This window comes from Bradyrhizobium sp. (assembly GCF_035484855.1).
In the GTDB taxonomy this organism is placed as follows: domain Bacteria; phylum Pseudomonadota; class Alphaproteobacteria; order Rhizobiales; family Xanthobacteraceae; genus Bradyrhizobium.
Genome location: NZ_DATHOP010000203.1, coordinates 1 through 48,997, shown reverse-complemented (window position 1 = coordinate 48,997; position 48,997 = coordinate 1). Strand labels below are relative to the sequence as shown.

54 protein-coding genes, 1 other RNA gene and 1 pseudogene are annotated in these 48,997 nt (G+C 64.2%); 26 read left to right on the top strand and 30 right to left on the bottom strand.

Annotation, left to right across the window (positions count from 1 at the left end):
* From VK804_RS23100 to VK804_RS23080, 5 genes are all read right to left on the bottom strand, one after another.
* Nucleotides 1-400: DUF2852 domain-containing protein (locus tag VK804_RS23100; RefSeq protein WP_325374536.1), on the bottom strand; the 400-nt coding region annotated here is incomplete at its 3' end.
* A 105-nt stretch (nt 401-505) separates the two neighbouring features.
* The gene (locus VK804_RS23095) at nt 506-1,249 is read right to left on the bottom strand and encodes a TetR/AcrR family transcriptional regulator (protein WP_325374534.1); all 744 of its coding nucleotides are present in this window, start codon (nt 1,247-1,249) and stop codon (nt 506-508) included.
* A gap of 105 nt (nt 1,250-1,354) precedes the next feature.
* The gene (locus VK804_RS23090; protein ID WP_325374532.1) at nt 1,355-1,714 is read right to left on the bottom strand and encodes a hypothetical protein; all 360 of its coding nucleotides are present in this window, start codon (nt 1,712-1,714) and stop codon (nt 1,355-1,357) included.
* A 27-nt stretch (nt 1,715-1,741) separates the two neighbouring features.
* Entirely contained in the window at nt 1,742-2,155 is a 414-nt protein-coding gene (locus VK804_RS23085) for a YciI family protein (protein ID WP_325374538.1), read from the bottom strand.
* A gap of 171 nt (nt 2,156-2,326) precedes the next feature.
* Nucleotides 2,327-2,974 carry a glutathione S-transferase family protein gene (locus VK804_RS23080; protein ID WP_325374530.1) on the bottom strand — a complete coding sequence of 216 codons (648 nt, stop codon included), beginning with the start codon at nt 2,972-2,974 and terminating at the stop codon, nt 2,327-2,329.
* A 138-nt stretch (nt 2,975-3,112) separates the two neighbouring features.
* On the opposite strand from VK804_RS23080, the gene VK804_RS23075 reads away from it, so the two are divergent.
* On the top strand, nt 3,113-3,295 hold the full coding sequence (locus VK804_RS23075) for a hypothetical protein (protein WP_325374528.1): 183 nt from the start codon (nt 3,113-3,115) through the stop codon (nt 3,293-3,295).
* Between the two features lie 41 nt (nt 3,296-3,336).
* Here the strand turns inward: VK804_RS23075 and VK804_RS23070 are convergent, their stop codons facing one another.
* Nucleotides 3,337-3,720, bottom strand: a complete 384-nt coding sequence (locus VK804_RS23070; protein WP_325374526.1) for a cupin domain-containing protein — start codon at nt 3,718-3,720, stop codon at nt 3,337-3,339.
* Between the two features lie 103 nt (nt 3,721-3,823).
* Between VK804_RS23070 and VK804_RS23065 the strand changes: the two genes are divergently transcribed.
* Nucleotides 3,824-4,612: an SDR family oxidoreductase gene (locus tag VK804_RS23065; RefSeq protein ID WP_325374524.1), complete on the top strand. Its 789-nt coding sequence runs from the start codon at nt 3,824-3,826 to the stop codon at nt 4,610-4,612.
* Nucleotides 4,613-4,805: 193 nt separating this feature from the next.
* On the top strand, nt 4,806-5,246 hold the full coding sequence (locus VK804_RS23060) for a hypothetical protein (protein WP_325374522.1): 441 nt from the start codon (nt 4,806-4,808) through the stop codon (nt 5,244-5,246).
* 103 nt (nt 5,247-5,349) lie between these two features.
* On the opposite strand, the gene VK804_RS23055 is transcribed toward VK804_RS23060, so the two are convergent.
* From VK804_RS23055 to VK804_RS23035, 5 genes are all read right to left on the bottom strand, one after another.
* Nucleotides 5,350-5,763: a VOC family protein gene (locus VK804_RS23055; protein WP_325374520.1), complete on the bottom strand. Its 414-nt coding sequence runs from the start codon at nt 5,761-5,763 to the stop codon at nt 5,350-5,352.
* Nucleotides 5,764-5,816: 53 nt separating this feature from the next.
* The gene (locus VK804_RS23050; protein WP_325374518.1) at nt 5,817-6,353 is read right to left on the bottom strand and encodes an SRPBCC family protein; all 537 of its coding nucleotides are present in this window, start codon (nt 6,351-6,353) and stop codon (nt 5,817-5,819) included.
* Nucleotides 6,354-6,391: 38 nt separating this feature from the next.
* Nucleotides 6,392-6,805 carry a DoxX family protein gene (locus VK804_RS23045; RefSeq protein ID WP_325374516.1) on the bottom strand — a complete coding sequence of 138 codons (414 nt, stop codon included), beginning with the start codon at nt 6,803-6,805 and terminating at the stop codon, nt 6,392-6,394.
* A 214-nt stretch (nt 6,806-7,019) separates the two neighbouring features.
* Nucleotides 7,020-8,288 (bottom strand): RNA polymerase sigma factor, encoded by a 1,269-nt coding sequence (locus VK804_RS23040; protein ID WP_325374514.1) that lies wholly within the window; start codon nt 8,286-8,288, stop codon nt 7,020-7,022.
* The gene (locus VK804_RS23035; protein WP_325374512.1) at nt 8,285-8,653 is read right to left on the bottom strand and encodes a YciI family protein; all 369 of its coding nucleotides are present in this window, start codon (nt 8,651-8,653) and stop codon (nt 8,285-8,287) included. Before VK804_RS23035 ends, VK804_RS23040 begins: the two co-directional genes overlap by 4 nt.
* A 130-nt stretch (nt 8,654-8,783) precedes the next feature.
* Here VK804_RS23035 and VK804_RS23030 point away from each other — a divergent pair, with 130 nt between their 5' ends.
* Complete coding sequence (locus VK804_RS23030; protein ID WP_325374510.1) at nt 8,784-9,749, top strand: glyoxylate/hydroxypyruvate reductase A; 966 nt, start codon at nt 8,784-8,786, stop codon at nt 9,747-9,749.
* Nucleotides 9,750-9,964: 215 nt separating this feature from the next.
* Complete coding sequence (locus VK804_RS23025; protein WP_325374508.1) at nt 9,965-10,600, top strand: hypothetical protein; 636 nt, start codon at nt 9,965-9,967, stop codon at nt 10,598-10,600.
* A 36-nt stretch (nt 10,601-10,636) separates the two neighbouring features.
* Here VK804_RS23025 and VK804_RS23020 read toward each other — a convergent pair whose 3' ends face one another.
* Nucleotides 10,637-11,314: a TetR/AcrR family transcriptional regulator gene (locus VK804_RS23020; protein ID WP_325374506.1), complete on the bottom strand. Its 678-nt coding sequence runs from the start codon at nt 11,312-11,314 to the stop codon at nt 10,637-10,639.
* 70 nt (nt 11,315-11,384) lie between these two features.
* Here VK804_RS23020 and VK804_RS23015 point away from each other — a divergent pair, with 70 nt between their 5' ends.
* Nucleotides 11,385-12,029 carry a glutathione binding-like protein gene (locus VK804_RS23015; RefSeq protein WP_325374504.1) on the top strand — a complete coding sequence of 215 codons (645 nt, stop codon included), beginning with the start codon at nt 11,385-11,387 and terminating at the stop codon, nt 12,027-12,029.
* A 135-nt stretch (nt 12,030-12,164) separates the two neighbouring features.
* Here the strand turns inward: VK804_RS23015 and VK804_RS23010 are convergent.
* The 8 genes and pseudogenes from VK804_RS23010 to VK804_RS22975 form a co-directional block, all read right to left on the bottom strand.
* Nucleotides 12,165-12,631, bottom strand: a pseudogene (locus VK804_RS23010) (DUF1348 family protein).
* A gap of 80 nt (nt 12,632-12,711) precedes the next feature.
* Nucleotides 12,712-13,161, bottom strand: a complete 450-nt coding sequence (gene ybgC / locus VK804_RS23005) for a tol-pal system-associated acyl-CoA thioesterase (protein WP_325374503.1) — start codon at nt 13,159-13,161, stop codon at nt 12,712-12,714.
* 84 nt (nt 13,162-13,245) lie between these two features.
* Nucleotides 13,246-14,163 (bottom strand): metallophosphoesterase, encoded by a 918-nt coding sequence (locus VK804_RS23000; protein WP_325374501.1) that lies wholly within the window; start codon nt 14,161-14,163, stop codon nt 13,246-13,248.
* Nucleotides 14,164-14,255: 92 nt separating this feature from the next.
* Nucleotides 14,256-14,687: an NUDIX domain-containing protein gene (locus tag VK804_RS22995; RefSeq protein WP_325374499.1), complete on the bottom strand. Its 432-nt coding sequence runs from the start codon at nt 14,685-14,687 to the stop codon at nt 14,256-14,258.
* Nucleotides 14,687-15,733 carry a Holliday junction branch migration DNA helicase RuvB gene (ruvB, locus tag VK804_RS22990; protein ID WP_325374497.1) on the bottom strand — a complete coding sequence of 349 codons (1,047 nt, stop codon included), beginning with the start codon at nt 15,731-15,733 and terminating at the stop codon, nt 14,687-14,689. Before ruvB ends, VK804_RS22995 begins: the two co-directional genes overlap by 1 nt.
* A gap of 193 nt (nt 15,734-15,926) precedes the next feature.
* The gene (gene ruvA, locus VK804_RS22985; RefSeq protein WP_325374495.1) at nt 15,927-16,544 is read right to left on the bottom strand and encodes a Holliday junction branch migration protein RuvA; all 618 of its coding nucleotides are present in this window, start codon (nt 16,542-16,544) and stop codon (nt 15,927-15,929) included.
* Between the two features lie 166 nt (nt 16,545-16,710).
* Nucleotides 16,711-17,238: a crossover junction endodeoxyribonuclease RuvC gene (gene ruvC / locus VK804_RS22980; protein ID WP_325374493.1), complete on the bottom strand. Its 528-nt coding sequence runs from the start codon at nt 17,236-17,238 to the stop codon at nt 16,711-16,713.
* Between the two features lie 250 nt (nt 17,239-17,488).
* Nucleotides 17,489-18,235, bottom strand: a complete 747-nt coding sequence (locus tag VK804_RS22975) for a YebC/PmpR family DNA-binding transcriptional regulator (protein ID WP_325374491.1) — start codon at nt 18,233-18,235, stop codon at nt 17,489-17,491.
* Between the two features lie 205 nt (nt 18,236-18,440).
* Between VK804_RS22975 and VK804_RS22970 the strand changes: the two genes are divergently transcribed.
* The 6 genes from VK804_RS22970 to VK804_RS22945 all read left to right on the top strand — a co-directional run bounded on the left by VK804_RS22970 (nt 18,441) and on the right by VK804_RS22945 (nt 26,723).
* Nucleotides 18,441-20,186 carry a methyl-accepting chemotaxis protein gene (locus VK804_RS22970; RefSeq protein WP_325374489.1) on the top strand — a complete coding sequence of 582 codons (1,746 nt, stop codon included), beginning with the start codon at nt 18,441-18,443 and terminating at the stop codon, nt 20,184-20,186.
* A 54-nt stretch (nt 20,187-20,240) separates the two neighbouring features.
* Nucleotides 20,241-21,668, top strand: coding sequence for a methyl-accepting chemotaxis protein (locus tag VK804_RS22965; RefSeq protein ID WP_325374487.1), 1,428 nt, complete (start codon nt 20,241-20,243; stop codon nt 21,666-21,668).
* Nucleotides 21,669-21,907: 239 nt separating this feature from the next.
* Nucleotides 21,908-22,480, top strand: a complete 573-nt coding sequence (locus VK804_RS22960; protein ID WP_325374485.1) for an inner membrane-spanning protein YciB — start codon at nt 21,908-21,910, stop codon at nt 22,478-22,480.
* A gap of 239 nt (nt 22,481-22,719) precedes the next feature.
* Nucleotides 22,720-23,184, top strand: coding sequence for a (2Fe-2S)-binding protein (locus VK804_RS22955; RefSeq protein WP_325374483.1), 465 nt, complete (start codon nt 22,720-22,722; stop codon nt 23,182-23,184).
* A gap of 9 nt (nt 23,185-23,193) precedes the next feature.
* Complete coding sequence (locus VK804_RS22950) at nt 23,194-25,377, top strand: xanthine dehydrogenase family protein molybdopterin-binding subunit (RefSeq protein ID WP_325374481.1); 2,184 nt, start codon at nt 23,194-23,196, stop codon at nt 25,375-25,377.
* Nucleotides 25,374-26,723: a cytochrome c gene (locus VK804_RS22945; RefSeq protein ID WP_325374479.1), complete on the top strand. Its 1,350-nt coding sequence runs from the start codon at nt 25,374-25,376 to the stop codon at nt 26,721-26,723. Before VK804_RS22950 ends, VK804_RS22945 begins: the two co-directional genes overlap by 4 nt.
* A 178-nt stretch (nt 26,724-26,901) precedes the next feature.
* Here VK804_RS22945 and VK804_RS22940 read toward each other — a convergent pair whose 3' ends face one another.
* From VK804_RS22940 to VK804_RS22930, 3 genes are all read right to left on the bottom strand, one after another.
* Entirely contained in the window at nt 26,902-28,203 is a 1,302-nt protein-coding gene (locus tag VK804_RS22940) for a sensor histidine kinase (RefSeq protein ID WP_325374477.1), read from the bottom strand.
* A 63-nt stretch (nt 28,204-28,266) separates the two neighbouring features.
* Nucleotides 28,267-28,485, bottom strand: a complete 219-nt coding sequence (locus VK804_RS22935; protein ID WP_325374475.1) for a hypothetical protein — start codon at nt 28,483-28,485, stop codon at nt 28,267-28,269.
* 236 nt (nt 28,486-28,721) lie between these two features.
* The gene (locus VK804_RS22930; protein ID WP_325374474.1) at nt 28,722-28,973 is read right to left on the bottom strand and encodes a hypothetical protein; all 252 of its coding nucleotides are present in this window, start codon (nt 28,971-28,973) and stop codon (nt 28,722-28,724) included.
* Between the two features lie 409 nt (nt 28,974-29,382).
* On the opposite strand from VK804_RS22930, the gene VK804_RS22925 reads away from it, so the two are divergent.
* From VK804_RS22925 to VK804_RS22905, 5 genes are all read left to right on the top strand, one after another.
* The gene (locus VK804_RS22925; RefSeq protein WP_325374472.1) at nt 29,383-30,255 is read left to right on the top strand and encodes an SDR family NAD(P)-dependent oxidoreductase; all 873 of its coding nucleotides are present in this window, start codon (nt 29,383-29,385) and stop codon (nt 30,253-30,255) included.
* A 98-nt stretch (nt 30,256-30,353) separates the two neighbouring features.
* Nucleotides 30,354-30,782 (top strand): MarR family winged helix-turn-helix transcriptional regulator, encoded by a 429-nt coding sequence (locus tag VK804_RS22920; protein WP_325374470.1) that lies wholly within the window; start codon nt 30,354-30,356, stop codon nt 30,780-30,782.
* A 163-nt stretch (nt 30,783-30,945) separates the two neighbouring features.
* Entirely contained in the window at nt 30,946-31,281 is a 336-nt protein-coding gene (locus VK804_RS22915; RefSeq protein ID WP_325374468.1) for a hypothetical protein, read from the top strand.
* Entirely contained in the window at nt 31,272-31,733 is a 462-nt protein-coding gene (locus VK804_RS22910) for a fumarylacetoacetate hydrolase family protein (protein ID WP_325374467.1), read from the top strand. Before VK804_RS22915 ends, VK804_RS22910 begins: the two co-directional genes overlap by 10 nt.
* 92 nt (nt 31,734-31,825) lie before the next feature.
* Nucleotides 31,826-32,584, top strand: a complete 759-nt coding sequence (locus VK804_RS22905; RefSeq protein ID WP_325374465.1) for a Fic family protein — start codon at nt 31,826-31,828, stop codon at nt 32,582-32,584.
* A 50-nt stretch (nt 32,585-32,634) separates the two neighbouring features.
* On the opposite strand, the gene VK804_RS22900 is transcribed toward VK804_RS22905, so the two are convergent.
* Together VK804_RS22900 and VK804_RS22895 are read right to left on the bottom strand one after the other, a co-directional pair.
* Nucleotides 32,635-33,147, bottom strand: a complete 513-nt coding sequence (locus VK804_RS22900) for a hypothetical protein (protein WP_325374464.1) — start codon at nt 33,145-33,147, stop codon at nt 32,635-32,637.
* 54 nt (nt 33,148-33,201) lie between these two features.
* A complete protein-coding gene (locus VK804_RS22895) occupies nt 33,202-34,629 on the bottom strand; it encodes a tyrosinase family protein (RefSeq protein WP_325374462.1) in 1,428 nt (475 codons plus the stop codon).
* A 263-nt stretch (nt 34,630-34,892) separates the two neighbouring features.
* Between VK804_RS22895 and VK804_RS22890 the strand changes: the two genes are divergently transcribed.
* A complete protein-coding gene (locus VK804_RS22890; protein ID WP_325374461.1) occupies nt 34,893-36,521 on the top strand; it encodes a tetratricopeptide repeat protein in 1,629 nt (542 codons plus the stop codon).
* Between the two features lie 2 nt (nt 36,522-36,523).
* Here the strand turns inward: VK804_RS22890 and VK804_RS22885 are convergent, their stop codons facing one another.
* The 5 genes from VK804_RS22885 to VK804_RS22865 form a co-directional block, all read right to left on the bottom strand.
* Entirely contained in the window at nt 36,524-37,348 is an 825-nt protein-coding gene (locus VK804_RS22885) for a TIGR00282 family metallophosphoesterase (protein ID WP_325374459.1), read from the bottom strand.
* A gap of 1 nt (nt 37,349) precedes the next feature.
* Nucleotides 37,350-37,952: a 5-formyltetrahydrofolate cyclo-ligase gene (locus tag VK804_RS22880; RefSeq protein ID WP_325374457.1), complete on the bottom strand. Its 603-nt coding sequence runs from the start codon at nt 37,950-37,952 to the stop codon at nt 37,350-37,352.
* A 204-nt stretch (nt 37,953-38,156) separates the two neighbouring features.
* A non-coding RNA gene (gene ssrS, locus VK804_RS22875) (6S RNA) lies at nt 38,157-38,317 on the bottom strand.
* A gap of 209 nt (nt 38,318-38,526) precedes the next feature.
* Nucleotides 38,527-38,910 (bottom strand): cell division protein ZapA, encoded by a 384-nt coding sequence (locus VK804_RS22870; protein ID WP_325374455.1) that lies wholly within the window; start codon nt 38,908-38,910, stop codon nt 38,527-38,529.
* Nucleotides 38,907-39,227 carry a DUF4164 domain-containing protein gene (locus VK804_RS22865; RefSeq protein WP_325374453.1) on the bottom strand — a complete coding sequence of 107 codons (321 nt, stop codon included), beginning with the start codon at nt 39,225-39,227 and terminating at the stop codon, nt 38,907-38,909. The genes VK804_RS22870 and VK804_RS22865 overlap by 4 nt, the downstream gene beginning before the upstream one ends.
* Nucleotides 39,228-39,561: 334 nt before the next feature.
* Here VK804_RS22865 and tkt point away from each other — a divergent pair, with 334 nt between their 5' ends.
* The 8 genes from tkt to VK804_RS22825 all read left to right on the top strand — a co-directional run bounded on the left by tkt (nt 39,562) and on the right by VK804_RS22825 (nt 48,922).
* Nucleotides 39,562-41,553, top strand: a complete 1,992-nt coding sequence (gene tkt / locus VK804_RS22860; protein WP_325374451.1) for a transketolase — start codon at nt 39,562-39,564, stop codon at nt 41,551-41,553.
* Between the two features lie 127 nt (nt 41,554-41,680).
* Nucleotides 41,681-42,688 carry a type I glyceraldehyde-3-phosphate dehydrogenase gene (gene gap, locus VK804_RS22855; RefSeq protein WP_325374449.1) on the top strand — a complete coding sequence of 336 codons (1,008 nt, stop codon included), beginning with the start codon at nt 41,681-41,683 and terminating at the stop codon, nt 42,686-42,688.
* A 112-nt stretch (nt 42,689-42,800) separates the two neighbouring features.
* Nucleotides 42,801-43,997, top strand: a complete 1,197-nt coding sequence (locus VK804_RS22850; RefSeq protein WP_325374447.1) for a phosphoglycerate kinase — start codon at nt 42,801-42,803, stop codon at nt 43,995-43,997.
* Nucleotides 43,998-44,044: 47 nt separating this feature from the next.
* Nucleotides 44,045-45,112: a class II fructose-bisphosphate aldolase gene (fba, locus tag VK804_RS22845; RefSeq protein WP_325374445.1), complete on the top strand. Its 1,068-nt coding sequence runs from the start codon at nt 44,045-44,047 to the stop codon at nt 45,110-45,112.
* Nucleotides 45,113-45,247: 135 nt separating this feature from the next.
* Nucleotides 45,248-46,273, top strand: a complete 1,026-nt coding sequence (locus VK804_RS22840; RefSeq protein WP_325374443.1) for a class I fructose-bisphosphate aldolase — start codon at nt 45,248-45,250, stop codon at nt 46,271-46,273.
* 1 nt (nt 46,274) lies between these two features.
* Nucleotides 46,275-46,955, top strand: a complete 681-nt coding sequence (locus VK804_RS22835; protein WP_325374441.1) for a thiamine phosphate synthase — start codon at nt 46,275-46,277, stop codon at nt 46,953-46,955.
* Nucleotides 46,956-46,963: 8 nt separating this feature from the next.
* On the top strand, nt 46,964-48,031 hold the full coding sequence (locus VK804_RS22830; protein ID WP_325374440.1) for an HcpA family protein: 1,068 nt from the start codon (nt 46,964-46,966) through the stop codon (nt 48,029-48,031).
* A 96-nt stretch (nt 48,032-48,127) separates the two neighbouring features.
* Nucleotides 48,128-48,922: an inositol monophosphatase family protein gene (locus VK804_RS22825; protein ID WP_325374439.1), complete on the top strand. Its 795-nt coding sequence runs from the start codon at nt 48,128-48,130 to the stop codon at nt 48,920-48,922.
* Nucleotides 48,923-48,997 lie beyond the last annotated feature (75 nt).

Genomic DNA, 48,997 nt, shown 5'->3' with positions numbered 1-48,997 from the left:
TGTCCTTGGCGTGGCGCAGCCGATCGAGGAAATCCCGAAACTCGGTCTGCTCTTCTTCGAGGCGCCTCAGCGTCTCGACACGGTATTCGTCAAAGGCGCGGTTGCCGCTCGAGGGCGGACCGAAGCCGAAGCTGCCGAAGCCGCGACGCTCCATGCGGCCGCGCATCCGCTCCATCTTGTCCTGCATGCGCTGCATCTTGTTTTCGAAACGGTCCGAATGGCTCCAGCAACCCATTTTCGTGCTCCTGAGTGTGAAAAAGAGGAAGGCAAGTCCGACCGGCCACCAGAACAGGAAGCCGAGAATGGTCCCGATCACCATTCCGGGATGGATATGCATTTGCGGGCGGTAGGGCTCGCTATCGGGGCTGCGCCATCGATTAACATCTGCGGTGTAGGCCATTTCCCTCTCCATGACGGCGTCACGCCGTTGTGAATGTAAATAACATTTACATACGTAAACCATCCCGGATTTTTGTCAAGCCGGGCGCAGGCCGCCCATTAAAATTTATTTAGGGGTGCCCCAAGGACCTGAAGGAGCACCTGAAGGAGGGCCCGCCGGCGGCACGGACGGTTTTTGATCCGCCTGCCCTTGCTGGGCCGATGCCCGGCGGTCGATCGGAAAACCGAGGCCGCGCAGATAGATCAGCACTTCGGCTTCCAGCAGATCCTCCGCCGTCATCGGCAGCTTGCGGCGCGCCGCATCGCCGCGCGCAAACAGCGAAGCCACCCCATGCGACATCGACCAGATGTGCAGTGCCATCATCAACGCCGGCGGACGCGGCGTGCCGGGCGGCGCCAGCGCGGCGAGCCGCTCCGCGGCCGCGCGAATCACCGCAAAGGCGCGCTCGCTCGCGGCCATCAACGCGGGACTGACGTCGACCGGGAGCCCGGATTCGAACATCGCCGAATAATACGCCGGCTCGGCGCGGGCAAAGGCGAGATAGGCCTTGCCGACCCGCTCGAACGCCGTGACCGTGTCGGGACGGCCATCGTCCCACGCCGCCGTCAGCCTCGCCTCGAACTGCTCGAAGCCGCGCTGCGCAATCGAGGAAAGCAACTCGTCGCGATCGCGGAAATGCCGGTAGGGCGCTGCCGGACTGACGCCCGCCATCCGCGCCGCGTCGGCGAAGGTGAAACCGGCCGCGCCCTTTTGCGCGATCAGATCGAGCGCCGCCTTTAGCAGCGCCTCTTTCAGATTGCCGTGGTGGTAGCCGCGCTCGGCGCGGCGCTCTTCCTTGCGCCAGCTCATGTGAAAGGCTTTTACATGAGCCGCGCGCAAAGGTCACTAGCGAGGAGGTTCCCGGCAGGGCCGCCGCGCCACATTCATGTGAATGAACGCGGCCGCAACCGGCCGTTAACCACCCGGGATCGGCAGCACCGGCATGATCTCCACGGCTTCGCCCGGAAAGATCGCAAAGTGCGGATGGTTTTCGAACATTTTTGCGGCGGCCTCGTGGGAAGCGGCGCGAACCACGGTAAAGGCGCCCATCTCGTTGCCGACGTCGGCAATGCCATTGGCGCCGACCCGCTTGGTCTTGCCGAGCGGGCCGCCCATCTCGGCGAGCGCGGCCTGGTGCTTCTCCACCCAGGCCTTCCAGGCGGCGATGCCGGCCTTCTCCCTGGCCTTTCGCTCGGTCTCGGACAGCGCGTTCCATGCGGCGAACTTCGCGCTGGTCTTGCTGCCGACGAAAACGGCCAGATAGGTATCGCTCATCGTAGATCTCCCTTGTTGATGGTTCGATCAGTTCTTGCGGCCCTGCAATTCGGCAAATCCCGCCGCCGCTTGCTGAATGTCGGCAGGAAAATCCGCCATTTCCTGCACCTGGCGGATTTCGATGGTCTCGTTGCTGGAAGCCGGGCAGCGCTTGGCCCATTCGATCGCCTCCTCGCGCGACCTCACCTCGATCATCCAGTAGCCGCCGATCACTTCCTTGGATTCGGTGAACGGGCCGTCGGTCACGACGGGCTTGCCGGTCGCGAACGACACCCGCGCGCCCGTCGACGGCGGATGCAATCCGTCGAGCGTGATCAGCACGCCGGCGTTCTTCAGCGCCTCGTTGTATTTCATCATCGCGGAGACCGCCTCGGCCGGCGGCATGGTTCCCGGCGCTGCCGTCTCGTAACCACCGGGGATCATCAGCATCATGAATCGCATCATCGCTCTCCGTTTCGATTTGGCTCGTCAGACCTGGCGTTTGTGGCCGCTTGTTGAAAAGACGAATCGGATATCGGCCTGCCGACACGCCGCGCGGAATTATTTCGGAGGTGGCTTTCTTCTCCCCTCCCCCCGCTTCGCGCAGCGACGTGGCGGGGAGGGGAGAAAAAGTCAGCCCGGGAACATCGCAAAATACGGCTCGGCCTCCTTCAGCACCCGCGCGAAGGAGGGCCGCGCCTTCAGGCGCTCGAGATAGGCGGTCACATTCTTGTTGATATCGCCGACCGGCACCACCCGGTTGGCGTAGAACAGCGCCGGCGCCGCGGCGCAATCGGCGAGCGTGAAGGCCTCACCCATCGCCCAGTGCCTGTCCGCCATTTCCTTGTCGATCATGCCGTAGCATGACGCGATCCGCGCCTTTGCTTCGTCGACACCAAACGGGTCCCAGTTTCCCGGCGGCCGCAGCCGGTCGCCGACCACCTTCTGCATCGGCAGATGCACATAGAGATCGTAGAAGCGGTCGCGCAGCCGCGTCTGCCGGGCGCGGTCGGCGTCGGCGGGAATGAACCGGGTCGCCCCGGGATAATGATCATCGAGATATTCGATGATGATGCTCGTTTCCGGGATGACGCGATCCCTGGCCTCGTCGCGGAGCACCGGAAACTTGCCGATCGGCCACAGTTTCAGGAGCGCCGCGCGCTCCTCCGCGTTGCCGAGATCGACCATCACAGGCGTGAACGGCGTATCGTTTTCATACAAGGCGATCAGCGTCTTCCAGCAGAACGACGACAGCGGATGGTAGTAGAGCTTGAGAGACATGAAGAAACTCCGGATTGGCTTTGGGTTTGCCTGGCAAAGGGGATATGAACACATCATTGTGCGCGGATTTGGCGTATCGAAAGATCGTGATCCCTGTTAAACTAGGGCAACATCAGAATTCGCACCATGAGCGCCAACATGACCCTCGCATTGCTGATCATCGGCTCGATCCTGTCGATGTACCTGGCCGGTCGAATTGCCGAACATCGAGGACGCAGCTTCAAGGTATGGGCGTGGATCGCTGCCATCATCGGACCGCTGGCGCTTCCGCTGGTGTATCTGTTCCCGAATCTCGGTGACAGGAACGGCAATCACGCCTGAGGCCCGAAACGTTCGGCCGATCCATACCGCGGCCCTCAACCTCACACCGCCTCCCACCTTCTTACCATCTCCGCAGCACCCTCCGGCGTCGCTTCGAAAATCGGCGACGCCAGCACCGCGTGAAGATGCAGCGTCACGGTGCCGGAATTGCGAAAGCCGTGCTTGCGCCCGGCCGGCACGACCAGCGACTGGCCCGCGGACACAATGACGCGCTGCTCCTCCATCCACATCTCGGCCTCGCCCTCGCGCACGGTCAGCACCTCCTCGACCGGATGCGAATGGGTCGGCGCGCCGGTGCCGGGCGCGACCCATTGCTCGAAGATACATAATTGCGTCGCGCCGGTGCGGGCGGAGACCAGCATGCGGGTTTCCACGCCGGGGCGCCACGCCTCGGCCGGGGCGGCGCTGATGTCGCTGACCTTCATGATTTCAGGTCCTTTGTCTTGCTGACATTGTGCGGTTAAGAAAGCAGACCCTTGGCTTCCGTGCTAGGGACAAACGCGATCATCACAGCGAGGAATGACCCCCATGGCCGCTGCCCCGCAAAAAGTCGCGCTGGTGACCGGCGCCGCGCGCGGCATTGGGCTGGCGGTGGCGAAAAAATTTCTCGCCGAGGGCTGGCGCGTGGCGCTGCTCGACATCGAGGGCGAGCTGCTCTGGAACAGCGTCGAGGTGCTGGGCTCTACCGGCAACACGCTGGGACTGCATTGCGACGTCTCCGATGCCGGCGCCGTGGACAGCGCGTTCGCCGAAATCGAACGGCGGTTTGGCCGGCTCGATGCGCTGGTCAACAATGCCGGCATCGCCGTGTTCGCGCCGCTCCTGGAAACCTCCGACGACGACTGGCGGCGCGTGCTGGAGGTCAACCTCACCGGGCCGTTCCTCTGCACCAAGGCGGCGGTGCCGCTGCTGCGCGAGCATGGCGGCGGCGCGATCGTCAACATCACCTCGATCTCGGCGGTGCGCGCTTCCACGCTGCGTTCGGCCTACGGCACCAGCAAGGCAGGACTTGCGCACCTGACAAAACAGCTCGCGGTCGAATTGGCTTCGCTGGGCATCCGCGTCAACGGCGTCGCGCCGGGGCCGGTCGAGACCGCGATGGCGAAGGCGGTCCACACGCCGGAGATCCGCGCCGACTATCACGACGCGATTCCGCTCAATCGCTACGGCCTCGAGGAGGAACTGGCGGAAGCCGTGTTCTTCCTGTGCAGCGACCGCGCGAGCTACATCACCGGACAGATTCTCGCCGTCGATGGCGGTTTCGATGCCGCCGGCATCGGCTTGCCGACCCTGCGCGGCGAGCGACGGAACGGGTAGGTCTTCTTCCTCTCCCGCCCTTGCGGGGGAGGGCCGGGGTGGGGGTGCCTCAGCAGGTCGACTCGTCGAGAGTCCCCCACCCGTCGCGCTTCGCGCGCCGACCTCCCCCGCAAGCGGGAGAGGTAAGCAAAATTCTTGCTGCTTGCTCCATCACCACCTAGTTGATGGGTGAACCGATCGAAGGAGGTCGAGCATGCGGACAGCTTTCGTCAGGACAATTCTGCTCGCGGTCGTGCTGGGCGCCCTCGCCTCGCCGCCGGCGCAGGCCGAGGTCCGCATCCTCGCGAGCCCCGGCGGGCAGGTCGGCCCGTTCCTCGACCTGTTCGAGCGGGTGCGCGATTCCGGCGAGCGCGTGGTGATCGACGGTCCCTGCCTGTCGGCCTGCACGCTGGTGCTGAGCATGGTGCCGGCGGAGCGGATCTGCGTGACGCGGCGGGCGGTCCTCGGATTTCACGCCGCGCGCTCGATCGACCGCCGCGGGCGGATGTATGCCGAACCGGAAGCCTCCGAAGCCGTGCTTGCGGCCTATCCGGCCGCGGTGCGCGGCTGGATCCGCAGCCGCGGCGGATTGACCTCGCGCCTCTTGCTATTGCGCGGACGCGAACTCGCGGCGTTCTATCCGAGCTGCCGGTAGAGATTCGTAGGGTGGGCAAAGGCGCCTCTTGCGCCGTGCCCACCACGATCGTGCGGTCTTAAAAGGCGGTGGGCACGCTTCGCTTTGCCCACCCTACCTTTCTTCATTGCCCCTCGAGCGGACAATTGACCATCCAGGGGATGCCGAACTGATCGGCGCCCATGCCGAATCCCTTGGAGAAGAAGGTCTTGCCGAAGGGCATATGGACGCTGCCGCCTTCGCACAGCGCCTTGAACTTGCGCTCGGCCTCGGCCGGGTCGGCTACCGACAGCGAGACCGAAAAGCCCTGCGGCTTGTGGAAATGCGCCGGCGGCGCGTCGGAGCCCATGATGATCTCGCCGTCGATCGATATCCGGGCGTGCATGATCTTCTTCTTCCATTCCGGCGGCGTCGGCATGTCGGCCGGCGCGCCCTCATGGGTCAGCATCATGACGATTTTGGCGCCGAGCACCTTCTCGTAAAACTTGAACGCGGCCTCGCAATTGCCGTTGAAGTGTAGATAGGGACTGACCTGCATCGCTTGCTCCTTTGGCTGACAAAACTTCCGATGATCGCGGTTGGGAGGTCCGGTTAGTTCTCGGTGAGCCGTTTCAGATTGGCGAGGCCAGCCTCAAAATCCTTGCCGATCATCTTGTCCATGTTGACGAACACGTGCATCACCTTCGCCATGAAGACCAGCGGGCCATGCATCGCCCATGTCAGGTTGGTGGCATCACCCTGCGGCAGCATTGTGAACTCGGCGGTGTTGTGGGCCTCGAATGGTTTCAGGAAATCGAGCTTGATGACGATTTTCGACGGAACCGATACGTCGAGGATCTCCATGCGGCCGGAACCGACATTCTTGTTGCCGTCCCAGGCATAGACCGCGCCCTTGCCGCTATTGGCGCCGCTGAAGCTGCGCTGCATCGCGGGGTCCCTGTTTTCCCATGGCGACCACGATCCCCATCGATGGAAATCGGAGATCACGGCGAAGATTTTTTCCGGCGGCGCCTTGATGGTGGCCGCGCGCTGGACTTTGAACGTATCCGGCCTGGTCGCGGCGAGGATCAGGACGATCACGATCGCGACCGCGAGCACGATGGCGATGATGGCAATGATCTCAAGCATGGCAGGCTCCGTGTCGGTGAAATGATCGGCAAGGCAAATCAGCGGCGGAAGGGCAGCAACGTCCGCAGGCTCCCGTCACGCAACCATAACCCGCCCCATACCATCAACCCGAGATAAAAGCCGAACAGGACATGGGTGAACAGCGGGCTGCCGATGCGCAGGTGCGAAGCCATCGCACCGCCGAGATATCCCGTCAACAGGATCGCGCCGACGAACGAGGTCGGCGGGATCGCGTAGAGAATGGTGCAGACGAGACTGATGACGCCGAGTGACCGCGCCAGTGTTTCGCTCGAACCGTAGCCGATCTTCTCCATCGATTCCGTGACCACCGGCCACGGCACCAGCTTGATGGCGCCGTCGAACAGCATGAACACAATGACCAGGCCGCTGAGAACGCGGCCCAGCAAGCGTTCGGGTTTTGGAACCGGCGTTTCCGCCGCAATCGTCGACATGGCTCTCTCCCTGGAGATCGGTGATGCATGCCTTCAGGACGAACAAGGCCGGCGCGGGACGACAGGGGGATGAAAAAAATTGACTCGTCATGCCCGGGCTTGTCCCGGGCATCCACGTCTTTCTTTCAGCAGCGAGACGAAGACGTGGATGGCCGGGACAAGCCCGGCCATGACGAAGAAATCTTTCCCTTCCCCCTTGTAGGAGAAGGAAAAACTACTTCGCCTTGGCGCCGTGCGGGGTGCTGTCGCGGATCAGGCGGTCGAGATGCATGCGGATGTGGGCGGCCTCGGCCGAGGTGTTGGCGAGCGCGATGGCGCGGTCGAAGGCGATGCGGGCCTCGTCGTTGCGGCCAAGCTGCATCAGGAAGGCGCCGCGCACGCCGAAAAAATGGAAATAATTCGACAGCCGCTCGCCGAGCGGCTCGATCATCTCCAGCGCGGCCTCCGGCCCCCTCACCTTGGAGACCGCGACCGCGCGGTTGAGCGTCACCACCGGCGACGGTTGCATGATTTCGAGCGTCCCATAAAGCAGGTCGATCTGCGCCCAGTCGGTATCTTCGGGTTTTGCCGCGCGCGCATGCAGCGCCGCGATCGCCGCCTGGACCTGATAGGGCCCGCTGCGGCGATGGCGCATCGCCTTGTCGATCAGCGCCAGCCCCTCCGCGATCATCTTGCCGTTCCAAAGCGAGCGGTCCTGGTCGTCGAGCAGGATCAGCGCGCCACTGGCGTCGAAGCGCGCCGCGCTGCGCGCATGCTGCAGCAGCAACAGCGCGGTCAGCCCCATGATCTCGGGTTCGCTCTGGAACAGCCGCAGCAACAGCCGCGCCAGCCGGATCGCTTCCTCGCACAGCGGCGCGCGAATCTCGGCGGTGTCGCCGCCGGCCGAATAGCCCTCGTTGAAGATCAGGTAAATCATCGCAGCGACCGCCGACAGCCGCTCGCTGCGCTCGACCGCGCCCGGCGTCTCGAAGGGAACGCCGGCGTCCGCGACCCGCGCTTTCGCTCGCGTGATGCGCTGCTCCATCGCGGCCTCACTGATGAGGAAGGCGCGCGCGATTTGCTTGACCGTCAATCCGGAGACGATGCGCAGGGCGAGCGCGATCTGCTGGGTTGCCGGCAGCTCGGGGTGACAGCAGATGAACAACAGCCGCAAAATGTCGTCGCGGTAGTGCGAGCCGTCGAGCCGCTCGGCGATCTGCTCCTCGGCATCGTCGAGATCGGAGATCGCCTCGTCCTCGGGCAGCGGCTTAAGCTTGCGACGGCGCCTGATATCGTCGATAGCGACATTGCGCCCGACCATGATCAGCCAGGCGGCGGGATCGCGCGGCGGACCGTTCTGCGGCCAGCTCTTCAGCGCGCGTAGCGAGGCGTTCTGGAACGCTTCCTCGGCGGTGTCGAGATCGCGGAAATAGCGTAATAGCGCGCCGACCGCCTGGGGACGCGCCGAGGTCAGCGCGGTATCGATCCAGGCGGTGTCGGTCACGTCAGGGCGCTCCCGGGGTTCAGCATCCCAACGGGACGGATTTCATAGGCGCCGCCGGGATTGGCGGCGCCAAGGTCGCGCGCGACCTCGAGCGCGGCGTCGAGATCCTTGCAGTCGACGATGTAGAAGCCGAGCAGCTGCTCCTTGGTTTCGGCGTAGGGGCCGTCCAGCACCACCGGCGGACTGTCCTTGCGCAAGGTGGTCGCCGAGGTCGTCGGCAACAGCCGCGCCACCGGGCCGAGCCGGCCCTGTTTCGCGAGTTTGTCCTGGACCACGGTGAGCTTCTGCATCACAGCGGCGTCCTGTTCCTTGCTCCAGGAACCGACAAAGTCCTCATCATTGTAGCAAAGGATGGCGTAGAGCATGCGCAAGGTCTCCATTAGGCCCGAGGACGTTTCAGTAGGCGTGGGGCCGACAGCGGTGAAGAGATATTTTGCAGGGCAGGCGGCGGCCGGTAAGGTCGACGTCCCCAGGCAATTATAAGGCGGAAATCCAATGGCAAAGGGCGCGCTCGCGCTGCTCATTCACGGCGGGACCGAGAACTGGTCGCCGCAACGCTGGAAGCAGCGGTTCGACGAGGTGTGCCCTGACCGGCCGGTGGTGCTGTTGCCCGATGCGGCGTTCGATCCCGCCGCAATCCATTACGCCGCCGTCTGGAAGCCGGCTCCGGGCGAACTTGCCGCGTTCCCGAACCTGCGGGTGATTTTCAACCTGGGCGCCGGCGTCGACGCGCTGATGGCGGATGCGAGCCTGCCGAAAGTGCCGCTGGTCCGGGTTTCCGTCGGCGATCTGACATCGCGGATGACCGAATATGTCGTCCTCCACGTGCTGATGCATCACCGGCAAGAACCCTATTTGCGGGCCAGCCAGCGCGCGAAACGGTGGGCGCCGAAGGCGCAATGGCCGGCATCAGTGATTTCGGTCGGCGTCATGGGGCTGGGCACGCTGGGCGCGAACGCAGCGGGCGCGCTGAAACATCTCGGCTTTCGCGTCTCGGGCTGGAGCCGAAGCGTGAGGCAGATCGACGGCATCGAATGTTTTTGCGGCAAGGAGCAACTGGATGCGTTCCTGCGGCGGACCGATATCCTGGTCTGCCTGCTGCCGCTGACGCCGGACACAAGGCACATCCTCAATCGCGGCGTGTTCGCAAAGCTCAACCGCGACAGCCCGCTTCAAGCGCCGGTCCTGATCAATGCCGGCCGCGGCGGCCTGCAGAACGAGGCGGACATCCTGCAATGCCTCGACGACGGCACGCTCGGCGCCGTCTCGCTGGACGTCTTCGTCCAGGAACCGCTGCCGGCGGACAGCCCATTCTGGACCCATCCCAAGGTCATGCTGACGCCGCACAATGCCGCCGACACCGATCCCGACGAGATTTCGAAATACGTCGCGCGCCAGATCGAGCGCTTCGAGGCGGGAGGGGTCTTGGAAAATGTCGTCGACCCGAAGCGAGGCTATTAGGTAGAACGAGAGCAGCCGTTCGTGCCTGCTTTGTCTCCCCCCACTCGCGGGTTAGAGCCGCTCCAGAACCGAACGGAAGAGGTCCACAAGAGTAGTGACTATGCCCTCAACAACCTTGCGGCCGAACCTATTCCCTACCAAGAAATGAAACATTTTTGTTTTTGCACAGTAAAATTGCGCTATAGCTAAATTGCAACTACTTGTTTGAGACAATTATGTTTGGTCGGCTTTTCTCCAGGATAGGGAGCGCTCTGCGCAGGATCGATTCTGTTGCGGAAAAAGTTCTCGCTGGCTTGCACCGACTCTATGCTCATCTTGTTCAAAGGCTGGACGGCGCCCTTGAGAAGTTGGATGAAGCAACAAAAGCGCTGCTACGGAAGTATTACAGGGCTCTCAACTATCTCGAAAAGCTATTTGGAATACTGCGGAAGCTTTTGCGCGTGGTATTTCCCATTCTGTTTCTTTTTGCGCCTCCTTTACTTGGTTTTGTCATCACTTTCTTTGCGTACGGCTCCTACTTTTTGGACTCAATCGTGCTGGGCAGCATGAGCGTAATTCTTCTTTTAATTCTAATCGCATCTTTCCGCTCCAAGGCTAAAGCGACGAACGCCCACATCGATGATCCGATGGTGCAACCACCTTTGGCGATCACCTCCGAACTTAGTAATCTCGGGGTACAGAGAAAAATTCTAGGCGCGGTGGTGGCATTCGGGGCTTTGGCCTTATCTGCTTACCTGAGCATCGGCCTCTTTGTTGGCATCTTGTTATATATTGCCGAGGTTGTCGTCCTGTATGTCTTGAAGTGGATGTACGGAACGGGTGAAAATCCATCTCCCCCGATAACAGCATGATGATCTCCAACGCCCCGAGCGCTGGCGCGGCGGAAATCAAGCTGGGCTTGCGCCCGACTCATTTCTCGCCGGCCCGCACATCACATCGATCGCGCCCCTGACGATCGCTTCCAGTTCCTTGCGCGGCACGCGGGCGCGGGCGCGGATCGCCAGCGTGTGAATGGTCGCGGAGGCCAGTTGCGCCAGCACGGTCGGATCGGCCGATGCCGGCAATTCGCCTTTTTCCCTGGCGAGCCGGAAGCAGGCGGCGAACGCCTTGTCGAGTTCCGAAAATCCTTCCAGCACCATGGCGCGGATTTCGGGATCGAATATCGCTTCGGAGGCCGCCGTCATCACCGTGAAGCAGCCGCGCGGGCCTTCCGCACCGGAAAGATAGATGTCCAGCGCCACCGCGTAGATGCGCGCCAGACGCTTTCGGATCGGCTGCTCCTCCCTGAAGATCTCGAGCATCGCCGCCCGCGCATCGTCGCGATAGCGCTGATAGCTCTTGATATAGAGTTCGCGCTTGTCGCCGAACGCGCCATAGAGGCTCGGCCGGTTCATGCCGGTAGCGGCACTGAGATCGTCGAGCGAGGTCGCCGCATATCCATCCTTGCGGAACAGATCGAGCGCCTTGCCGATCGCCACCTCAGGCTGATAGGCGCGCGGCCGGCCGCGGCGTTTTGGGGCGGTGCTATCGGCGGTAGCCGGCGGCCCTTTACTTTTTTGTACCATTTCGCAAGAAACTCCTTGACGCAAATTATATTATGCGGAACAGTATAAAAATCAACCCAAGGAGACAGTGATGGACCTTTATTTCTCCCCGCTCGCCTGCTCACTGGCGACCCGCATCGCGCTGTACGAAGCCGGCGCGGACGCCAACTATCTCGAGGTCGACCCCAAGACCAAGCTGGTCCAGAACGACGGCTCGGATTTTCGCACCGTCAACCCGCTCGGGCTGGTGCCGACATTGCGCACCGACGACGGCCTGGTGCTCACCGAGAACGCCGCGATCCTGCAATATGTCGCCGACCGCTTTCCGCAGGCCGGCATCGCAACCGCCCCCGGTATGGAACGCAGCCGGCTGCATCAATGGCTCTGCTTCATCGGGACCGAACTGCACAAGGGATTGTTCGTGCCGGTGCTCGACAAGAAGGCGCCGCCGGAGGTGAAGACCTACATTCTGGGGAGGAACCTGTCGCGGCTCGATTATCTCGAGAAGTACCTTAAGGGCCGCGAATTCCTGCTCGACCATTTCAGCGTCGCCGACGCCTACCTGGTGACGGTGATCAATTGGACCATGGCGACGCCGCCGATCGAACTTTCGAAATGGCCTGTCGTAAAGGCCTATTACGAGCGGCTGCGGGCGCGGCCGAGCATCGCCCGGGCGATCGCGGAGGAATTCGAATTGTACAAGGCCGAACTCGCGCGTCACAAGGCGGCGGCGTAACGAATCGTCGTTCCGGCGAACGCCGGAACCCATAACCACGGGCCGAAATGATTAAGCAAGCCCGCCGCACACTACGCTTCAATCGAAAATCCTCGGCGTATTGGTCCCTGCCTTCGCAGGGACGACGCCGGGGATTCAAAACGGACTCTCGCCCAATCCCGGCACGTCCGCCGGCCGCGGGCCCGGCCCCGGCCAATGAAAGCGGCGGTCGTTCTCCGCGATCTCGATATCATTGATGCTGGCTTCGCGGCGGCGCATCAGGCCGTGCTCGTCGAACTCCCATTGCTCGTTGCCGTCGAGCGATGCCACTGCCCGGCGGCGTCATGCCACTCGTATTGAAAGCGCACCGCGATGCGGTTGCCGTCGAAGGCCCAGAGGTCCTTGATCAGGCGATAGTCGAGCTCCTTCGCCCATTTGCGGGTGAGGAAGGCTACGATCGCGGCGCGGCCTTCGAAGAATTCCGAGCGGTTGCGCCAGCGGCTCGTCTCGGTATAGGCCAGCGCGACGCGTTCGGGATCGCGCGAATTCCAGGCGTCTTCGGCCATGCGGGCCTTCTGGGCGGCGGTCTCTCGGGTAAATGGCGGCAGCGGGGGACGCGACATGTCGGCCTCGGATTTTGATCCAGTGGGATTGTATCGCCGCCGGCCGGTTAGTCGATGGCGCGTTGCCTATCGCCCGATTGCTAAATCACATCGGCCTTTAGCAGCGTGCGCAGCGCTTTCGGGATCGGCTGCGCCCGGCCTTCGCTGATGAAGGCGACGCGCACCTCGGCTTTCACCAGAAGGTCCGCGCCGCGCCGCACCTCCTGGGCCAGCGTGATCGAGGCGCCCTTCACCTGCAACGGCCAGGTCACGACGTCGAGCACATCGTCCATCCGCGCGGGCTTCAGGAAATCGAGCCGCATCGAGCGCACCACGAAGGCAAAGCCCGGGGCCTCAGTCTGCGCCTCGGCGAACAGCGCGTGCTGCTCGGCGCCCATCAGCCGCAGATGATTGGTGCGGCCGCGCTCCATGAAGCGCAAATAATTGGCGTGATAGACGATGCCGGAAAAATCAGTGTCCTCGTAATAGACCCGGATCCGCATGGTATGGCGCCCGTCGCGGATTTCGCCGTCGATATGGGGTAAAGTCACTTGCGGCCCTCGATTGCCTGCAAAGCAATCGTTTTGCGCAAAATCTCCTTGCCGCGCAAGCGCACGGCCGTTCATTCCCGAAGATTACGAAACGACCGCAGCCGGCCCGCCCAGCGTCACCAGCACGATTTCCGGCGGCACGCCGAGACGGAACGGCATGATGCTGCAGCCGAGCCCGCCGGAGACGATGACGTCGCAATTGGTCCGCGTATGGCCATAGACGAACCGCTCGCCATAGCGCGAGGGCACCACCGGCGACCAGCCGAACAGCCGGACCTGGCCGCCATGGGTATGCCCGGAAAGCTGCAGCGCGATCCGCGACGGCACCCGCATGGCGATGTCGGGCTCATGGGCCAGCAGAATAATTGGCGCGTCGTCGGTCACCTTCGCAAGCGTCGCCGTGAGATCGTCGACGCCAAGGCGATTGACCGGCCGGAACCGCCGCGCCGGGTACCAGGCCAGCTGATCGCCGAGCCCGGCGAGCCAGAACGGCTTGCCTGCCTTGTTCAGCCGCACCGCATCGTTTTCGTAAACCGGAATGCCGGCGGCTTCGAGCCCTTGCCGCGCCCGGGTCGGCCCTTGCCCGGCATGCTGCACCGCTCTGTCTTCCCACCAGTCGTGATTGCCGAGGATCGCATGCACGCCGAGCGGCGCTTTCAACCCGGCGAGCACCGGCGCCCATTCGCTCGGCGGAATGAAACGCGTCACGTGGCGGTGACCCGCCACATAGTCGCCGAGCATGACGATGATATCGGCATTGAGCGCATTGGTGCGGTCGACGATCGCCTCGATGTGTTGCAGCGACATCCAGGGGTCGCAGGCGTGAATGTCGGCGACGACGGCGATCTTGAGATGGAGGTCGGCGGGCCATTGCGGCGGCAACAGATCGTAGCGCGTCAGGCGAAGCCGCAGCACCGGCTCGCCGAACCCATACGCCGCCGTTGACGCGCCGAGGCCACCGAGCCCGGCGATGAAACGCAGAAAATGGCGGCGTGAGATCATGAATGGTTAATCGTGATGCATTTCATCTCTGAGCGAAAATTGCAGCGGAATTGGGTTGGGTTTGTGCAGAAAGCCTGCAGGATCGGCGCTGGTCATTGCTGCGGGACGGCCCGGACCGCACCCGTTTGCCGGGAAGCCAGCGGCAGGACATGGTCGCGCGTCAGCGGCGCGAGAGCGACGTCGGGCGGCGATGACGGATCGATCCAGATCGTCTCATCGATCTCGGCTCTCGGCGCGATGTCGCCGGTCACGTCGATCTCGTACAGGGATGCGCGTACCATCCAGCCGGGCTCGTGCGCCGAGATGGCATCGAATTCGCCGAGCGGCTGGATCGAACCGTGGACCAGCCGGCACCCCAGTTCCTCGTCGATCTCGCGCGCCAGCGCCGCGATGTCGTCTTCGCCGGGGTCGCGCTTGCCGCCCGGCTGCATGAATGCCGTCGTCCCGCGCTTGCGCACCAGCAACACCCGGCCCGCTCCATCGCGTATCAGGGCCGCGACGATCTCGATCGTGCCCGACACCATCACTCCTCCTCGCTTTGTCCGAACAAACCGAACTGCGCCGGATCGCGCGCCGGTTCGGCAAGGCCGAGATGGCGGAAGGCATGCGCGGTCAGCAGCCGCCCGCGCGGCGTGCGCTGCAGATAGCCGCACTGGATCAGGAACGGCTCGATGATGTCCTCGATCGCATCGCGCGGCTCGGACAATGCCGCTGCCATGGTTTCGACGCCGACCGGGCCGCCGCCGTAATTCATCGCAATGGTCGAGAGATAGCGCCGGTCCATGGCATCGAGGCCGGCGGCGTCGACCTCGAGCGCGATCAGCGCATGATCGGCGATCTTGCGATCGATCGAGGCGGCATCCGCAGCGGAGGCAAAATCCCGCACCCGCCGCAACAGCCGTCCGGCGATGCGCGGCGTGCCGCGGGCGCGGCGCGCAATCTCGTTGGCGCCGTCGGGCGTCATGCCGATTTTCAACACGCGGGCGCCTCGGGTGACGATCTTCTCCAGCTCTTCCTCGGTGTAGAAGTTCAGCCGCACCGGAATCCCAAAACGATCGCGCAGCGGATTGGTCAGGAGGCCCGCGCGTGTGGTGGCGCCAACCAGGGTGAATTTCGCCAATTCGATCTTGACCGAGCGCGCCGCCGGTCCCTCGCCGATGATGAGGTCGAGCTGGAAATCCTCCATCGCGGGATACAGCACCTCCTCGACCGCGGGGCTGAGGCGATGGATTTCGTCGATGAACAGCACGTCGCGCTCTTCGAGATTGGTGAGCAGCGCCGCCAGATCGCCGGCCTTGGCGATCACCGGACCGGAGGTGGCGCGAAAGCCGACGCCGAGTTCGCGCGCCACGATCTGCGCCAGCGTGGTCTTGCCAAGTCCGGGCGGGCCTACGAACAGCACGTGGTCGAGCGCCTCGTTACGCTTGCGCGCGGCCTCGATGAAGATCGAGAGATTGGCGCGCGCCTGCTGCTGGCCGACGAATTCGGACAACAGCTGCGGGCGCAGCGCGGTGTCGGGCGCGTCATCGCCGCGGCGCTCGGGCGTGACGATGCGGGAGGGCGTGGTCATGCCGGCACGTTAGCACGAGACGGCGGCATCTCCCTCTCCCCGCCCTTCCGCGGGGAGAGGGTTGGGGTGAGGGGCTCTCTCGACAAGTTCGACTCGTGGAGGGTCCCCCTCACCCGGCGCTTCGCGCCGACCTCTCCCCGCAAGCGGGGCGAGGTAAGCAAGGTTGCAGCCCTTGCAGCAGGTGCCCAACTTGTCACTTCGCCAGCTCCTTCAGCCCCAATCGAATGAGCTGCGCCGTTTCCGCCTTCTCACCCGCGCTGCGCGACGCCGACGCAATTGCGGCGGCGGCCTGCGGCTGGCCGTAGCCGAGATTGACCAGTGCCGAGATCGCGTCGGTCACCGGGCGCGGCGCGCGTTGGTCGTCGATTGCGCCGGAAAGGTGTACCAGCGCCGGATCGACATTGGCGAACGTGGGCGCCTTGTCCTTCAATTCGGTGACGATGCGTTCGGCGACTTTCGGGCCGACGCCCGGGGTACGCTGCACGGTAGCCTTGTCGCGCAGCGCGATCGCGTTGGCGAGATCCGATGGCGGCAATGCGCTCAGCACCGCCAGCGCGACCTTGGCGCCGACGCCCTGCACCGTCTGCAGCAGGCGAAACCATTCGCGCTCGACGTCGCTGCGAAAGCCGAACAGTTTTATCTGATCTTCCCGCACATAAGTCTCGATCGACAGCACCGCGGCTTCTCCGGGCGCCGGCAGCGCCTGCAGCGTACGGCTGGAGCAATGCACCTGATAGCCGACGCCGCCGACGTCGAGAATGACGAAATCCTCGCCGTAGGAGTCGATCAGGCCTTTCAGCTTGCCGATCATGGTTGCGATCCGAATGCAGCATCACGATCGTCACGGCCGGGCAAAAGCGCGAAGCGCGTCTTCGCGCAGACGTCCCGGCCATCCACGTCTTGCGCTCTGACAGGAAGAAAGACGTGGATGGCCTGGACGAAGCCCGGCCATGACGGCTGAGATTGATGAGTGCCGATCATACCTCGACCACCCTCAGCCGCAGCGTGGCGCTCTGGCGATGATGGGCGTGGGTGATGGCGATGGCGAGCGCGTCGGCGGCATCGGGAGACTTCGGCTCGGCCTTCGGCAGCAGAATCCTGAGCATCACCATGATCTGGTTCTTGTCGGCGTGGCCGGCGCCGACCACGGTCTTCTTGACCTGGTTCGGCGCGTATTCGGCAACCGAAATCCCGAACATCGCCGGCGCCAGCATCGCGACCCCACGCGCCTGACCGAGCTTCAGCGTCGCCACGCCGTCCTTGTTGACAAAAGTCTGCTCGACCGCGGCTTCCGCCGGCTTGAAATCGCCGAGCACGGCGGCAAGGCCCTCGTGGATGGCGAGCAGCCGGTTCGCCAGCGGCAGGCCATCCGGCGGTTCCACCGAGCCGCAGCCGATGAACGACAGCCGGTTACCATCGATCTCGATCACGCCCCAGCCGGTGCGGCGCAGGCCCGGGTCGATGCCAAGGATGCGGACGGGGTGGCGAATCGGGGGCGATGTCATGTCCAAGTGTTAACGCCAGACCCGCACGAACGAAATAGCAACAGGCGGTCATTCCCCGCGAAAGCCAAATGGCACGCGGCCCGGACGCTGCGCAGCACACTCGGGTCCGCGCTGCGCGCGGCCCGAGCACAGGCTCCGCGATGCGCTGCCGAGCCGGCGCGCATCGGACGAGCACCCCGGGTCATTTAGGTCCCGGCTCAGCGGCGCATCGCCGAACAGGCGCTGCACCGCGTCCGGGACACGGAAATCTTCACCCACCCATCTTCGCCATCAGCGCGTCCGACACCTCGAAATTGGCGTAGACGTTCTGGACGTCGTCATGCTCGTTCAACAGGTCCATCAGCTTGAACAGTTTTTCGCCGCTCTCGTCGTCGACCGGCACCGTGTTCTTCGGCTTCCAGGTCAGCGCCGCCTTGCGGGCCTCACCGAATTTCGCCTCCAGCGCTTTCGCCACCTCGCGAAACGTCTCCGGCGACGCGTAGACCTCGTGGCCGCTCTCGCTCGAGGCCACGTCGTCGGCGCCGGCCTCGATGGCGGCATCCAGCATGGCGTCGTCGGAGGCGATTTTGGCGTCGTATTCGATGATGCCGGTGCGATCGAACATGAAGGCGACCGAATTGGTTTCGCCGAGATTGCCGCCGGACTTGGTGAAATAGGAGCGGATGTCGGAGGCGGCGCGGTTGCGGTTGTCGGTCAGCGCCTCGACGATGACGGCGACGCCGCCCGGGCCATAGCCCTCATAACGAATCTCGTCGTAGTTCTCGCCGTCGCTGCCGCTCGCCTTCTTTACTGCGCGCTCGATCGAATCCTTCGACATGTTCTCCTGCCGGGCGGCGATGATGGCCGCGCGCAGCCGGGCGTTCATGGTGGGATCGGGCAGGCCCATTTTGGCCGCAACCGTGATTTCGCGCGCCAGCTTGCCGAACAGTTTCGACTTCTGCGCATCCTGCCGGCCCTTGCGGTGCATGATGTTCTTGAACTGGGAATGTCCGGCCATGCGGTCTCTCTTGGGGATTCGTTAGGGAATTTGGGGGAGTGGAAAGCGCGGCGTTATAGGCCGTTGACCGGGCAAAATCAAAGATTTGCGGCCGTTTTCGGTATGCTGGTAGTGCCAGCTGCCTCCGTTGGAGGCAGTTGTTAACCATGACTTCACGTCGAAATGCGACCATGACGGCCTCACGACAAGCCCGCGAGAGAGGCCCATGGCGTTCGGTTGGAATCGAAAGCGTCCGCCGGAACCGGCCGCGCCGGCCATTGATCGGCCACCGGCAGCACCGGCGTTGACGACCGATGTTAGCGATCCAGCCCGCGAAATCCTCGAATTGCTCGAACTCGAACTGGGCGCGATGACCCGCCAGCTCGAGCGCGCGGCCCATTCGGTCGCCGGCGGGGCGGACGCCACGGCTAATACGCTCGCCACCATTCGCCAGCGCACCGACGCCCTGACCGGACGTACCAGCGCCGCGCAGTCGACCGCGGCCGTTTTCTCGCAGGCCACCGAGAAGTTCACCTATTCCGCCGAGGGCATCGGGTCGCAGGTGCGCGACGCCGGCAAGCTCGCCGACCAGGCCGGCGACGCCGCCCGTGAAGCCAGCGCCAATGTCGATCGCTTGCGGGAATCCTCGGCCGCGATCGGCAACGTCGTCGCCCTGATCGCACAGATCGCGCGGCAAACCACGCTGCTGGCGCTCAACTCCACCATCGAGGCGGCGCGCGCCGGCACCGCCGGCCGCGGTTTCGCGGTGGTCGCGACCGAGGTCAAGGCGCTGGCGGTGCAGACCCAGCACGCCACCGAGGAGATCACCAGGAAGATCGAGGCGCTGCAGAGGGATGCCGCGGGCTCGGTCGATGCGGTGCACCGCATCGCGCAGGCGATCGAGGCGATCCGCCCGGTGTTCGAGAACGTCAACGGCGCGGTGGCGGAGCAGAACGAAACCACCGGCACGATGTCCGACAACGCCGCCGCCACGTCGCGCTTCATCGTCGCCGTCGGCGACAGCGCCGCCGAGATCGACAGCGCGGCCAGGCAGGCCGAGGCCCATGGCGAACGCGTCGCCAGTGCCGGCAAGGCGGTCACGATGTTCGCGCAGAAACTCAAAACCCGCTGCGCGGTGCTGCTGGGCCAGGACGCAAGCGACGACCGCCGCGGCCGCGAGAAGCTGCCATGCAACATCGGAATCGAGATTGCGACCGCGCGCGGCCCGATCCAGGCTGCGGTCTACGAGATCTCCATGGCGGGCATCCTGATCGGCGGACCGGAGGCCGAACGGCTGCCGCCCAACGAGAGCCTCGACGCCACGCTGGAGAATATCGGCGCCTGCAGGATTCGTATCACCGAGCGGTCGAAAGCCGGGGCGCTGGCCCGCTTCGAGGCACCGGACGCCGCATGGCGCGAGAAGATCGACGACAGGATGTGGGCGATCCGCGACGAGAACACCGAATTCGTCACCCGCGCCATGGAAGCCGGCAAGGCGCTGACGAAAATTTTCGAGGACGGCGTGCGGGGCGGCGCCATCGGCATCGCCGACATGTTCGACGAGAACTACGTCGAAATCCCCGGAACAAATCCGCTGCAGCACCGGACCCGGATTCTCGACTGGGCGGATCGCGCGCTGCCGCCGTTCCAGGAGGCTTTCCTGCTCAAGGACCCGCGCATGGTGTTCTGCGTGATGATCGACCGCAACGGCTACCTGCCGGTGCACAACAAGGTCTATTCGCATCCGCAGCGCCCCGGCGACGTCGCCTGGAATACCGCCAACAGCCGCACCCGCCGCATCTTCAACGATCCCGCGGGCCTCGCCGCCGGGCGCAATGTGCGCTCCTATCTGATCCAGAGCTACGCCCGTGACATGGGCAACGGCAGGACCGTGATGATGCGCGAGATCGACGTGCCGATCCGCGTCCAGGGGCGGCACTGGGGCGGATTCCGCACCGCGTACAAGCTTTGAACGAGAAAGTTCCTGATCGATATGAACCAACAAGTTAGCCGGAGAAACCCAGAGATGCCCGTTGCGCAGCCCATCGAGCTGGAACGCGCCGCGGCCGCGCCCTCGGAGGCCGAACGTCTGGTCGATCAATTGTCCAACCGGATCGGCGGCCTCGGGGTCGAGCTTGCGGACGTGGCCGGAAACCTGCAGGAAGTCGCCGGCCGTGTATCCAGCCAGTCCGAGCGGTTCGGACATCTGCAGAAGACCGCCGAGACCATGGTTTCGGCCAATCACAACATCGCCGGCGCCTCGCAGGCGGTGCAAGCGGCCACCACCGCGGCGGTCGGCGAAATCACCCAATCGGGCGCCGCGGTCGAGACCGCGGTGACCCACATCGCCGAATTGATCGACGCCGTCGGCCGCATCGAGCAGCGGCTCGGCGCGGTGGGCGCGGCGCTCGCGCAGGTCGCCAAGGTATCCGGCTCGATCGAGGCGATTGCGAAACAGACCAACCTGCTGGCGCTGAATGCGACCATCGAGGCCGCGCGCGCCGGCGCCGCCGGCAGGGGCTTTGCGGTGGTTGCAAGCGAAGTGAAGAATCTGGCGGAGGCGACGCGCCAGGCCACCCAGCTGATCGGCGAAACCGTTCGCGATCTCGACGGCCAGGTCGGCAGCCTGATCGGCGCCAGCGGCGACGCCTCGCTGCGGGCCAAGAACGCCGGCGACGGCGCCCGCCAGATCCAGGGCATCATCGCGCGCGTAAGGGACGGCTTCACCTCCGTCGGCCGCGAGATCGACGGCGTCGCCAAGGCGGCCACCTCCAATCTTGCGCATTGCGACATGGTGATCGACGAACTCGGCGGGCTCGCCAAGGGCGTGGTGCTGTCGTCGACCGACCTGAAAGACGCCGACCAGCGGGTGGCCAAGCTGCTCGACACCTCCGAGGGGCTGATCGAGCTGATCGCCACCAGCGGCGTCGAGACCCCCGACAGTCCGCTGATCCGCGTCGTGATCGACAGCGCAAAACGGATCTCGGCGGCGTTCGAGAGCGCGATCGAGCGCGGCGAGATCCGGCTCGATCAATTGATGGACGAGAATTATCGGGAAATCCCCGGCACCGACCCCAAGCAATATCTCACCGACTATGTCGCCTTGACCGACCGCATCCTCCCCGCCATCCAGGACCCGATCCAGAAGAGCGACCCCCGGATCGTGTTCTGCGTCGCATGGGCCAGGGGCGGCTACCTCCCAACCCATAATCCGAACTATCGCCTGCCGCAGGGACCCGATCCGGTCTGGAATAACGCCAATTGCCGCAACAAGCGGCTGTTCAATGATCGTGCGGTGAAGAAGGTCGCGGCCAACACAAAACCGTTTTTGCTGCAGACCTACCGGCGCGACATGGGCGGCGGCAATTTCGTGCTGATGAAGGACCTGTCCTCGCCGATCCACGTCCGCGGCCGCCACTGGGGCGCCTTCCGCATGGGCTTTCGGCAATCGTGAGACGGTGTGACGGGGTCTACCCCGTGTCCCGGACGCGGTGCAGCGTCCTTCACGATGCACCGCAGAGCCGACCCAAGGGGATGACGAATCCAGTGGACCCCGGATCAGCAGCGCACCGCCGGAGTCGCGCTACGCGCGATCCCGAGAGCGCTGCGCAGCATCCGGGGCACGCGTAAGGCTCTCGCCGAGGCGCGATCCCTGGTGTAACAGGGGCCGGTCCCCGAGGAGTTGAGCCTTTCATGAAGAACCTGTTCGAAGCGGGCAAGCTCTTGCTGCTCGACATGGCGTCGACGTTCTTTTTCCTCGTGCTCTATCTGCTGACGCACAACATCACTCTGTCTGTCGTGCTCGGCATGGCGCTGGGAGTGACCCAGATCGGCTGGCAGTTCGCGCGCAAAAAGCCGATCGACACCATGCAGTGGATGAGCCTGTTCCTGGTGCTGGGCGCGGGCACGGCGACGCTGCTGACCAACGATCCGCGGTTCGTGATGATCAAGCCCAGCGTGATCTACACCATCGTCGGCATCGTGATGTTGAAGCCCGGCTGGATGAACCGCTATCTGCCCCCCGTCGCCATCGAGATCGTGCCGGATATCGCCTTCATCTTCGGCTACGTCTGGGCCGGTCTGATGTTCTTTTCGGCCGTGCTCAACCTGGTCGTAGCGCTGAACTATAGCGTGGTGACATGGTCGGCGGTGATGTCGGTTTATGCGATTGTCAGCAAGGCCGCACTCTTCCTGATCGCCTACGCCACCATGCGCACGATCGGGGTGCGTCGCCGCCGGGCCCGGATGGCTGCGGCCATTTCCTGACGCGTGAACGCAAAACGCTATTTCGGCCGGAAGCGGGCCTGCCCGCGCTGTCCGCCGCAACCGCCGCATCGCGCGCGCAATATCGTGGGCGGCGGCGGCAATACAAGCCGGCATTGAGAAAAATAGTTCCGTTTTCTTGATGGATCATACCGGGGTATAATTGCTTCATCGCCTCAATCGGCACTTTCTCAAGCGTCGTGCGAACACTAGGTCCGGCGACTGCCGGATTGGAGGTTCTGATGGCCACCACCCTGACGATCAACGGCGAGCCGAAGTCGTTCGACGCGCCGGCGGACATGCCGCTGCTGTGGGTTTTGCGCGACATTCTCGGCATGACCGGAACCAAATTCGGCTGCGGCATCGCGCAGTGCGGCGCCTGCACGGTGCATGTCGACGGCAAGCCGGTGCGCTCCTGCATGCTGCCGGTCGGCCTGGTGCAGAATCGCGCCGTCACCACCATCGAAGGCGTCGGTGCCACGCCTGTCGGCGCCAAGGTGCAGAAGGCCTGGCTCGATCTCGAAGTGATCCAGTGCGGCTATTGCCAATCCGGCCAGATCATGTCGGCAGCGGCGCTGCTGGCGGCCACGCCAAACCCCGATGATTCCGACATCGACGCCGCGATGGCGGGAAACATCTGCCGGTGCGGCACCTATGTGCGCATTCGCGCGGCGATCAAGAAGGCTGCCTCGCAACGTCAGTCGTAGGAGCTTGTCATGGCGATTGCCCAGAAGATTTCCGATGGCGTTTCGCGCCGCGCGCTGCTGACCGGCGGATTGGCGGGCGGTTTTCTGATCGCGTTTCATCTGCCGGTTGGCGCCGCGCCGGTGAACGAACCGGTACAGCCGCCGGATGACACGGCCGGAAAATTCGCGCCCAACGCCTTGATCCGCATCGATCCCGCCGGGACGACCACGCTGGTGATGCCGCAGGTCGAGATGGGACAGGGCGTCTACACCTCGATATCCATGATTCTGGCTGAAGAGCTCGACGCCGATTTCGCGCAAGTCGTGCTCGAGCATGCCCCGCCGAGCGACAAGCTCTACGGCAATCCGATGTTCGGCATTCAGGCCACCGGCAATTCCAATTCGATCCGGGCGTGGTGGCCGCATCTGCGCACGGCCGGCGCCACCGCGCGCGCGATGCTGGTGCAGGCCGCCGCCAAGCAATGGCAGGTCGATCCGGCGAGCTGCACGACGGCCAATAGCGAGGTCACGCACAAGGAAAGCGGCCGCACGCTTTCCTATGGCGCGCTTGCGCTTGCCGCGAGCAGCGAGGTACCGCCGAAGGACGTCCCGCTCAAGGACCCGAAGGACTTTGTCCTGATCGGCAAGCCGCTGAAGCGGCTCGACACCCCCGACAAGACGAACGGCAAGGCGGTCTACGGCATCGACGCGATGCTGCCCAACATGAAGTTCGCCACGCTGAAAACCTGTCCGGTGTTCGGCGGCAAGGTCGCCAAAGTCGACGACGCTGCCGCCAGAAAAATCCCGGGCGTGCAGAAGGTCGTGGTATCAGACGATTTCGTCGCCGTGGTCGGCGATCATATGTGGGCGGCCAAGAAAGGCCTCGATGCGCTCGTGATCGACTGGGACGAAGGCCCGAACGCGGGCCTCACCTCGAGCGACATCTGGCAGGATCTGCGCGCCGCCAGCGCGAAGGACGGCGCGGTCGCCAAATCGGTCGGCGATATCGACAAGGGCCTCGCCACCGGCGACCTGCTGGAGGCCGCCTACGAGCTGCCGTTTCTGGCGCATGCGACCATGGAGCCGATCAACGCCACGGTTCATGTCACGGCCGACGCTTGCGAAATCTGGACCGGCACGCAGGTCATGACGCGGGTGCAGTCGGAGGCGGCGAAGGCGGCCGGCCTGCCGGTCGACAAGGTGATCGTCAACAACCATCTGCTCGGCGGCGGATTTGGCCGCAAGCTCGAGGCCGACATGGTGGTCAAGGCCGTGCTCATCGGCAAGCAGGTCGATGGGCCCGTCAAGGTGGTGTGGACCCGCGAGGAGGACATCCAGCACGACGTCTATCGCCCGGTCTATCGCGACACCATCGCCGCGACCTTGTCCGACGGCAAGATTGTCGGCTGGAAGTATCGCGTCAGCGGTTCGTCCATCATGGCGCGCTGGTTTCCGGCCGGCTTCCAGAAGGGCGTCGACATCGACGGCGTCGATAGCGCCATCGACATTCCCTACGACATCCCGAACTTGCATGTCGAATTCGTCCGCGCCGAACCCAAGGCGGTGCCGACCGGGTTCTGGCGCGGCGTCGGCCCCAACAACAATGTGTTCGCCATCGAATGCTTCATGGACGAGCTGGCGAAGAAGGCCGGCAAGGACCCGGTGGATTTCCGCCGCGGCATGCTGGCCAAGACTCCGCGCTTCCTCGCCGCGCTGAATCTGGCGGCGGAGAAATCCGGCTGGGGCGAGAAGCTGCCGGCGCGCGTCGGACGCGGCGTCAGCGTGCAGCCGTCGTTCGCGAGCTTCATCGCCACCGTGGTGGAAGCGGAAATCGACGAGCAAGGCGAGGTGAAGTTGCGCCGCGTCACCTGCGCGGTCGATACCGGGATTGCCGTCAATCCCGATACCGTCATGGCGCAGCTCGAAGGCGGGCTGATTTTTGGGCTGACGGCGGCGCTTTATGGCGAAGTCACCATCGACAAGGGCCGCGTGCAGCAATCCAATTTCAACGACTACCGCATGCTGCGCATCGACCAGGCGCCGAGAATCGAGGTTCATGTCATCAAGAGCGGCGAGGCGCCCGGCGGCATCGGCGAGACCGGCGTCACCGCGGGCCCGCCGGCGCTGCGCAACGCGATCTATGCCGCGACCGGCGTCGCCTTGCGGCGGCTGCCGATCGACCGCACGCTGTTAGCTGTGGGGAGAAAGTCATGAGCATCGCCGCGCGCCGCATTCTCCTCGGTGTTGTCGGCATCGCCGTGCTTGTGCTCGCCGCCGCTGTCTGGTTCATCCGCGGTCCCGGCCCGATGGCCTTCGCAGACGGCGCGAAAGTGACGCTGGCCGATTATCACGGCGCCGATCCGACCGGCGTCCCGTCCGCGCTGGCGAAAGCCAGTCTGGTCGAGCGCGGCGCTTATCTCGCGCACGCCGCGGATTGCGAGGCCTGCCACACCACGGGCGGCGGCAAGCCCTATGCCGGTGGCGTCGGCTTCAAGCTGCCGTTCGGCGCGCTGTACTCGACCAACATCACGCCCGACAAGGAAACCGGGATCGGCAATTACAGCGACCAGGATTTTCTCAATGCCGTGCATCGCGGCATCCGGCGCGACGGCGCGCGGCTTTATCCGGCGATGCCGTACCCGTCCTACACCTATATGACCGACGCCGACGCGCTGGCGATCAAGGCCTATCTGTTCAGCCTGCCGCCGGTGCATGCGCCGGCACCCGAAAATACGCTGGCCTTTCCGTTCAACCAGCGCTGGGCGATGATGTTCTGGTCCGCCGTTTTCAATGCGGACGCCCGCTTCGAGCCTGATCCTGCGAAGGGCCCGGAATGGAATCGCGGCGCCTATCTCAGCGAGGCGCTGGCGCATTGCGGCGAATGCCACACGCCGCGCAATCTCGCCTTCGCGCTCGACAACCGCAAGAAATTCGCAGGCGCCGTCACCGCGGGCTGGCGCGCCTTCAACATCACCTCCGACAAGGCCACCGGCATCGGCGGCTGGCGCGACGAGGATCTCGTTTCCTATCTCGCCATCGGACACGCCGACGGCCACGGCACCGCATCCGGACCGATGGGCGAAGCGGTCGACCGCAGTTTCAGCCAGTTCGCTCCGGAGGACGTCCGCGCCGTGGTGGCGTATTTGAGGACCGTGCCCGCGATCGCCTCGCCCGACCTGCCGGCGAGCGTGGCGCCGCCGGCGCCGGCCTCACACAAGCAGGGCGGCACGGCCGATGCGCGCGGAAAAATGGTGTTCGAAGGCGCCTGCGTCAGTTGTCACGGCTGGACCGGCGAAAGCCCGATCTCGCCCTTTGCCACCATCGCCGGCGCCTGGGCGGTCAACGATCCCTCCGGCGTCAATGTGGTGCAGGTGGTGATCTCCGGGACCAGCCGCAAAAACCCGCCCGACGCGATCTCGATGCCGGCGTTCGGCGATGCCTATTCCGATGCCGAGATCGCCTCGCTGGCCAACTATGTCACCGCCCGCTTCGGAGCGAAGGGCTCGCAGCTGACGGCCAGCGACGTGGCGGAGCTGCGCAAACAGTCGGCGGAGGAGTAATCGAGGTTGAAGCGATTACATCTCGCGTGGATTGCTCGCTGCGACATTTTCGTCATGCCCGGACTTGATCCGGGCATCCACGTCTTTCTTACTTGAGCAAGGTGAAGACGTGGATGCCCGGCACGGAGGCCGGGCATGACGAGGTTGATTTGATAGCGCGATGCGCCCGCCACCATCGTCACGCGGCCGCCATAACCGAGCCGAGCGGCACATCCAGCGCGTAGACAAATCCTGACGGTTCGTAGGCGAGTTGCACCTGGCCGTTCAATTGCTGGCCGAGCGACTCCATCATGCGGGTGCCGAAACTTCGCCGCGTCGGAGGCCGGACAACGGGTCCTCCTCGCTCGGTCCAGAACAGGCGCAGCCGCTGCTTCGGCTCGTCCACCGTCCATGCGATCTCGACGCGGCCGGCGGGGACGGAGAGTGCGCCGAATTTGGTGGTGTTGGTGCATAGCTCGTTGAACGTCATCGCCAGCGCAATCACGGCGCTGGAGGTAATCTGGATATCCGGCCCGTTGAAATGGAAGCGCCGGGCGCCCTGGCTTTCATAGGGCTCGGTCGCGCTGCCGAAGGTATGGATCAGGCTCGCACTCGCCCAGCTGACCTGCATCAGCACATCGTGGGCCCGTGTCAATGCGGTCAGCCGGCCCTCCATGGCTTTCTGTCCGTGCTCGATACTCGGCGCCGCCCGAAAACTCTGCGACGCGATCGCGCTCACGGTGGAGAGGGTATTCTTGATGCGGTGATGCAGTTCGCCGAGGATCAGCTTCTGCAGCTTGTCGGCGGCCTCCCGCTCCTTGGCGTCGATACCGGCCTGGACCAGCAGGGTCTCGGCGTCGATGCCGGCCTGCTCCAGCAACAGACGAAGACTGTCGTTCTCCGCCGACAGGACGACCTCCTGCGCGGAGCGGGGCGACGCCTCGATGGGCGCCATGGAGTGAGACGCATCGTCCTGCGGCAACTCGGTCGCGCTCGGCACGATCTTCAGCGCGCCCTCGCCCACCATGGCCTGCAATTCGGCGATCATTTGCGCGACGCCCAGCGGCTTGCCGAAGAAGCGGCTATCCGCCGGCCGTTCCGCATCGGTGGGCTTCACCTGACCGGAAACCAGGATGATCTTGATGGAAGGCCAACGGTCGTGCACCGCGTGCGCCAGCTTCAGCCCGTCGATGCTGCCGGGCATCTGAATATCGGTGAACAGTAGCGATATATCCGAGCGCGACTCCAGAATCGAGATGGCCTCGTCGGCGTTGACGGCTTCGACAGGATGGAAGCCGGCATCTTCCACGATGTCCACGGCACGCATCCGCAGAATCATCTCGTCTTCGACGACGAGAACCTTCGGTACCGCGATCGAATTGGTTGACATAAGCGGGCTCACTGTTTCGCGATGGATCCGACAGCGCGCAGCGGCGCTGAGCGAGATGGCCCGAACAGTGCTGCGCTTATCCCGGACAAATAGCGAGCCAATTCGCTTCACCCGAGCCTTTCGTCGGGACCGGAACCTGATCGGGAATTCGCTATTCCCGCGCCGGGCAGCGATTCAGTCTCGCGGTGAGATAGTGAGTTCAAGCAAGGCCATTCGCGCCAGCACCGCGGGATCGCTTTCGCCTTCCTTGGCGGAACGCAGAATGGTTTCGGCCAGCGACTGGATCCGCGCCGAGCCGACCGGATGAGGGAGTGCGGCGAGCGCGCTTTCCATGGCCAGCGTCATGATGCCGATCGTGTCGGGTGGGAAAGACGCGTTTGCGAAGTCTTTCATGGATTTGGATCCGGTCTGATTCCAGCGGGCTCATCGCGCAGTCGTCCGACGAGCATCGCCAGATGCGGCGGCATTTGAGCGGGCTTCAAGTCCAGAAAAACGCCAAGCCGCTCGCCGATTTCCCTGCAGAGCGCAGCACTATGGACGCGGCTGATCTGGCCGTCACCTTCGGGTGCGGGATATGTCATGAGGCATCCAATTTGCTGGCGGGATAGACGGGAGAAGTCGCGCGATGCTCAGCGTTGGACGCCGACAAGGCGCGCTTGCAGGATTTTCGCCCCTGAATTCGCGTTTCGCAGACAGGAGGCGGCGATATCAGGCCAGACCTGGGTCGAGCAATTCGAGGCCGCCACGTGGAGTTCCAGCCGGTCTGCCTTGGCCAGCGCCGCGGGCTCGCCGGCTTCCACCTTGGGGGCGAAGCCCGGCAAGGCGATCACCGCCGCTCCGAGGATGAAGAAGATCGCCAGGGCTGAGAGAGATTTGACCATTTCGGGCTGCTGACTGTTTCATCTCGATCCCTCCATTCCGGGGGATCGCACTGACAATGACCATGGTGAGAAACGGTTCCGTCATTTCAATTTATATTTGTAGGGCGAGGTCTCGGCCCCAAGCACCGTCATTGCGAGCGCAGCGAAGCAATCCATGGCGCAACAAAGCAAGTGTGGATTGCTTCGCTGCGCTCGCAATGACGGCAAGACACACCTCCGCTATCTCTCCGCATGTGTTTTACGCGAGGTATCCATTTATTTATTTCCCGCCCCCTCCATGAGGGCGCGGGGAATGCCGGGCGCCCGACACGGCGGGCAAATCAGTTCCCGCTTCCCAGAGGCGCAATCCGCCGCGGCAGAAACCGAAAATCATATTGACTCGTATCAATAGGTTGATAACAATAAGGCTATGGATAGAGTAGCTTTGATCACCGGCGCGACGCGCAACCTCGGCTTCTCGCTCGCCGAAGGGTTGGCGCAGCGGCTTGAACCCGCCGACACCGTGTATCTGACGGGACGCGACGCGGCTCGGGTCGCCGAATCGGTGTCGCGCCTGTCGAACGCCAGCGCCGAGGTGCGCGGCGAGGTGCTTGATGTCGCCAGGCCCGAATCGGTCGAACGCTTCGCGGACCTGCTGGCCGAGCGCCATGGCGGCGTCGACATCGTGTTTTCCAATCACTACACGAGGGTGCAGCCCGACGACGATCCCCGCGCCGTGATCGACACCTATGTCGAGGCCAATAATCTCGGCACCACGCATGTTCTGCGCAACTTCGCCCCGCTGCTGCGCGATGGCGGACGACTGTTCGTGGTTGCGAGCCGGGCCGGCAGCCTGCGCGCGCTGGCGCCGGCGCTGCATCCGCGGTTCGAAAACCTGCAATCGCTCGACGATGTCGATCGCGCGGTCTGCCGCTGGCGCGACGCGGTGCGCTCCGGCCGCGCGCCGGGACAGGCCTGGCCGGCCTGGATCAACATCCCGTCCAAGATCGGCCAGGTCGCGGCGGTGCGCGTGCTCGCGGATCAGCGTCGCGCCGACGATTTGCGGCGCGGAATCCTGATCGCGTCGATCTCGCCGGGCCTGATCGATACCGGAGCCTCGCGCCCATGGCTCGACCTGACCGGCGCGCCCCAGCCGGACGAGGTCGCCGGGCCCCTATTGGACCTCGCGCTCGACCCCTCGCCGCACCCATCCTTCTATGGCGAACTCGTCCACGTCGGCCGGCAGGAACCGGGCCCGTTCGGCTCGGTGGTCGCGAGCGGATCGATCGTGCCATGGAAGTGAACCGCAAAGGCAAAATGTCCGCCCACAAATCTTCCGCACGCAAAGGTGTCGACCAAAAGCCCTCGCCGCGGCCGTCTTCGGAGCAGGAGCGCCTTGGCATGCTCGTCAAGCGCGCCGAGCAGGCGATGGTCCGCGCCAAGAGCGCGGCCTTGAAATCCGTCGGGTTGACCCCGTCGCAATATGTCGCGCTTTTCGAACTTGATCTGCAGCCGGGGATCACCGCGGCGACGCTGGCACGCGCCTGCCTGGTAACGCCCCAGGCCATGATGATCCTGCTCAAGACCATGGAGCAGCAGGGCCTGATCACGCGATCGTCTCACCCACGACATCCCAGCGTGCTCGAGCTGCAGGTGACCGAGGTTGGACGCGAGGCGCTGCACGCCGCGCGCCAGCGGGTCGAGCCGATCGAGCGGCGGGTGTTCGCCGTCTTTTCGGCGAAAGACATGGTCGCCTTTCGCGAGTTTCTGTCGCGCTTCATCGAGGCGTTCGAGCGGGGAGCGAGCGCCAGGAATGCCCGGGGCGATTGAGCGCGAACGTGCCGCGACTGGACTCCGGTCGGGTCGGGATAAAACAGCAATATTTTTGCGAAAGCGGCGCAACATTGCCTAGTGCGCGCGCCGATGGCGTGGCAACACCTCGGCGGGATCATCCGCTGCAATCAAACCCGAAGACCAAAAAGGGAGAACACCCATGGACGACATCGCGGCGCGGCGTGCGGCCGAGCATCTGCTCGCGGAGCACAAGGCCAATGCGCGCTTCACCCCGCTCGGGCCGCCTGATCGACCCGCCACCATCTCGGACGCCTACGACATTCAGGAGCGCTACGTCGCGCTGCTGCGCGGCCAGCACGGCGAACCGGTGGGCTACAAGGTCGGGCTGACGTCGGCTACGATGCAGGCGTTTTGCGGGATCGATCATCCGATCGCCGGCGTGGTGCTGGCAAGCCGCGTGTTGCAAACGGGCGCGCGCGTCCGGCGCGCCGATTTCGGGCGGCTGGGGCTCAATTCGAAATCGCCGTGCGCCTGAAATCGGACGTCCCGCTCACCGGCGCGCCGCTGACCGCGGAGACGATCCGGCCGCACATCGGCGGCGTCTGCGCCGCCATCGAAATCGTGGACGATCGTGCTGCGGATTATGCCGACCTCGACGTGCTGTCGCTGGTTGCCGACAATTCCTGGAACGGCGGCATCGTGCTGTCGGAATTTTCGATCGCCTGGCCGGATCTCGAGGGTGTGCTCGGGCGCGCAACGAAGGACGGCGCGGCGATCGGCGAAGGGCATGGACGCGACATCCTCGGCCATCCCTTCAACTCCGTCGCCTGGCTCGCCACGCAGCTGCATTCGCGCGGCGTGCGGCTTAAGGCAGGCGAAGTGGTGATGACGGGAAGCGTGATGAAGACGGTGTTTCCGGAGCGAGATGCGAACTATCGATTCGAGCTTGAGGCCATCGGCTCCGTCGAAGTGCAGGTAAGTCCGTAGGAGGGGTTTCGCGAAGGGCTTAACCATCCTACGCGTTAATCGGCTCCGCGATGGAAGGTGACCGCCTTTGAGCGCAATGATACAATTTCCAAATGCTTACCGCACTCACCGACGATATCGAGCGGAAGAAGGCGCAACTGGACCGGCTGCGCCCGCTGTCGCCCGGCGCGCTCGTCAATCTCGAACATGCCTACGATCTCGAGCTGACCTACACCTCGAACGCCATCGAAGGCAACACGCTCAGCCAGGTCGAAACCAATCTCGTGATCGAGCAAGGCATCACGATCAGCGGGAAAAAGCTCAGGGACCATCTGGAAGCCATCGACCACTATGAGGCCATCCGCTATGTCCGGGAAATCGCGCGGCATAGCTCGCCGCTGACGGAATCCGACGTGCGGAATCTGCACGCTTTGGCGATGAAGCGCTCCGGCCCGGAGATCGCGGGCCGCTACGCCACCGCGAGCCGTTACGTGACCACCGATAGCGGCCGGCATCAATTCCCATCGCCTTCGGAAGTGCCGGCGCTGATGGGCGACTTTGCCGCGTGGCTTGCCGCGGCGCCGGCTGCGCCCGATGCCGCGTTCGCGGCGCATCTGCGCGTGGTGGATATCCATCCCTTCAACGACGGCAACGGCCGCACGGCGCGCCTTTTGATGAATCTCGTCCTGATCCGGGGCGGCTATCCGCCGGTCGCCGTGCGGCCGGAGGACCGGCTCGCTTATCTGCGCGCGTTACAGGACGCGCAGTCCGGCAAGGGCAGCGAAGCATTCGAACGCCTGCTCTATGAGCGCCTGGACGCGACCCTGGAAGAATATTTGCGCGCCTTGCAAGAGGCGCTTCCGCCTTCGTGATCCAGACCGCATCGTCAAAACCGTTTCATCCGGAAACGGCGGGCGCTGAACTATTCGGCGAAGCGTGCCTTCACGACCTCGAGCGAGGCGTGTTGCAGTTCGCGAACCGAATTGGCGGGAATGAGCTTGATCGTTATCTCGATGTTCTGGCTGGCGGTCGAGGGAAATCCCTGTGCCGGGGCCGGCAATACGAATTCCTGGCTTTTGCCGATCGTCGCCGGAAAGAACGACACCACTCCCAATAACTGCCCCGGCCCAGTTTCGCTGTTGCCGCAGAGATCCTTGGTGAACACCTGGACCAGGAAAGGTACGTCGGCATCCGTTGCGGTCGGACGCAAGGTAAGCCGCAGGGCCGGCGATTCCGAAGTCAGGGACGGGCCGTCCTGGGGGACGATGCGGGCCGGCTGTTGCGGCGTAGCTATCGCTGACTGCGCATTCACGCTTCCGCCCTCTCGCGGTTCGGCGCCGCATGCGCTGCCGCCCTGCGCGCGGCCCTCACGCCCTGCAACCGCGGCAGCCGATATGGCCACGCCAAGCAACAGAACCTGAACGGCGCGAGACATGCGTTAGAACCTCTGCCCTCCCAGATAGGTTGCCCGGAATGCTTCTCAAGGTCGCTAGACGCTGACGATCTCCACTTTGCCGACCTTGAACGTCGAACCGGATTCGGCCCCGGCGGCGGCCGTCAACGGCATCAGCTGAACCCTGACCTTGTCGTCGGCCAAACCGGCCTGACGGACCGCCTCGGTGATATCAACGACATAGGTCGCCGAATGCATTCCGCTCATCCCCTGCATGTCCTTCGAAGCGCCGAAGAAGCTGAACGTCCCGGCATAGTGCGGATCGCTCGCGGGCGTGGAAGGGGACAAATAGGGGCAATTGACGAATACGTTGACCACCAGGTCGTCCTTTTCAGGCGGCACGATGTCGCTCAACACCGCCAAAACGTGCTGCCCGCCGGTGGTTCCCGTAGCCGACTCCAGTGCCTGAAGCTGCGTGACGCGGCTCGCGATCGAAGGCGCCGCGACGTCGATCGAAGTGGCCGCATTGACCCGCGAAACGCCGGCATACGCGGCAGAGCCGATGGACTGAGCGGCACCGGGCTGCAGCAATTGCTTCAGATCATCGATCTTCTTGGCATCCACTTGCACCGATTCGAATCCGGACACCGGCCGCTGAAAGATGTCGTAGGTATAGCCGAGGTTTGCGATGTCCATGACGTCGGTGCTGTTGGCCTTCGCCGGCGCGCCGTCTGCTTCGAAGAATTGCCCTGAATAGTCGCTTTTCGGGTCAGGGGTGACGTGTCCCGACTTTTGCCACTCCGCCCATACCCGATCGACCATACAGTGATGCAGCCAGAATATCGGGTCGAGCGGCGACAACCCGCTTCCGATATGGCCACCCTTGCCCGATTTGGTCGCGCCGGCGATGACGTGACCGGTGTTGTGCGGCTGGCCCTCCAGCGCGGGGTGGAACTTGTCAATCGATGGCAGCCGTTTGATCGCGTTGATGTTGGCCAATGTAAAGGCGCCGCCTCGGGTCGGATCGTCCATCAGCCCATGAGTCTTGTCCAATCCCCGGCGCCCGACGGTGTCGATCCGGCCCCACGCCTTGCCGACATATTGTCCCGGATCGTTCCAGTGTTCGACATTGAGCTCCGGCCGGTCGAAGAACGGCGCCGGAATCCGCCCCGCGTTCTTGGACCAATTCCAGTACGGCAGCGCGAAGTCGGGATTTCCACTGAATTTGGCGCATATCTTTTCAAAGAACCGGATGTAATTCCGGTGCCAGTGCAGGAATTCCACCTCGCCATGGTGACAATTGTCCGCATGGATACGCGCTTGAGCGGACCAGTTGCGGCCGTCCTTCAGCTTGTGCATTTCCGCCACGGCCTTGCCATAGTCCGAGAAGAAGCGATCGGATGCGGCCATATCCATGACATCGCGCCGCACGATCGGATTAGCTGCGATCGCCGGGCTGCGGATGATGTGCGGTGCGGCCAGCGCGACAGAGGCGCCCAGCATTAAATGACGACGGGACAGCATTGTTCTCTCCTATGAGTTCGCGCAATAAAACCGGCAGAGTACGAAAATACTTTTCATTCACAAGTTGTATCAACAATAGCGCCTGATGTCATCGACAATAGCGCGTTCCCGAAAGGCCGTTGGATTGGAACAGGCCAGCGCCGTTCCGTGCGACGGGCTCATAAGATTACGAAAATTTTAGCCCGCCGGCGGTTGGCGATGGCGGGCGCTGGAATCGGTTTTGTCTACCATGGGCGTCACCGATTCTCGCCGAGGGTACGACCGTGACCGCAACCGCCTTCACCGCCGAGCCCCCTCCTTCGACGGCGGCCCGGCATCTGCAGCGCGGACGGGAGCATTACGCGGCCGGCAGGATCGACGAAGCCATCGCCGCCCTGCAGGCCGGGCTCGATGCGGCCGGCAGGGATTCGGTCGATTCCGAAACGATAGCCGGCCTGCACGCCGAGCTCGGCACTGCCTACAAGCGGTGCGGCCGTCTCACGCTGGCGTCCGGAAACTACAAGGCCGCGCTGCAGCTCATGCCTCAGCTTGCGTCCTGCTGGTACGATCTCGCCGACGTGCAGCTCCGGACCGGCCGGGCCCACGAGGCCATTCCGCTTTACCTTGAGGCGCTGAAGCTGACGCCGACACATTGGGAGGCGCGCACCCATCTGGTCGAGGCCATGATGGCGACCAAGCAATATCCGACGGCCAGGGCATTGCTGCAGGAATTGCAGGCGGAACGGCCGCAGGCCGGCCAGATCCACTACCTGCTCGGCAAGGTCTGCTTCGAGCTGAACGAGATGGAATCGGCGATCCGGCATTTCGAACAGGCGATCGCGCTGGACCCGGACGATGCCGACAGCCGCTACTGGATCGGCGGCGTCAGGTACAAGGCCGGCGACCTCGATGCCGCCGCGGCCGCCTACGCCGCCGCCACGCAAATCCGGCCGCTGGTCCGGCGACGGGCGATCAAGACGCCGCCGGATTTTCGCATGCTCGCGATCTACGCTCCCTTCAGCGGCAACACGCCGATCCTGTACCTGTTCAAGGACGCGACCTACGACATCGATACGGTGGCGTTGTTCGGTCCCGGCGAGCCCGACAGCCCTCCGCCCGGGGACATCGACGTCGTCATCAACCTGATTTCCGATGCCGACCAGGCCGCGGCGATGCTGCCGGTGGCCACGCATCTCGCCGACCGGCTCGGCAAGCCTGTCGTCAACGCCCCGGGCAGGATCATGCGCACGACGCGCGATGCGGTAGCCGATCTGCTTTCGGGTATCCCCGGCTGCCGCGTTCCCCGCATCCTGCGCCTCGATGCCGGCACCGAGGTTTCCGTCACAGCACTTGCGGCGCGGCTGCCGTTCGCGTTCCCGCTTCTCGCCCGGCCGGCCGGCACCCATGGCGGCGACGACTTCGAGAAAGTCGAGAGCCTCGATGAGCTCGCGCAATTTCTCGCGCGGCGTCCAAAGGACGACCACTACGTCATCGAATTCATCGACTACGCGTCCAGCGACGGCCATTTCCGGAAATACCGCTTCATCTTCGTCGGCGACGAGATCCTGCCCTACCATCTGGCGATCGGAAACGACTGGAAGGTGCACCACGTCTCGACGGACATGGCCGGCCAGCCCTGGATGCAGCGGGAGGAAGCGGCATTTCTGGCCAATCCCGGCGCGGTGTTCAGCGCCGGCAATTTTCAGGCGCTGCGCACGGTGCGCGAACGCGTCGGACTGGATTATTTCGGCATCGACTGCGGGCTCGATCCACAAGGCAATCTCGTCGTGTTCGAGGTCAATGCCTCGATGCTGGTGCACGACGACAATGCGGAATTCCCCTACAAGGATCCCTTCGTCCGCGTCATCAAGACCGCCTTCGAGGCCATGTTGCGAGAGCGCGCCGGCCGCTAGCCCTACCCCACCCAAAATCCCGGCAGCGTAGGCTCCAGCCTGCCCCCGATCCGCACCGGCGCGATCCTGAGCGCGAGCCCCGTCGCATCGTCGGTCTCGACCGCGACGCCGCTGAGCGTTGCAGCCCCCGCCGCCGGTTCGAATCGCCCCGAGGGGATGCCGGTGGTAAAGCGCCGCAGCGGTTCTTCCTTCTGCATGCCGATGATCGAATCGTAATCGCCGGTCATGCCGGCGTCGGTCATGTAGGCGGTGCCGCCTGCGAGGATCTGGTGGTCGGCGGTCGGCACATGGGTATGGGTGCCGACGACGAGAGAGGCGCGGCCGTCGCAGAAGAAGCCGATACCTTGCTTCTCGCTGGACGCCTCGCCATGGAAATCGACCACGATGGCGTCGGCGGCCTGCCGCAGCGGGCAGGCTTCGAGTTCGCGGGCAAGCACCGCGAAGGGATCGTCGAATGGCGTCATGAAGACGCGGCCGATGGCGTTGACGACCAGCGCGCGCTGGCCACCTTTGGTGTCGACCAGCGCCGAGCCGCGGCCGGGCGCGCCCCTCGGAAAATTCGCCGGGCGGATCAGCCGCGGCGCCCGCTCGATGAATACCAGCGCCTCGCGCTGGTCCCATGAATGGTTGCCGAGCGTGACTGCGTCGGCGCCGGCATCGAGGAATTCCTGGTAGATCGCTTCCGTGATGCCAAAACCGCCGGCAGAGTTCTCGCCATTGACGACGACGAGATCGAGACGGAAGTCGCGGATCAGGCCAGGCAGATGTTCGGAAACAGCGGTGCGTCCGGTCCTGCCGACCACGTCACCGACGAAGAGAATGCGCAAATCACGGACTCCGGAAATCGAACGCTTTCGTTTCCGTTAGCACATAATCCAGGGGCACGTCGTGCTGCAGCGCCGGCACAGCGTCGACTTGCTGGCCCGAAAAGGCCAGCCCGATTGCCACAAACCCTTTCGATTTGTGCAGATGCGCCAGCGTGCGGTCGTAGTGACCGGCACCATAGCCGATGCGGTGGCCGGTGCGGTCGAAGGCCGCGAGCGGCACCAGCACGATGTCGGGATGGATTTCGGCCGCCGCTGGCGACGGCTCCAGGATGCCGAGCGGGCCCGGCAGCAACCGGTCGCCGGGATGAAAGCGGCGGAAGATCAGCGATCGGCCGCGCGCGGTAATCACCGGCAGCGCCAGCCTTGCGCCTTGGCTGGCGAGCGCCTGCATCAGGGGCGTCGGGTCGAGTTCGCTTCGGATCGGCGAATAGCCGGCGACGACGGCGCCGGGTTTCATTTCCATCGGCAGTCCGCGCGCGGCCAGTGCCTGCGCCGCGGCGGCGCGCTCCGTCTCGCTCAACGCATCGCGCGCCGCCAACGCCGCGGTGCGCAAGCTTGATTTCGATGTGACCGAGGAATCCAAGGGATTGGCACTCACCGTCATGGCCGGGCTTGTCCCGGCCATCCACGACTTGCTTGGTTGCGCAAATCAAAGACGTGGATGCTCGGGACCCGGCTGCGCCAAGGCTTCGCCGGGCATTCCTGTGTTAGTCCGCCGAAGCTTTAGCGAAGGCGGGCAAGCCCGGGCATAACGACAACTAACGAGCCCGGCCAAGAACAATGTTTGCAACAGAACAAGAAACAAAAGTGCGAAGCCGCGATGGCCGTTGGAGCGCTCGATCCCGGAGTTCCCTACGAAAGTAGGTGGGCACCATGTGACCAAGTCCACGGACCTGGCCAGGGACAGTTCCCTGAAGGATCGATAAGGCCCCGGGGATATATGGCTCCTGACGCGCGACACAGCTTCGCGGGGGCAATGTAACCACGATGGAACCAAACCGCCAGCGTTAAGGCTGGGCTTCGGCCGGCAGATTGGGACCTTCTCCCGTCATTGCGAGGAGCCCTTGCGACGAAGCAATCCATACTTCCACTGCGCCGCTATGGATTGCTTCGCGGAGCCTGTCATCGGGCGCGCGTTCGCGCGACCCGTTGGCTCGCAATGACAGAGGAAGCAACGGCTACCCGATCGCGACACCGCCGCCGATGGTGCGGTTGAGGATTTGCGTGGTGCGCTCGATGCGGTCGGCGGCGGCGTTGAGCGCGTTGGCGACCGCGGTCTGCGTCACCCGCGCGCGGTCGGCGGACGCGGCACGGACGCTGCGCAACTCCCTGACTTCCTCCTCGAGCTGGCGGAGCCGCTGGCCGGCGTCGAGCAACTCGTCGCACACCGTCAGCGCCGCCATCACGGTCAGCCGCGCATCGCCGATCTCGCCGAATTTGCCGCGCAACTGTCCGATCCGCGATTCGAGGTTGTCGGCGAGCGTCAACAGCCGCGCCTCCTGCCCGTCCTCGCAGGCCATCCGGTACTGCCGGCCGTTGATGGTGACGTTGATGTGGTTCATGTCTCCTCTCCGGCCGACAGCACCTCGCGGATGGTGCCGATCGCGGCATCGAGCCTTTCTGCGATCTCGCGATTGACGCGCTCGAGCCGCCGCGATTTCACCAGCGAGCCGTCGAGTTCGTCGGCGAGCCGCGAGCGATCGGCGCCGAGCGCCTGGATCCGGCTCGCCAGCTCGTTCTCGTCGCGGTCGGCCTCGCGGCGCCGCTCGACCGCGCTTTCCAGCGCTTCCAGCGCCGTCATCAGCCGTCGTGTCGCGGCATCGATATCGGCCGATGAGAGCTCTGAATTGCCCGAACCGTTGGCGGGGCGATCGTTCATTCGAAGGTGCTGACCCTTGGTTGTTTGAGCATGATCTTTTCGGAAAACCGGTTCCCACTTTTCCGGATCATGCGCCGGCCGCGCCGGGAATCTCCCGGCTCAGCAAGCGCTTAGACGGGGAAATTTACGTGGCCGGCGGGGCCAGCGCAACGCCGCTTGCAAGCTATGCACCGCAAAGCAACTTTTCCCACCCCTGGCGCGTTTGACTGCTTGGACTCAATGGAACCGGGATGCTATCCAGCCCTCGCTTCCCGTTGCCAGCAGGCTCGTGCCGAGGCTGTCCGCTTCATCCGGCGGATCGCTGCCAAGCCTCTCATTTCAGGCGGATTTCATCATGACGCGCGTCGATCACTCCCGTATGGCCAATGCAATCCGGGCCCTTGCGATGGATGCCGTGCAAAAGGCCAATTCCGGCCATCCCGGCCTGCCGATGGGCGCCGCCGACATCGCCACCGTGCTGTTCACGCAGTTCCTGAAATTCGACGCCGCCGATCCGAAATGGCCGGACCGCGACCGCTTCATCCTTTCGGCCGGGCACGGTTCGATGCTGCTCTATGCAGTGCTGTATCTCACCGGCAACGCGGAAATGACGCTCGACCAGATCAAGCGTTTCCGCCAGCTCGGTTCCATTACTCCCGGCCATCCCGAGAATGTCCTCACCTCCGGCGTCGAGACCACCACCGGCCCGCTCGGCCAGGGCGTCGCCTTCTCGGTCGGCTCGGCTTTGGCCGAGCGGCTGCTGGCGGCGGAGTTCGGCGAGGATATCGTCGATCACTACACCTATGTGCTGTGCTCCGACGGCGATCTGATGGAAGGCGTCAGCCATGAGGCGCTGTCGCTCGCCGGACATCTCAGGCTCAAGAAGCTGATCTTCCTCTATGACGACAACGGCATCACCATCGACGGCCCGATCACGCTGACCGACAATGTCGACCAGGTGGCGCGCTTCAAGGCGCATGGCTGGAATGCGGTCCGGATCGACGGCCACGATCAGAAGGCCATCGCGGATGCCATCACCAAAGCGCAGAGTTCCGACCGTCCCTCGCTGATCGCCTGCAAGACCACGATCGGCTTCGGCGCGCCGCACAAGGCCGGCACCAACAAGGCCCATGGCGAACCGCTTGGCGCCGAGGAACTGCTGGAGGCCAAGAAGGCGTTGGGCTGGAATTACGGCCCGTTCGAAATTCCCGACGACGTGCTGGCGGCCTGGCGCAATGTCGGCAAGCAGGGCCAAAGCGCCCACGCCGACTGGAACAGCCGCTTCGAGGCCAAGCCCGACGCCGCGCGGGCCGAATTCACCCGCCGCGTGATCGAGCGCACGCGCCCCGGAGGCCTTGCCGAAACCATCCGCAAGCTGAAGGAGAAACTCATAGCCGAGCCGCCGACGGTCGCCACCCGCAAGGCGAGCGAGCTGGCGCTCGACGTGCTGGTGCCGCTGATGCCGGAACTCGTGCTCGGCTCGGCGGATCTGACGCCCTCCAACAACACCCGCACCAAGGGCCTGAAGGAAGTGACGCCGGACGATTTTTCCGGCCGCTACATCCATTATGGCATCCGCGAGATGGGGATGGCCGGGGCGATGAACGGCCTCGCGACCCATGGCGGTTTTGCGCCGGCCGGCGGCACTTTCCTGTGCTTCACCGACTATGCGCGCGGCGCGATGCGGATTTCGGCGCTGTCGCATGCACCGGTGGTCTACATCATGACCCATGATTCGATCGGGCTCGGCGAGGACGGTCCGACGCACCAGCCGGTCGAGCACCTGGCGGCGCTCAGGGCGATGCCGAACATGCGCCTGTTCCGCCCAGCCGACGCGGTCGAGACCGCCGAATGCTGGCAGCTGGCGCTGGAGAAGCTCACCGGTCCGACCGTGCTGGCGCTGTCGCGCCAAAACCTCACCCCGGTGCGCACCACCGCGAGCGCCGAGAATTTGTGCAGCCACGGTGCCTATGAACTGATCGCCGCCCAGGGCGAGGCCAAAGTCTCGATCTACGCCTCGGGCTCCGAGGTCGAAATCGCCGTCGCCGCCCAGAAGCAGCTAGCCGGACGCGGCATTGCGACCCGCGTGGTGTCGGTGCCCTCGCTGGAATTGCTGCTGGAGCAGCCGGCAGACCGCCGCAAGGCGATCATCGGAAATGCCCCGGTCAAGGTCGCGATCGAGGCTGCGGTCCGGTTCGGCTGGGACGCGGTGATCGGGCCGGACGGGATTTTTATCGGCATGCACAGTTTTGGCGCCAGCGCGCCGGCCAAGGATCTCTACCCGCATTTCGGGATCACGGCCGAGGCGGTGGTCGAGGCTGCGTCGAAGCGCGCGAATGGGAAGTAGCGTTACCGGAACATTCGGGATTATGATGCATTGCAGCGTCAGCGCCCTTCAGGGCCATGAAAATGGCCCGGGAACCGGCCAACGGGCCGCAAAGCACGGGATCTTGGAACCTTTGAGGAGAAGTTGAATGGCAATCCGGGTCGGAATCAACGGATTTGGCCGAATCGGCCGTAACGTGCTGCGGGCGATCGCCGAATCCGGCCGCAAAGATATCGAAATCGTCGGGATCAACGATCTCGGCCCGGTCGAGACCAACGCGCATTTGCTGCGCTTCGATTCCGTGCATGGCCGCTTCCCCGGCACCGTCACCGTCGAAGGCGATTCGATCAGTGTCGGCAACGGCAAGATCAAGGTTTCGGCCGAGCGTGATCCCTCAAAGCTGCCGTGGAAGGAACTCGGGGTCGACATCGGGATGGAATGCACCGGCATCTTCACCGCGAAGGACAAGGCTTCCGCGCATTTGACCGCCGGCGCCAAGCGCGTGCTGATTTCGGCGCCGGGCGAGAACGCCGACGCGACCATCGTCTACGGCGTCAACCACGACACGCTGACCAGGGATCAGCTCGTGGTCTCCAACGGCTCCTGCACCACCAACTGCCTCGCGCCGGTGGCCAAAGTCCTGAACGACAGCGTCGGCATCGAGACCGGCTTCATGACCACGATCCACGCCTATACCGGCGACCAGCCGACGCTGGATACCCTGCACAAGGATCTCTATCGCGGCCGCGCCGCGGCGATGTCGATGATCCCGACCTCGACGGGTGCGGCGAAAGCCATCGGCCTGGTGCTGCCGGAACTGAAGGGCAAGCTCGACGGCGTCTCGATCCGCGTGCCGGTGCCGAACGTCTCGGTGATCGACCTGAAGATCGTCGCCAAGCGCGCAACCGACGCCAAGGAAATCAACGAGGCGATGAAGCGTGCGAGCGAGCAGCAGCTCAAGGGCATCCTAGCCTACACCAATTTTCCCAACGTCTCGATCGACTTCAACCACGATCCGCATTCCGCCACTTTCCACATGGACCAGACCAAGGTGCAGAACGGCACGCTGGTGCGGGTGATGGCCTGGTACGACAATGAATGGGGCTTTTCCAACCGCATGTCCGACACCGCCGTGGCGATGGGGAAGCTGCTGTAAGAAATAATTTTGCCGTCATGCCCGGCCTTGTGCCGGGCATCCACGTCTTCGTTCTTGGCATTAAAGACGTGGATGGCCGGGACAAGCCCGGCCATGACGTGGAAAGCGTGGCATGACCAAACCATTCCGGACCCTCGATGACGTCGACGTGAAGGGCAAGCGCGTCTTGCTGCGCGTCGACCTCAACGTTCCGATGGAAGACGGCCGCGTCACCGATACAACAAGGCTCGAACGCGTCGCGCCCACCATCACCGAGATTTCCGGCAAGGGCGGCAAGGTCATCCTGCTCGCGCATTTCGGCCGCCCCAAGGGACGCGATCCCAAGGAATCGCTGAAACCGGTCGCCGCTGAACTGTCGAAGGTGATCGGCAAGCCGATCGCCTTCGCCGATGACTGCATCGGCGTGTCGGCGCAAAACGCTGTCGCCGCGATGAAGGATGGCGACGTCCTTTGTCTCGAAAATACCCGCTTCCATAAAGAAGAAGAAAAGAACGATCCGGCCTTTGTCGCGGAGCTCGCAAAGCTAGGCGACATCTGGGTCAACGACGCCTTCTCGGCGGCGCACCGCGCCCATGCCTCGACCGAAGGCCTCGGCTACGTCTTGCCGGCCTATGCCGGGCGCACCATGCAGGCCGAACTCGACGCGCTGGGCAAGGCGCTGGACCATCCGGCCAAGCCCGTGATCGCGATCATCGGCGGCGCCAAGGTTTCGACCAAGATCGACCTTTTGGAAAATCTCGTCCGCAAGGTCGACGCGCTGGTGATCGGCGGCGGCATGGCCAACACTTTCCTGCATGCGCAAGGCGTCCCGATCGGCAAGTCGCTGGCGGAGAAGGATCTGGCGGCGACCGCGCTGCGCATCATGGAGAAGGCGGAAGCCGCCAATTGCGCCATCATCCTGCCGGTCGATGGCGTGGTCGCGTTTCAATTCGCGGCCCATGCGCCGTCGCACGCCTACGGCCTCGATGCGATCCCGGCCGAGGGCATGATCCTCGACGTCGGTCCGCAATCGATCGTGCGCATTATCGCAGCCATCGACGACGCCGCGACGCTGGTCTGGAACGGCCCGCTGGGGGCCTTCGAGCTGGCCCCGTTCGACCACGGCACCGTGGTGGCGGCAAGGCATGCCGCGGCCCGCACCAAGGCGAAGAAGCTGATTTCGGTCGCCGGTGGCGGGGACACGGTGGCGGCGCTGAACCAGGCCGGCGTTGCCCAGGATTTCAGCTATGTCTCGACCGCCGGCGGCGCGTTTCTTGAATGGATGGAGGGAAAACCCTTGCCCGGCGTCGAGGTTTTGAGAATAGGCTGACTTTAAGGCATTTTGGGCTTTCGGCCCCAACGCGGAGAACAGGACAGATGGCTCGGATCACGTTGCGTCAATTGCTCGACCATGCGGCGGAGCACGATTACGGCGTGCCGGCCTTCAACATCAACAATATGGAGCAGGCGCTGGCGATCATGGATGCCGCCTCCTCGCTCAACGCCCCGGTCATCATCCAGGCCTCGCGCGGCGCGCGGTCCTACGCCAACGACATCATGCTGAAACACATGATGGACGCGGTGACCGAAATCTATCCGCAGATCCCGGTCTGCGTGCATCTCGACCACGGCAACGGCCCCGACACCTGCATGACCGCGATCCAGGCCGGCTTCACCTCGGTGATGATGGACGGCTCCCTGAAGACCGACGGCAAGACGCCGGCCGACTGGGACTACAATGTAGGCGTCACCAAAACCGTCACCAGCATGGCCCATCTCGGCGGCATTTCGGTGGAAGGCGAACTCGGCGTGCTCGGCTCGCTCGAGACCGGCATGGGCGACAAGGAAGACGGCCACGGCGCGGAGGGAAAACTCTCCCACGACCAGTTGCTGACCAATCCGGACGAGGCCGTGAAATTCGTCAAGGAGACGAAAGTCGACGCGCTGGCGATCGCGATGGGCACCTCGCACGGCGCCTACAAGTTCACCCGCAAACCCGACGGCGATATCCTCGCCATGAACGTGATCGAGGAAATCCACCGCAAGCTGCCGAACATGCACCTGGTGATGCACGGTTCCTCCTCGGTGCCGCAGGACCTGCAGGAGATCATCAACGCCAATGGCGGCAAGATGAAAGAGACCTGGGGCGTGCCGGTGTCCGAGATCCAGCGCGGTATCAAGAATGGCGTCCGCAAGATCAACATCGACACCGACAACCGCATGGCGATGACCGGGCAAATCAGGAAAGTACTGCACGAGAACCCGGAAGAGTTCGATCCGCGCAAATATCTCAAACCCGCGATGGAAGCGATGGCAAAACTCTGCAAACAGCGGCTGCAGGAATTCAATACCGCGGGGCAAGCCAGCAAGATCAAGAAGGTCCTGACCACCGCCGAGATGGCCAAGCGCTACGTCAAGGGCGAGCTTGATCCGAAAGTCGCATGACCGGCGGCGCCTCCCGGGCGGACGGCTGTTCCGCCTCGCGCCCGCGCAAGTTTTCCTCGCAAAGTAATCTTGGGGTTTGCCCGAGAACCGTCTAGTTTGGCCTGCAAATCAACCGTGCTTGCGGAGGAAGCATCGATGAATCTCGCCGATCTCAACAAAGTCGCTCGCGCCATGGTCGCGCCGGGCAAGGGCATCCTCGCCGCCGACGAATCGACCGGCACCATCAAGAAGCGTTTCGACGCCATCAACGTGGCCTCGACCGAGGACAGCCGCCGCGACTATCGCGAAATGCTGTTCCGCTCGTCTGAGGCGATGAGCCGGTATATTTCCGGCGTCATCCTCTATGACGAGACCATCTGGCAGAAGGCGAAGGACGGCACCCCGCTGGTCAAGCTGATCGAGCAGGCCGGCGCGATCCCCGGCATCAAGGTCGACGAGGGAACGCAACCACTGCCGAACTGCCCCGGGGAATTGGTCACCGTTGGGCTCGACCGGCTCGCCGAGCGGCTGAAGAAATATTACGACGCCGGCGCACGCTTTGCGAAATGGCGCGCGGTGATCGATATCGGTCAGAACATCCCCACCATGACCGCGATCGACGTCAATGCCCATGCGCTGGCGCGTTACGCGGCGCTATGCCAGGCCGCGCAGATCGTGCCCATCGTGGAACCGGAAGTGTTGATGGACGGCGATCACGACATCGAGCGCTGTTACGAGGTCACCAAACGCGTTCTCAACAAGACCTTCCAGGAGCTGCGGGTGCAGCGCGTCGCGCTGGAAGGCATGGTGCTGAAGCCCAACATGGTCGTCTCCGGCAAGAAAAGCGCAAAGCAGGCGTCCGTCGAGGAGGTCGCGGAGAAAACCGTTCGGCTGTTGAAGAACTGCGTGCCCGCCGCCGTTCCCGGCATCGCCTTCCTCTCGGGCGGGCAGTCCGACGAGGAGGCGACCGCGCATCTCAACGCCATGAACGCCATCGGCGGCCTGCCCTGGCCGCTGACCTTCTCCTACGGCCGCGCGCTGCAGGCGGCGCCGCAGAAGGCGTGGTCGGGCAGATCCGAAAATGTCGCCGCCGGCCAGCGCGCCTTCAGCCACCGGGCGCAGATGAATTCGCTCGCGAGCAAGGGCGAATGGCAGGCCGAGCTGGAAAAGAAGGCGGCATAGGTTGGCCACCAAATCCGTTCCCGCCCGCCCGGTGCCGCGGATCTATCTCGCGACACCGGAGCTGGACGATCCGCAGCCTTTGATCGCAAGCCTGCCGGGGCTGCTTGCCACGGCCGATGTCGCAGCGGTGCTGGTCCGGCTGAAACCTGTCGACCAGCGCAGCATGATCTCGCAGGCAAAGGCACTGGCGTCGGCGGTGCAGGACAGCGGCGCGGCGCTCTTGCTCGACGGTCGTGTCGAACTGGTCGCGCGTGCCGGCGCCGATGGGGCGCATCTGACCGGTATCGCGGCGCTGCAGGAGGCGCTGCCGTCGCTGAAGCCCGACCGCATCGCCGGCGTCGGCGGCCTCGCGACGCGGCACGATTCGATGACCGCAGGCGAGATAGGCGCGGATTACGTGCTGTTCGGCGAACCCGATGCGCTGGGACAGCGGCCCTCGATGGAGGCCATCGCCGAGCGCCTGCAATGGTGGGCCGAGCTGTTCGAGCCGCCCTGTGTCGGCTTTGCCGCCTCGCGCAAGGAGGCTTATGAGTTCGCCGCGGCGGGCGCGGATTTCATCCTGGCCGGCGATTTGATCTGGAACGATCCGCGCGGGCCTGCGGCGGCGCTTGCCGGGATCGAGCAGGCGATCCGGCAAGCGTATCACGCGGTTGCCGGCAAAGCCGGCGCCGAGCAGGGATAGCGCCGGAAATGAAGATCCTGCGTCCGATATCGGTTCTCGCGATCGCCCTGATCTGGACGGCAAGCGCGGTGGCGCAAATCTCGCTCACGCCTCCGGCAGCCGAGGCGCCCAAGCAGGCGGCGAAGCCGAAAACGAAACCGCACACGATCGCCAAAAAGCCCGCGCAGACCGCCGCGCCGAAACCGGCGGCGACGCCGGTGCCGCCGACCGCGACCGTCGTGCCTGCGCCCGCGCCCGACGATCCCAATGTCGACCTGGTCTATGGCGCCTATCAGCGCGGCTACTACAAGACCTCGTTCGATCTGGCGACCAAGCGTGCGGCGACCGGCGATGTCAAGGCGATGACCATGCTGGGTGAACTCTACGCCAATGCGCTGGGCGTCAAGCGCGACTATGTCAAGGCGCTCGACTGGTACAAGCGCGCGTCCGATGGCGGCGACCGGGAGGCCATGTTCGCGCTGGCGATGATGCGTCTGGAGGGCCGCGGCGCGCCGGCCAACCGCGAGGACGCCGTGAAGCTGCTGGCATCCTCGGCGAAACTCGGCAACCCGAAGGCCGCCTATAATCTGGCGCTGCTCTATCTCGACGGCCAGACGCTGCCGCAGGATGCCAAACGCGCCGCCGAACTGTTCCGGCAGGCCGCCGACGCCGGCAATCCGGAAGCGCAATACGCGCTCGCGACCTTCTACAAGGAAGGCACCGGCGTGCCGAAGGACCCCGAAAAAGCGGTCGAGCTGCTGCGGGCGGCCTCGCTTGCCGACAATGTCGATGCCGAGGTCGAATACGCCATCGCGCTGTTCAACGGCACCGGCACGCCGAAGAACGAAACCGCCGCGGTGGCGATGCTGCGGAAGGCGGCCAGGGCGAACAGTCCGATCGCGCAGAATCGCCTCGCCTTCGTGCTGGTCAATGGGCTGGGCGTGCCGATGGACAAGATCGAGGGCCTCAAATGGCACCTGATCGCGAAAACCGCGGGCAAGGGCGACCCCGTGCTCGACGCTGAACTGGCCAAGCTGAGCCCGGAGGATCGCGCCAAGGCGGAAGCCGCCGCGCGCCTATGGTTGGGCGTCAAATGATCCGCCTTGACGCGACGGCAACCGCAGGGCACCCCACTGCGAGCAATCCCATCAATTCTTCCTGACCTGACGCTCAGGTCCGCAGAGCCTTAGATCATGCTGCATTCAGCCGTCATCAACGTCATGGTCAAGGCCGCGCGCCGCGCCGGCCGCAGCCTCAATCGCGATCTCGGCGAGATCGAAAATCTGCAAGTCTCGCTGAAGGGGCCGGCCAATTTCGTCTCGCTCGCCGACAAGCGCGCCGAGGAGATGATCTACACCGACCTCGCCAAGGCGCGGCCCGGTTACGGCTTCATCGGCGAAGAGGGCGGCAACCGCGAAGGCGCCGACAAGACCCATACCTGGATCGTCGATCCGCTCGACGGCACCACCAATTTCCTGCACGGCATTGCGCAATTTGCGATCTCGATCGCGCTCAAGCGCGAGGACCTGATCATTGCCGGCGTGATCTACAACCCCGCCAATGAAGAGCTCTACATCGCCGAGCGCGGCAAGGGCGCGTTCCTCAACGACCAGCGCATCCGCGTCGCCGGCCGCCGCAAGCTCGGCGAATGCGTGATCGCCTGCGGCCTGCCGCATATCGGGCGCGGCGATCACGAATTGTCGCGCTGCGAGATGGCTGAAATCCAGAACAAGGTCGCTGGCCTGCGCCGCTTCGGCGCGGCGTCGCTCGACATGGCCTTCATCGCCGCCGGACGGCTCGACGGCTATTGGGAGCGCAATCTGCAGGCCTGGGACATGGCGGCCGGACAGATCATCGTGCGCGAGGCCGGCGGCATGGTCAGCGGCATCGAGGGCCACGACGACCCGCTCAAGACCGGCAATGTGATCTGCGGCAATGAATTCGTTCACGCCGAACTGGTGAAGATTCTAAAGCCGCTGGGGAAGTAAGATGGCACGTCGCCTATCTCAGGAGGAGATGCCATGCCGGGATCCGAAAGTTACCCTTACGTCTATGTGAATGCC

Bases quoted from the DNA above. Each gene is read 5' to 3' on its own strand.
- VK804_RS23095 (WP_325374534.1), bottom strand. From the start codon at position 1,249: ATGAGCTGGCGCAAGGAAGAGCGCCGCGCCGAGCGCGGCTACCACCAC.
- VK804_RS23090 (WP_325374532.1), bottom strand. From the start codon at position 1,714: ATGAGCGATACCTATCTGGCCGTTTTCGTCGGCAGCAAGACCAGCGCG.
- VK804_RS23085 (WP_325374538.1), bottom strand. From the start codon at position 2,155: ATGCGATTCATGATGCTGATGATCCCCGGTGGTTACGAGACGGCAGCG.
- VK804_RS23080 (WP_325374530.1), bottom strand. From the start codon at position 2,974: ATGTCTCTCAAGCTCTACTACCATCCGCTGTCGTCGTTCTGCTGGAAG.
- VK804_RS23075 (WP_325374528.1), top strand. From the start codon at position 3,113: ATGACCCTCGCATTGCTGATCATCGGCTCGATCCTGTCGATGTACCTG.
- VK804_RS23070 (WP_325374526.1), bottom strand. From the start codon at position 3,720: ATGAAGGTCAGCGACATCAGCGCCGCCCCGGCCGAGGCGTGGCGCCCC.
- VK804_RS23065 (WP_325374524.1), top strand. From the start codon at position 3,824: ATGGCCGCTGCCCCGCAAAAAGTCGCGCTGGTGACCGGCGCCGCGCGC.
- VK804_RS23060 (WP_325374522.1), top strand. From the start codon at position 4,806: ATGCGGACAGCTTTCGTCAGGACAATTCTGCTCGCGGTCGTGCTGGGC.
- VK804_RS23055 (WP_325374520.1), bottom strand. From the start codon at position 5,763: ATGCAGGTCAGTCCCTATCTACACTTCAACGGCAATTGCGAGGCCGCG.
- VK804_RS23050 (WP_325374518.1), bottom strand. From the start codon at position 6,353: ATGCTTGAGATCATTGCCATCATCGCCATCGTGCTCGCGGTCGCGATC.
- VK804_RS23045 (WP_325374516.1), bottom strand. From the start codon at position 6,805: ATGTCGACGATTGCGGCGGAAACGCCGGTTCCAAAACCCGAACGCTTG.
- VK804_RS23035 (WP_325374512.1), bottom strand. From the start codon at position 8,653: ATGCTCTACGCCATCCTTTGCTACAATGATGAGGACTTTGTCGGTTCC.
- VK804_RS23030 (WP_325374510.1), top strand. From the start codon at position 8,784: ATGGCAAAGGGCGCGCTCGCGCTGCTCATTCACGGCGGGACCGAGAAC.
- VK804_RS23025 (WP_325374508.1), top strand. From the start codon at position 9,965: ATGTTTGGTCGGCTTTTCTCCAGGATAGGGAGCGCTCTGCGCAGGATC.
- VK804_RS23020 (WP_325374506.1), bottom strand. From the start codon at position 11,314: ATGGTACAAAAAAGTAAAGGGCCGCCGGCTACCGCCGATAGCACCGCC.
- VK804_RS23015 (WP_325374504.1), top strand. From the start codon at position 11,385: ATGGACCTTTATTTCTCCCCGCTCGCCTGCTCACTGGCGACCCGCATC.
- VK804_RS23000 (WP_325374501.1), bottom strand. From the start codon at position 14,163: ATGATCTCACGCCGCCATTTTCTGCGTTTCATCGCCGGGCTCGGTGGC.
- VK804_RS22995 (WP_325374499.1), bottom strand. From the start codon at position 14,687: ATGGTGTCGGGCACGATCGAGATCGTCGCGGCCCTGATACGCGATGGA.
- ruvB (WP_325374497.1), bottom strand. From the start codon at position 15,733: ATGACCACGCCCTCCCGCATCGTCACGCCCGAGCGCCGCGGCGATGAC.
- ruvA (WP_325374495.1), bottom strand. From the start codon at position 16,544: ATGATCGGCAAGCTGAAAGGCCTGATCGACTCCTACGGCGAGGATTTC.
- ruvC (WP_325374493.1), bottom strand. From the start codon at position 17,238: ATGACATCGCCCCCGATTCGCCACCCCGTCCGCATCCTTGGCATCGAC.
- VK804_RS22975 (WP_325374491.1), bottom strand. From the start codon at position 18,235: ATGGCCGGACATTCCCAGTTCAAGAACATCATGCACCGCAAGGGCCGG.
- VK804_RS22970 (WP_325374489.1), top strand. From the start codon at position 18,441: ATGGCGTTCGGTTGGAATCGAAAGCGTCCGCCGGAACCGGCCGCGCCG.
- VK804_RS22965 (WP_325374487.1), top strand. From the start codon at position 20,241: ATGCCCGTTGCGCAGCCCATCGAGCTGGAACGCGCCGCGGCCGCGCCC.
- VK804_RS22960 (WP_325374485.1), top strand. From the start codon at position 21,908: ATGAAGAACCTGTTCGAAGCGGGCAAGCTCTTGCTGCTCGACATGGCG.
- VK804_RS22955 (WP_325374483.1), top strand. From the start codon at position 22,720: ATGGCCACCACCCTGACGATCAACGGCGAGCCGAAGTCGTTCGACGCG.
- VK804_RS22950 (WP_325374481.1), top strand. From the start codon at position 23,194: ATGGCGATTGCCCAGAAGATTTCCGATGGCGTTTCGCGCCGCGCGCTG.
- VK804_RS22945 (WP_325374479.1), top strand. From the start codon at position 25,374: ATGAGCATCGCCGCGCGCCGCATTCTCCTCGGTGTTGTCGGCATCGCC.
- VK804_RS22935 (WP_325374475.1), bottom strand. From the start codon at position 28,485: ATGAAAGACTTCGCAAACGCGTCTTTCCCACCCGACACGATCGGCATC.
- VK804_RS22930 (WP_325374474.1), bottom strand. From the start codon at position 28,973: ATGGTCAAATCTCTCTCAGCCCTGGCGATCTTCTTCATCCTCGGAGCG.
- VK804_RS22925 (WP_325374472.1), top strand. From the start codon at position 29,383: ATGGATAGAGTAGCTTTGATCACCGGCGCGACGCGCAACCTCGGCTTC.
- VK804_RS22920 (WP_325374470.1), top strand. From the start codon at position 30,354: ATGCTCGTCAAGCGCGCCGAGCAGGCGATGGTCCGCGCCAAGAGCGCG.
- VK804_RS22915 (WP_325374468.1), top strand. From the start codon at position 30,946: ATGGACGACATCGCGGCGCGGCGTGCGGCCGAGCATCTGCTCGCGGAG.
- VK804_RS22905 (WP_325374465.1), top strand. From the start codon at position 31,826: ATGCTTACCGCACTCACCGACGATATCGAGCGGAAGAAGGCGCAACTG.
- VK804_RS22900 (WP_325374464.1), bottom strand. From the start codon at position 33,147: ATGTCTCGCGCCGTTCAGGTTCTGTTGCTTGGCGTGGCCATATCGGCT.
- VK804_RS22895 (WP_325374462.1), bottom strand. From the start codon at position 34,629: ATGCTGTCCCGTCGTCATTTAATGCTGGGCGCCTCTGTCGCGCTGGCC.
- VK804_RS22880 (WP_325374457.1), bottom strand. From the start codon at position 37,952: ATGACGGTGAGTGCCAATCCCTTGGATTCCTCGGTCACATCGAAATCA.
- VK804_RS22870 (WP_325374455.1), bottom strand. From the start codon at position 38,910: ATGAACCACATCAACGTCACCATCAACGGCCGGCAGTACCGGATGGCC.
- VK804_RS22865 (WP_325374453.1), bottom strand. From the start codon at position 39,227: ATGAACGATCGCCCCGCCAACGGTTCGGGCAATTCAGAGCTCTCATCG.
- tkt (WP_325374451.1), top strand. From the start codon at position 39,562: ATGACGCGCGTCGATCACTCCCGTATGGCCAATGCAATCCGGGCCCTT.
- gap (WP_325374449.1), top strand. From the start codon at position 41,681: ATGGCAATCCGGGTCGGAATCAACGGATTTGGCCGAATCGGCCGTAAC.
- VK804_RS22850 (WP_325374447.1), top strand. From the start codon at position 42,801: ATGACCAAACCATTCCGGACCCTCGATGACGTCGACGTGAAGGGCAAG.
- fba (WP_325374445.1), top strand. From the start codon at position 44,045: ATGGCTCGGATCACGTTGCGTCAATTGCTCGACCATGCGGCGGAGCAC.
- VK804_RS22840 (WP_325374443.1), top strand. From the start codon at position 45,248: ATGAATCTCGCCGATCTCAACAAAGTCGCTCGCGCCATGGTCGCGCCG.
- VK804_RS22830 (WP_325374440.1), top strand. From the start codon at position 46,964: ATGAAGATCCTGCGTCCGATATCGGTTCTCGCGATCGCCCTGATCTGG.
- VK804_RS22825 (WP_325374439.1), top strand. From the start codon at position 48,128: ATGCTGCATTCAGCCGTCATCAACGTCATGGTCAAGGCCGCGCGCCGC.